The organism is Aquimarina hainanensis, from assembly GCF_042684685.1.
GTDB lineage: Bacteria > Bacteroidota > Bacteroidia > Flavobacteriales > Flavobacteriaceae > Aquimarina > Aquimarina hainanensis.
The window spans coordinates 57,672-115,342 of sequence record NZ_JBHULX010000022.1 but is presented as its reverse complement, the minus strand read 5'-3'; the positions used below and the strand labels follow the sequence as shown (position 1 = coordinate 115,342).

At 35.7% G+C, this 57,671-nt stretch carries 51 protein-coding genes (2 of these 51 cut by a window edge); 17 read left to right on the top strand and 34 right to left on the bottom strand.

Annotated features, from left to right (window positions below; genetic code table 11):
* The 24 genes from rplO to rpsL all read right to left on the bottom strand — a co-directional run.
* Window positions 1-124 carry the start of a 50S ribosomal protein L15 gene (gene rplO, locus ACFSTE_RS12640; protein WP_176027229.1) on the bottom strand. 329 nt of this gene lie to the left of the window's left edge, so the window shows 124 of its 453 coding nt (coding positions 1-124); it begins with the start codon at window positions 122-124; its stop codon lies off the left edge, out of view.
* A gap of 9 nt (window positions 125-133) precedes the next feature.
* Entirely contained in the window at window positions 134-313 is a 180-nt protein-coding gene (gene rpmD / locus ACFSTE_RS12635; RefSeq protein ID WP_176027230.1) for a 50S ribosomal protein L30, read from the bottom strand.
* An 11-nt stretch (window positions 314-324) separates the two neighbouring features.
* Window positions 325-849, bottom strand: a complete 525-nt coding sequence (rpsE, locus tag ACFSTE_RS12630; RefSeq protein ID WP_176027231.1) for a 30S ribosomal protein S5 — start codon at window positions 847-849, stop codon at window positions 325-327.
* Between the two features lie 6 nt (window positions 850-855).
* Window positions 856-1,212 carry a 50S ribosomal protein L18 gene (gene rplR, locus ACFSTE_RS12625; RefSeq protein ID WP_176027232.1) on the bottom strand — a complete coding sequence of 119 codons (357 nt, stop codon included), beginning with the start codon at window positions 1,210-1,212 and terminating at the stop codon, window positions 856-858.
* A 10-nt stretch (window positions 1,213-1,222) separates the two neighbouring features.
* Window positions 1,223-1,768: a 50S ribosomal protein L6 gene (gene rplF, locus ACFSTE_RS12620; RefSeq protein ID WP_176027233.1), complete on the bottom strand. Its 546-nt coding sequence runs from the start codon at window positions 1,766-1,768 to the stop codon at window positions 1,223-1,225.
* Between the two features lie 21 nt (window positions 1,769-1,789).
* Window positions 1,790-2,188 (bottom strand): 30S ribosomal protein S8, encoded by a 399-nt coding sequence (rpsH, locus tag ACFSTE_RS12615; RefSeq protein WP_176027234.1) that lies wholly within the window; start codon window positions 2,186-2,188, stop codon window positions 1,790-1,792.
* 69 nt (window positions 2,189-2,257) lie between these two features.
* Window positions 2,258-2,527, bottom strand: a complete 270-nt coding sequence (gene rpsN, locus ACFSTE_RS12610; protein ID WP_140597674.1) for a 30S ribosomal protein S14 — start codon at window positions 2,525-2,527, stop codon at window positions 2,258-2,260.
* 2 nt (window positions 2,528-2,529) lie between these two features.
* Window positions 2,530-3,081 (bottom strand): 50S ribosomal protein L5, encoded by a 552-nt coding sequence (gene rplE, locus ACFSTE_RS12605; protein WP_176027235.1) that lies wholly within the window; start codon window positions 3,079-3,081, stop codon window positions 2,530-2,532.
* A gap of 2 nt (window positions 3,082-3,083) precedes the next feature.
* A complete protein-coding gene (gene rplX / locus ACFSTE_RS12600) occupies window positions 3,084-3,395 on the bottom strand; it encodes a 50S ribosomal protein L24 (RefSeq protein WP_176027236.1) in 312 nt (103 codons plus the stop codon).
* Window positions 3,396-3,408: 13 nt separating this feature from the next.
* Window positions 3,409-3,777, bottom strand: coding sequence for a 50S ribosomal protein L14 (gene rplN, locus ACFSTE_RS12595; RefSeq protein WP_176027237.1), 369 nt, complete (start codon window positions 3,775-3,777; stop codon window positions 3,409-3,411).
* Window positions 3,778-3,779: 2 nt separating this feature from the next.
* Window positions 3,780-4,037: a 30S ribosomal protein S17 gene (rpsQ, locus tag ACFSTE_RS12590; RefSeq protein WP_176027238.1), complete on the bottom strand. Its 258-nt coding sequence runs from the start codon at window positions 4,035-4,037 to the stop codon at window positions 3,780-3,782.
* A 12-nt stretch (window positions 4,038-4,049) separates the two neighbouring features.
* Window positions 4,050-4,244 carry a 50S ribosomal protein L29 gene (gene rpmC / locus ACFSTE_RS12585; protein WP_176027239.1) on the bottom strand — a complete coding sequence of 65 codons (195 nt, stop codon included), beginning with the start codon at window positions 4,242-4,244 and terminating at the stop codon, window positions 4,050-4,052.
* Window positions 4,245-4,257: 13 nt separating this feature from the next.
* Window positions 4,258-4,677: a 50S ribosomal protein L16 gene (gene rplP, locus ACFSTE_RS12580; RefSeq protein WP_176027240.1), complete on the bottom strand. Its 420-nt coding sequence runs from the start codon at window positions 4,675-4,677 to the stop codon at window positions 4,258-4,260.
* Between the two features lie 20 nt (window positions 4,678-4,697).
* Complete coding sequence (rpsC, locus tag ACFSTE_RS12575; RefSeq protein WP_176027241.1) at window positions 4,698-5,420, bottom strand: 30S ribosomal protein S3; 723 nt, start codon at window positions 5,418-5,420, stop codon at window positions 4,698-4,700.
* An 8-nt stretch (window positions 5,421-5,428) separates the two neighbouring features.
* Entirely contained in the window at window positions 5,429-5,839 is a 411-nt protein-coding gene (gene rplV / locus ACFSTE_RS12570; protein WP_176027242.1) for a 50S ribosomal protein L22, read from the bottom strand.
* An 8-nt stretch (window positions 5,840-5,847) separates the two neighbouring features.
* A complete protein-coding gene (gene rpsS / locus ACFSTE_RS12565) occupies window positions 5,848-6,126 on the bottom strand; it encodes a 30S ribosomal protein S19 (RefSeq protein ID WP_027880209.1) in 279 nt (92 codons plus the stop codon).
* Window positions 6,127-6,132: 6 nt separating this feature from the next.
* A complete protein-coding gene (gene rplB, locus ACFSTE_RS12560) occupies window positions 6,133-6,957 on the bottom strand; it encodes a 50S ribosomal protein L2 (RefSeq protein ID WP_176027243.1) in 825 nt (274 codons plus the stop codon).
* 9 nt (window positions 6,958-6,966) lie between these two features.
* The gene (gene rplW / locus ACFSTE_RS12555; protein WP_176027244.1) at window positions 6,967-7,257 is read right to left on the bottom strand and encodes a 50S ribosomal protein L23; all 291 of its coding nucleotides are present in this window, start codon (window positions 7,255-7,257) and stop codon (window positions 6,967-6,969) included.
* Window positions 7,258-7,262: 5 nt separating this feature from the next.
* A complete protein-coding gene (gene rplD, locus ACFSTE_RS12550) occupies window positions 7,263-7,892 on the bottom strand; it encodes a 50S ribosomal protein L4 (RefSeq protein WP_378253387.1) in 630 nt (209 codons plus the stop codon).
* Window positions 7,892-8,509: a 50S ribosomal protein L3 gene (rplC, locus tag ACFSTE_RS12545; RefSeq protein ID WP_378253385.1), complete on the bottom strand. Its 618-nt coding sequence runs from the start codon at window positions 8,507-8,509 to the stop codon at window positions 7,892-7,894. Before rplC ends, rplD begins: the two co-directional genes overlap by 1 nt.
* Before the next feature lie 220 nt (window positions 8,510-8,729).
* Window positions 8,730-9,035, bottom strand: coding sequence for a 30S ribosomal protein S10 (gene rpsJ, locus ACFSTE_RS12540; RefSeq protein ID WP_010181931.1), 306 nt, complete (start codon window positions 9,033-9,035; stop codon window positions 8,730-8,732).
* An 11-nt stretch (window positions 9,036-9,046) separates the two neighbouring features.
* The gene (gene fusA / locus ACFSTE_RS12535) at window positions 9,047-11,173 is read right to left on the bottom strand and encodes an elongation factor G (RefSeq protein WP_176027247.1); all 2,127 of its coding nucleotides are present in this window, start codon (window positions 11,171-11,173) and stop codon (window positions 9,047-9,049) included.
* A 12-nt stretch (window positions 11,174-11,185) separates the two neighbouring features.
* A complete protein-coding gene (gene rpsG / locus ACFSTE_RS12530; protein WP_176027248.1) occupies window positions 11,186-11,662 on the bottom strand; it encodes a 30S ribosomal protein S7 in 477 nt (158 codons plus the stop codon).
* 30 nt (window positions 11,663-11,692) lie between these two features.
* Window positions 11,693-12,067, bottom strand: coding sequence for a 30S ribosomal protein S12 (gene rpsL, locus ACFSTE_RS12525; protein ID WP_024770883.1), 375 nt, complete (start codon window positions 12,065-12,067; stop codon window positions 11,693-11,695).
* Window positions 12,068-12,589: 522 nt separating this feature from the next.
* Between rpsL and ACFSTE_RS12520 the strand changes: the two genes are divergently transcribed.
* The 12 genes from ACFSTE_RS12520 (at window position 12,590) to rlmB (ending at window position 38,020) form a co-directional block, all read left to right on the top strand.
* Complete coding sequence (locus ACFSTE_RS12520) at window positions 12,590-15,871, top strand: SusC/RagA family TonB-linked outer membrane protein (RefSeq protein WP_378253382.1); 3,282 nt, start codon at window positions 12,590-12,592, stop codon at window positions 15,869-15,871.
* Window positions 15,872-15,884: 13 nt separating this feature from the next.
* Window positions 15,885-17,216: a SusD/RagB family nutrient-binding outer membrane lipoprotein gene (locus ACFSTE_RS12515; RefSeq protein ID WP_378253380.1), complete on the top strand. Its 1,332-nt coding sequence runs from the start codon at window positions 15,885-15,887 to the stop codon at window positions 17,214-17,216.
* Between the two features lie 187 nt (window positions 17,217-17,403).
* Window positions 17,404-20,472 (top strand): SusC/RagA family TonB-linked outer membrane protein, encoded by a 3,069-nt coding sequence (locus ACFSTE_RS12510; RefSeq protein WP_378253378.1) that lies wholly within the window; start codon window positions 17,404-17,406, stop codon window positions 20,470-20,472.
* 12 nt (window positions 20,473-20,484) lie between these two features.
* The gene (locus ACFSTE_RS12505; protein WP_378253376.1) at window positions 20,485-21,999 is read left to right on the top strand and encodes a hypothetical protein; all 1,515 of its coding nucleotides are present in this window, start codon (window positions 20,485-20,487) and stop codon (window positions 21,997-21,999) included.
* A gap of 73 nt (window positions 22,000-22,072) precedes the next feature.
* The gene (locus ACFSTE_RS12500; RefSeq protein ID WP_378253374.1) at window positions 22,073-22,525 is read left to right on the top strand and encodes a hypothetical protein; all 453 of its coding nucleotides are present in this window, start codon (window positions 22,073-22,075) and stop codon (window positions 22,523-22,525) included.
* Window positions 22,526-22,795: 270 nt separating this feature from the next.
* Window positions 22,796-25,882, top strand: a complete 3,087-nt coding sequence (locus ACFSTE_RS12495; RefSeq protein ID WP_378253372.1) for a SusC/RagA family TonB-linked outer membrane protein — start codon at window positions 22,796-22,798, stop codon at window positions 25,880-25,882.
* 6 nt (window positions 25,883-25,888) lie between these two features.
* On the top strand, window positions 25,889-27,253 hold the full coding sequence (locus tag ACFSTE_RS12490) for a RagB/SusD family nutrient uptake outer membrane protein (RefSeq protein WP_378253370.1): 1,365 nt from the start codon (window positions 25,889-25,891) through the stop codon (window positions 27,251-27,253).
* Window positions 27,254-27,689: 436 nt separating this feature from the next.
* Window positions 27,690-30,908, top strand: a complete 3,219-nt coding sequence (locus ACFSTE_RS12485) for a SusC/RagA family TonB-linked outer membrane protein (RefSeq protein ID WP_378253368.1) — start codon at window positions 27,690-27,692, stop codon at window positions 30,906-30,908.
* Between the two features lie 10 nt (window positions 30,909-30,918).
* Window positions 30,919-32,364, top strand: coding sequence for a SusD/RagB family nutrient-binding outer membrane lipoprotein (locus tag ACFSTE_RS12480; protein ID WP_378253366.1), 1,446 nt, complete (start codon window positions 30,919-30,921; stop codon window positions 32,362-32,364).
* Window positions 32,365-32,940: 576 nt separating this feature from the next.
* Window positions 32,941-35,757 (top strand): TonB-dependent receptor plug domain-containing protein, encoded by a 2,817-nt coding sequence (locus tag ACFSTE_RS12475; protein ID WP_378253364.1) that lies wholly within the window; start codon window positions 32,941-32,943, stop codon window positions 35,755-35,757.
* 20 nt (window positions 35,758-35,777) lie between these two features.
* Entirely contained in the window at window positions 35,778-37,202 is a 1,425-nt protein-coding gene (locus ACFSTE_RS12470) for a hypothetical protein (RefSeq protein ID WP_378253362.1), read from the top strand.
* Window positions 37,203-37,285: 83 nt separating this feature from the next.
* Complete coding sequence (gene rlmB, locus ACFSTE_RS12465; RefSeq protein ID WP_378253360.1) at window positions 37,286-38,020, top strand: 23S rRNA (guanosine(2251)-2'-O)-methyltransferase RlmB; 735 nt, start codon at window positions 37,286-37,288, stop codon at window positions 38,018-38,020.
* On the opposite strand, the gene ACFSTE_RS12460 is transcribed toward rlmB, so the two are convergent.
* Window positions 38,021-38,767 carry a rhomboid family intramembrane serine protease gene (locus ACFSTE_RS12460; protein ID WP_176027261.1) on the bottom strand — a complete coding sequence of 249 codons (747 nt, stop codon included), beginning with the start codon at window positions 38,765-38,767 and terminating at the stop codon, window positions 38,021-38,023.
* A 133-nt stretch (window positions 38,768-38,900) separates the two neighbouring features.
* Here ACFSTE_RS12460 and ACFSTE_RS12455 point away from each other — a divergent pair, with 133 nt between their 5' ends.
* On the top strand, window positions 38,901-40,178 hold the full coding sequence (locus ACFSTE_RS12455) for a replication-associated recombination protein A (protein WP_176027262.1): 1,278 nt from the start codon (window positions 38,901-38,903) through the stop codon (window positions 40,176-40,178).
* 9 nt (window positions 40,179-40,187) lie between these two features.
* Here ACFSTE_RS12455 and ACFSTE_RS12450 read toward each other — a convergent pair whose 3' ends face one another.
* The 6 genes from ACFSTE_RS12450 to radC all read right to left on the bottom strand — a co-directional run bounded on the left by ACFSTE_RS12450 (window position 40,188) and on the right by radC (window position 45,793).
* A complete protein-coding gene (locus ACFSTE_RS12450; RefSeq protein WP_176027263.1) occupies window positions 40,188-40,970 on the bottom strand; it encodes a hypothetical protein in 783 nt (260 codons plus the stop codon).
* A gap of 91 nt (window positions 40,971-41,061) precedes the next feature.
* On the bottom strand, window positions 41,062-42,468 hold the full coding sequence (locus ACFSTE_RS12445) for a DUF5723 family protein (RefSeq protein ID WP_378253357.1): 1,407 nt from the start codon (window positions 42,466-42,468) through the stop codon (window positions 41,062-41,064).
* A complete protein-coding gene (locus ACFSTE_RS12440; protein WP_176027265.1) occupies window positions 42,465-43,040 on the bottom strand; it encodes a hypothetical protein in 576 nt (191 codons plus the stop codon). The genes ACFSTE_RS12445 and ACFSTE_RS12440 overlap by 4 nt, the downstream gene beginning before the upstream one ends.
* Window positions 43,041-43,085: 45 nt before the next feature.
* Window positions 43,086-43,772 carry a YjjG family noncanonical pyrimidine nucleotidase gene (locus ACFSTE_RS12435; RefSeq protein WP_176027266.1) on the bottom strand — a complete coding sequence of 229 codons (687 nt, stop codon included), beginning with the start codon at window positions 43,770-43,772 and terminating at the stop codon, window positions 43,086-43,088.
* Between the two features lie 9 nt (window positions 43,773-43,781).
* On the bottom strand, window positions 43,782-45,020 hold the full coding sequence (locus ACFSTE_RS12430) for a polysaccharide deacetylase family protein (protein WP_378253354.1): 1,239 nt from the start codon (window positions 45,018-45,020) through the stop codon (window positions 43,782-43,784).
* Window positions 45,021-45,094: 74 nt separating this feature from the next.
* Window positions 45,095-45,793 carry a RadC family protein gene (radC, locus tag ACFSTE_RS12425; RefSeq protein WP_176027268.1) on the bottom strand — a complete coding sequence of 233 codons (699 nt, stop codon included), beginning with the start codon at window positions 45,791-45,793 and terminating at the stop codon, window positions 45,095-45,097.
* Window positions 45,794-46,020: 227 nt separating this feature from the next.
* On the opposite strand from radC, the gene ACFSTE_RS12420 reads away from it, so the two are divergent.
* Both ACFSTE_RS12420 and ACFSTE_RS12415 read left to right on the top strand, forming a co-directional pair.
* The gene (locus ACFSTE_RS12420; protein WP_176027269.1) at window positions 46,021-46,467 is read left to right on the top strand and encodes a hypothetical protein; all 447 of its coding nucleotides are present in this window, start codon (window positions 46,021-46,023) and stop codon (window positions 46,465-46,467) included.
* Between the two features lie 99 nt (window positions 46,468-46,566).
* Window positions 46,567-47,172, top strand: coding sequence for an FMN-binding negative transcriptional regulator (locus ACFSTE_RS12415; protein ID WP_378253351.1), 606 nt, complete (start codon window positions 46,567-46,569; stop codon window positions 47,170-47,172).
* Here ACFSTE_RS12415 and ACFSTE_RS12410 read toward each other — a convergent pair.
* Complete coding sequence (locus tag ACFSTE_RS12410) at window positions 47,166-48,521, bottom strand: UDP-N-acetylmuramate--L-alanine ligase (protein ID WP_176027271.1); 1,356 nt, start codon at window positions 48,519-48,521, stop codon at window positions 47,166-47,168. The genes ACFSTE_RS12415 and ACFSTE_RS12410 overlap by 7 nt on opposite strands.
* Before the next feature lie 345 nt (window positions 48,522-48,866).
* Here ACFSTE_RS12410 and ACFSTE_RS12405 point away from each other — a divergent pair, with 345 nt between their 5' ends.
* On the top strand, window positions 48,867-54,959 hold the full coding sequence (locus tag ACFSTE_RS12405) for an alpha-2-macroglobulin family protein (protein WP_378253349.1): 6,093 nt from the start codon (window positions 48,867-48,869) through the stop codon (window positions 54,957-54,959).
* Window positions 54,960-55,079: 120 nt separating this feature from the next.
* Here ACFSTE_RS12405 and ACFSTE_RS12400 read toward each other — a convergent pair whose 3' ends face one another.
* Window positions 55,080-56,027 (bottom strand): PorP/SprF family type IX secretion system membrane protein, encoded by a 948-nt coding sequence (locus tag ACFSTE_RS12400; RefSeq protein WP_176027273.1) that lies wholly within the window; start codon window positions 56,025-56,027, stop codon window positions 55,080-55,082.
* Window positions 56,028-56,853: 826 nt separating this feature from the next.
* On the opposite strand from ACFSTE_RS12400, the gene ACFSTE_RS12395 reads away from it, so the two are divergent.
* On the top strand, window positions 56,854-57,513 hold the full coding sequence (locus ACFSTE_RS12395) for an SDR family NAD(P)-dependent oxidoreductase (protein WP_378253347.1): 660 nt from the start codon (window positions 56,854-56,856) through the stop codon (window positions 57,511-57,513).
* 68 nt (window positions 57,514-57,581) lie between these two features.
* Here ACFSTE_RS12395 and ACFSTE_RS12390 read toward each other — a convergent pair whose 3' ends face one another.
* A protein-coding gene (locus ACFSTE_RS12390) for a helix-turn-helix domain-containing protein (RefSeq protein WP_378253345.1) crosses the window boundary here: on the bottom strand, window positions 57,582-57,671 show its 3' portion. The gene runs 900 nt beyond the window's last position; 90 of the gene's 990 nt are visible here — the last part of the coding sequence; its start codon lies beyond the right edge, outside the window; its stop codon occupies window positions 57,582-57,584.

Below are 57,671 nucleotides of genomic sequence, written 5' to 3'. Positions count from 1 at the left end.
GAGACTTCGCTCCTTTATGACCACGAGCAGAAGTTCCTCCTTTTCCAGATCCTTGACCACGTCCTAATCGTTTAGAGTTATTCTTTACCGAACCTGCAGCAGGTTTTAAATTACTTAAATCCATGTGCTTTTATTATTTTGTTTCTACTGAAACTAAATGTTTAACTTTATTTACCATCCCAAGGATATTAGGAGTATCTTCATGCTCCACAACCTGACCAATCTTTTTAAGACCTAAAGCCTCCAGCGTTCTTTTTTGTCTCTGGGTGCGATTAATCTCACTTCTTACTTTAGTTATTTTAATCTTTGCCATCGTTCCTAATTTTATCCTTTAAACACTTTTTCTAGTGAAACACCACGTTGAGCAGCTACTTGTTGCGGACTACGCAATTGTAACAATGCATCAAAAGTTGCTTTCACCACGTTATGTGGGTTAGACGATCCTTGGTTTTTAGAAAGTACATCATGCACTCCAACAGATTCTAATACAGCACGGATTGCTCCACCTGCAATAACTCCTGTACCCGTAGCAGCCGGCATAAGTAGTACTCTCGCACCACCGTATTTACCTTTTTGCTCATGAGGCAAGGTTCCTTTTTGTAATGGAATACGTACTAGGTTTTTCTTAGCATCTTCTACTGCTTTTGCAATAGCTTCTGCTACTTCTTTAGATTTCCCCAGACCGTGTCCTACTACACCGTTTTCATCTCCTACAACTACAATAGCAGAGAAACCAAATGCTCTACCTCCTTTTGTTACTTTAGTAACACGTTGTACACCAACTAAACGATCTTTTAATTCAAGTCCACTTGGTTTTACTAATTCTGCGTTTTTATATTTCTGATACATAATTTCTTAGAATTTTAATCCTGCTTCTCTAGCTCCTTCTGCTAATGACTTAACTCTACCATGATACAAGTAACCACCTCTATCAAATGATACTGTTTCTACACCAGCACTTTTTGCTTTTTCTGCAAGGGTTTTTCCAACCAAGTTCGCTTTTTCAATTTTATTTCCAGATGCCGAAGCAATGTCTTTATCTCTAGAAGAAGCTGTTGCAAGAGTTACTCCTGTAACATCATTTATGATCTGTGCATAAATCTCTTTATTACTTCTGTATACAGATAATCTAGGACGTTGTTCTGTTCCGTTTACTTTACCACGGATTCGCTTTCTTATCTTTAATCTTCTTAAATCTTTTGAGAATGCCATACCTTAGTTATTATGCAGATTTACCTGCTTTTCTTCTTAATTGCTCTCCTACAAACTTAATTCCTTTTCCTTTGTATGGTTCTGGCTTACGGAAGCTTCTTATTTTTGCTGCCACCTGACCTACAAGTTGTTTGTCATGAGATGTTAATTTTACAATAGGGTTTTTACCTTTTTCAGATATTGTCTCCACTTTTACTTCTGGAGCCAAATTTAAAACGATGTTATGAGAGAATCCCAAAGCCAAATCTAATTTCTGACCTTGATTAGATGCTCTATACCCTACTCCAACTAATTCTAGTTCTTTGGTAAACCCTTTAGAAACACCTTCTACCATATTGTTAATCAAAGCTCTGTACAATCCGTGCTTTGCTTTATGGCTTTTAGCATCACTAGGTCTTTCTACCACAACTTGACCTTCTTCAACTTTTACATTGATATTATCCTCAATAGTCTGAGAAAGCTCTCCTAATTTTCCTTTAACAGTAACAACATTACCTGTCACATCTACAGTGACACCAGACGGAATAGTTACTGGATTTTTTCCTATTCTTGACATTTCTTTTTGTCTTTTATACTGTTAATATACGTAACAAAGTACCTCTCCTCCAACATTCTCTTGTTTTGCCTGTTTTCCAGTCATCACACCACGAGAAGTTGAAACAATAGCAATACCTAATCCATTAAGAATTCTTGGAATATCATTAGATCCTGCATATTTACGTAAACCAGGCTTACTGATTCTTTGTAATTCTTTAATCACAGGATCTTTTGTATACTTATCGTATTTTAATGCAATCTTGATAGTACCTTGTGTTGTATTATCTTCAAATTTATAACTTAAAATATATCCTTGATCGAATAATATTTTAGTGATCTCTTTTTTAACCTTAGATGCAGGGATCTCAACTACTCTGTGCTGAGCTCTGTTTGCATTTCGAATTCTGGTTAAATAATCTGCAATAGGATCTGTATTCATTATATATAGTTTATGGTATCGGTTTTCGATCCTAGGATCGAACCTGATACCAATTTATTCACTTTGTTTTTACCAACTAGCTTTTGTTACTCCAGGAATTAATCCTTTGTTAGCCATTTCTCTAAAAGTTACACGAGAAATACCAAACTGACGCATGTACCCTTTTGGTCTTCCAGTTAGTTTACAACGATTGTGCATTCTAATTGGAGAAGCATTTTTTGGTAACTTCTGTAACGCTTCGTAATCTCCAGCTTCTTTTAAAGCTTTACGTTTCTCAGCATACTTAGCTACTGTCTTTGCTCTTTTTACCTCACGGGCTTTCATTGATTCTTTAGCCATAATTAATTCTTTTTAAAAGGTAATCCTAGTTGGGTTAACAATGATTTTGCTTCTTTATCTGTCTTTGCAGATGTTTCAAAAGTAATGTTCAATCCTGAGATTTTATTCACTTTATCAATATCTATTTCTGGAAAGATAATTTGCTCAGTAATTCCTAACGAATAGTTTCCTCTTCCGTCAAATCCTGTAGCTTTTATTCCGTTAAAATCTCTAACTCGTGGCAATGCACTTGTTATAAAACGATCTAAAAACTCATACATGTTTTCTCCTCTTAACGTAACTTTTGCACCAATTGGCATTCCTTTACGCAATTTAAAAGAAGCAACATCTTTTTTAGAAATAGTAGCTACTGCTTTTTGACCAGTGATCATCGTTAATTCATCAACTGCGTGATCAATTAATTTTTTATCTGCTACAGCTGCTCCAATTCCCCTACTTAAAACTATTTTTTTAAGCTTAGGAATTTCCATTACGTTACCATAGCTGTACTCTTCTTTAAGAGCAGACATTACTCTGTCTTTATACTCTTGTTTTAATCTTGGTATATAAGCCATAACTATATTACTTCATTAGATTTTTTAGAAAATCTCACTTTCTTATCTCCTTCTACTCTATACCCAACTCTCGTTGCTTCTCCTTTAGAAGTTAACAATGATAAGTTAGAAATATGAATAGGAGCTTCTTGTTTCACTATTCCTCCTTGTGGATTAGCTGCGCTTGGTTTCTTGTGTTTAGACACAAGATTTACACCTTCCACAATCGCTTTGTTCTTATCTTTTAATACTTTTTGTACTTTCCCTTCCTGACCTTTATTGTCTCCGGCAATTACACGTACAGTATCTCCTGATTTTATTTTTAGCTTTGTCATTTTGCTACAATAATTAAAGCACTTCTGGCGCTAATGAAACAATCTTCATGAATTGCTTATCACGAAGCTCTCTTGCCACAGGACCAAAAACACGTGTTCCTCTCATTTCTCCTGCAGGGTTTAATAACACACATGCATTATCATCGAAACGGATATAAGAACCATCTGGTCTGCGAACCTCTTTTTTAGTACGAACTACAACTGCAGTAGAAACCGCTCCTTTTTTAATGTTTCCATTTGGAGTTGCTTCTTTAACACTGACAACTATCTTGTCCCCTACAGAGGCGTATCTTCTTTTTGTACCACCTAAAACACGGATAACCAAAACTTCTTTTGCTCCTGTGTTATCGGCTACTTTTAATCTAGACTCTTGTTGTACCATAATTACTTCGCTCTTTCAATTACTTCTACTAATCTCCAACATTTAGTTTTACTTAAAGGACGTGTTTCCATGATCCTTACCGTATCACCAATATTACAGTCGTTTTTCTCGTCGTGTGCTACGTATTTTTTCGTTTTTAACACGAACTTTCCGTACATCGGGTGTTTTACTTTTTTAACTTCAGAAACCACGATAGATTTCTCCATTTTATTACTTGTAACGACTCCGATACGTTCTTTTCTTAAATTTCTTTTTTCCATCTTTCAGCAGAATTAACCGTTTAATTCTCTTTTTGTTAGCTCTGTAGCAATTCTAGCTATAGATCTTCTTACTTTACGAATCTGTAAAGGGTTCTCTAAAGGCGACATTGCATGAGCCATTCTTAAATCTGAATACTCTCTTTGAGATTTACTAAGTTGCTCTTGTAATTCAGCTGTAGACAATTCTTTAACTTCTGATTGTTTCATAGTTTCTCAAATATTAAGCTTTATAATCTCTAGCTACGATAAACTTAGTTTTAACAGGTAATTTTTGAGCTGCTAAACGCAAAGCTTCTTTTGCCACGTCATATGGCACTCCGCTTATCTCAAATAATATTCTTCCTGGCTTTACTACTGCTGCCCAGTATTCTACTGCTCCTTTTCCTTTACCCATACGTACCTCTAATGGTTTTTTAGTAATAGGCTTGTCTGGAAAAATTTTAATCCAAAGGGATCCTTCCCTTTTCATATAACGTGTAGCAGAAATACGAGCTGCTTCTATTTGTCTCGCAGTAACGAAATTTGAATCTAGTGATTTAATTCCGAAGGTTCCGTTAGAAAGTTGGTGTCCACGATTAGACAGTCCTTTCATACGACCTTTTTGTTGTTTACGGAATTTTGTTCTTTTAGGCTGTAACATTGTTAATTTACTTTAAAAAATTACTTTCTACGGCGTGATTTCTTATCACCTCCTCTTGAGGATCTGTCACCTTTTCCTTGTTTTTTGGATAAACCAACTAAAGGAGAAAGTTCTCTTTTACCATATACTTCGCCTTTCATGATCCATACTTTAATCCCAAGTCTACCGTAAGTAGTATGAGCTTCTACTAAAGCATAATCGATGTCAGCTCTAAATGTAGATAAAGGAATTCGACCTTCTTTATACGCTTCTGAACGTGCCATTTCCGCACCATTCAAACGTCCTGAAATCTGAATTTTGATCCCTTCTGCATTCATTCTTATCGCAGCCGCAATAGCCATTTTTATCGCACGACGGTAAGAAATACGTCCTTCTATCTGTCTAGCAATACTTGACCCTACTAAGAATGCATCAAGTTCTGGTCTTTTGATTTCAAAAATATTGATCTGAACTTCTTTTTCTGTAATCTTCTTAAGCTCCTCTTTCAACTTGTCTACCTCTTGTCCACCTTTTCCGATAATAATACCAGGTCTGGCAGTAGTGATAGTAACGGTTACAAGTTTAAGCGTACGCTCAATAATCACTCTTGATACACTAGCTTTTGATAAACGTGCGTGTACATACTTTCTAATCTTATCGTCTTCGGCTAACTTATCACCGTAGTCATTACCTCCATACCAGTTGGACTCCCATCCTCTGATGATACCAAGGCGATTTCCGATTGGATTTGTCTTCTGTCCCATACTATTTATTAATTGCTTTGTGTATTATTGTTTGCTGCAACCACGATTGTCACGTGGTTAGAGCGTTTTCTTATTCTGTGTGCACGACCTTGTGGTGCAGGACGCAATCTTTTCAGCATGCTTCCTCCATCTACACGGATCTCTTTTACAATAAGCTCAGCATCTTCAATGCTAGCGTCTTCATTTTTCGCCTGCCAGTTAGCTATTGCAGAAAGCAATAACTTTTCTAAACGACGTGATGCTTCTTTAGGATTAAATCTAAGAATATGAAGCGCTCTTTCAACTTTTTCACCACGAACTAAATCTGCAACTAATCGCATCTTTCTAGGTGACGTAGGGCAGTTATTAAGTTTAGCGAAAGCAATTTGCTTTCTCTCTTCCTTAAATCTTTCTGCCATTTCTCTTTTACGAACTCCCATAGCTTAAATTATTTTTTACCTTTATTTTTAGCACCAGCATGTCCTCTAAATGAACGTGTTGGCGAAAATTCTCCTAGTTTATGACCTACCATATTCTCTGTAACATATACAGGTACGAACTGGCGTCCGTTGTGTACTGCAATTGTCTGCCCTACAAAATCAGGAGTAATCATAGAAGCTCTAGACCATGTTTTGATCACCGTCTTTTTATTTGCTTCTACATTTGCAGCTACCTTTTTCTCTAATTTATAGTGAACGTAAGGTCCTTTTTTTAATGAACGTGCCATATCTTATTATTTCTTTCTACGTTCTACAATATACTTATTACTCGCTTTTGTTTTAGAACGGGTTCTATATCCTTTAGAAGGTAACCCTTTTCTAGAACGTGGATGACCTCCAGATGAACGTCCTTCTCCACCACCCATTGGATGATCTACCGGGTTCATCGCTACTGGTCTTGTTCTTGGACGACGTCCTAACCATCTGCTTCTACCAGCTTTACCACCAACTATTAACTGATGATCACTGTTAGAAACCGCTCCAATAGTAGCCATACAACGTACTAAAATCATACGTACTTCTCCAGAAGGTAATTTTACCGTAGCAAACTTACCATCTCTAGCCATAAGCTGAGCAAATGAACCTGCACTACGTGCCATTACAGCACCTTGTCCAGGATGTAATTCGATACAAGAAATGATTGTCCCTAATGGAATATCACTCAACGGCATTGCATTTCCAATTTCAGGAGCAACATTGCTTCCAGAAACGATGTTTTGTCCAACTTGCAATCCATTCTGAGCAATAACATAACGCTTTTCACCATCTTGGTAGTTTAAAAGCGCAATAAATGCAGTTCTGTTTGGATCGTATTCGATTGTAGCAACAGTAGCAGGAACTCCCTGCTTATCACGCTTAAAATCGATAATACGATACCTTTTTTTATGACCTCCACCTTTGTAGCGGATTGTCATTTTTCCTTGACTGTTTCTACCTCCAGATCTTTTTTTCGGAGCTAACAAGCTTTTTTCCGGCTTATCAGTAGTAATGGCGTCAAATCCATTAACTACTCTAAAACGCTGACCTGGGGTAATTGGTTTTAATTTTCTTACTGACATCTTCTAGTCTTAAAGATTACTATATAAATCAATTACTTCACCTTCCGCCACCTGTACAATTGCTTTTTTAATAGCGCTTGTTTTACCAGTGATCATACCCGTTTTTGTATAACGAGTCTTACGATCCGGGCGAACATTAATAGTACGAACTTTAGTAACAGAAACTCCATAAGCAGCTTCTACTGCCTTTCTAATCTCTACCTTATTCGCATTTCTATCTACTACAAATCCATAACGATTATACAATTCGCTATCTGCAGTAGCCTTTTCCGTAATAATAGGTTTTATTAAAATACTCATGGCTTCTATTTACTTAAATTCGTTTCAATTCCTTTCAAAGAACTTTCTAGAAGCACAACACTATTCGCATTAAGTATTTTATAAGTACTTAATTCAGAGTTAGTTACAACTTCAGAACGTTTTAAATTACGTGACGACAAATATACATTATTATTTGACTCACCCAACACAAACAATGACTTTTTACCTTCTAGTCCTAAAGACTTTAGCACTGCTGTAAAATTCTTTGTTTTAACAGTATCAAAAGTAAAATCCTCAATTACCGTAATCGCTTTCTCATTTGCTTTAATAGATAAAGCAGATCTCCTAGCTAATCTTTTTAAATTTTTATTTAACTTAAAAGAATAATTACGTGGTCTAGGACCAAAGATTCTACCTCCTCCTCTAAAAACAGGAGATTTAATACTACCAGCACGAGCTGTACCCGTACCTTTTTGTTTCTTAATTTTTCTTGTACTTCCTGCGATCTCAGCACGCTCTTTAGACTTATGCGTACCTTGACGTTGATTCGCCAAGTATTGCTTAACATCTAAGTACACAGCATGATCATTAGGCTCTATACCAAAAACAGCATCAGAAAGGTTCACCTTTCTCCCTGTTTCTTTTCCATTAATATCAACAACTGCTACTTCCATTACTTTTGAATTGTTACATAAGCGTTTTTGTGTCCAGGCACACATCCCTTAACCACAAGTAGATTCTTCTCCGGAACTACTTTTAACACTCGTAAGTTTTGAACTTTTACTTTATCTCCACCCATTCTTCCTGCCATACGCATTCCTTTGAATACTCTTGCAGGATAAGATGCAGCTCCAATAGACCCAGGAGCTCTCAGACGGTTATGTTGTCCGTGAGTTGCTTGTCCAACTCCACCAAAACCATGTCTTTTAACAACTCCCTGAAATCCTTTACCTTTAGAAGTACCTGAAACATCTACAAACTCTCCTTCTGCGAAGTGTTCTACTGTTATCGTATCTCCTAATTTAACACCTTCCTCAAAACCTTTGAATTCAACAACTTTTCGCTTAGCAACTGTTCCTGCTTTCTTAAAATGACCTAAAGCCGCTTTAGAAGCATTCTTGTCTGCTTTGTCATCGAAACCTAACTGAACAGCCTCATAACCATCCACATCATTGGTTCTGACTTGGGTAACAACGCATGGTCCAGCTTCGATTACTGTACATGGAATATTCTTTCCATTTTCATCGAAAATGCTGGTCATACCGATCTTTTTTCCTATTAACCCAGACATATTTATTAATTATTAATTATTAATTGTTTCCTTTTTCTGCAAAAAAACACAGGGTCAAAATACTTCAACCCTGCTTGAATGTATTTTTTTACCGTTTTTCCCTCGCTCGAAGCTCAGGACATGTAATTCAAAAGTCTTATTTTGAAATTTCGTGCAAAATTAACGAATTCTTTTAAATAACTTAAACTTTATCAAATTATTTTACTGAATTCAATTTTTATCACACTTTAATTTCTACTTCAACTCCACTTGGCAATTCCAACTTCATCAACGCGTCAATAGTCTTTGAAGATGAACTATAAATATCCAAAAGTCTCTTATAAGAACTTAATTGAAATTGCTCTCTAGATTTTTTATTAACGTGCGGAGAACGCAACACTGTAAAAATCTTCTTATGTGTTGGTAATGGTATCGGTCCAGTTACTACTGCACCAGTACTTTTTACAGTCTTTACGATTTTTTCAGCAGACTTATCTACCAAGTTATGATCGTAAGATTTTAGTTTTATTCTAATTTTTTGACTCATTTCTGTAATAATTAAGCATTAACTCCTTTTGAAGCTGCTATCACTTCTTCTGAAATATTTGAAGGAGTCTCCGCATAGTGAGAAAATTCCATAGTAGAAGTAGCTCTACCCGATGACAAGGTTCTTAATGATGTAACATATCCGAACATTTCTGAAAGAGGCACATTCGCTCTAACAACTTTAGATCCCGCTCTGTCACTCATATCATTAACCTGACCACGACGACGGTTAAGATCTCCAACAATATCACCCATGTTTTCTTCTGGAGTAAGCACCTCTAACTTCATTATCGGCTCCATAATCACAGCTCCAGCAGCTTTAGCAGCAGCTTTAAACCCTAATTTTGCAGCTAATTCGAACGACAACTGATCAGAATCCACATCGTGATACGATCCATCCTTTAAAGTCACCTTTAAAGCATCTATTTCATACCCCGCTAATGGTCCATTCACCATTGCCATCTTAAATCCTTTCTCTACAGAAGGAATAAATTCTTTTGGTACATTACCTCCTTTAATCTCAGAAACAAATTCAAGTCCAGTTTTACCTTCTTCAGCTGGCTCAATAGTAAACACGATATCCGCAAATTTACCACGTCCACCAGACTGCTTTTTATACACCTCTCTGTGGTCAGCTGCTCTTGTAATTGCTTCTTTGTATTCCACCTGAGGTTGACCTTCATTAACTTCAACTTTAAACTCACGCTTCAAACGATCCACAATAATATCCAAATGCAACTCTCCCATACCAGAAATAATTGTCTGACCTGAAGCTTCATCTGTTCTCACCGTAAACGTAGGATCTTCTTCTGCTAATTTCGCCAAAGCCATTCCTAACTTATCTACATCTGCCTTTGTTTTTGGCTCAACTGCAATACCAATTACCGGATCAGGGAAGTCCATAGACTCTAGTACAATTCTGTTTTTCTCATCAGATAATGTATCTCCTGTTTTTATATCCTTAAATCCTACTGCTGCACCAATATCTCCAGCTTCTATATATTCAATTGCGTTTTGCTTATTAGAATGCATCTGATAAATACGAGAAATACGTTCTTTTTTACCAGAACGGTTATTCATCACATAAGAACCAGCATCCAATCTTCCTGAATACGCACGGAAGAATGCCAAACGTCCTACGAAAGGATCTGTAGCAATCTTAAATGCCAATGCAGAAAACGGCTCTTTCACATCTGGCTTACGACTAATTTCTTCTCCTGAATCTGGATCCGTCCCTACAATCGCATCTTTATCGACTGGAGAAGGCAAATAACGACAAACTGCATCCAGCAAGAACTGAACCCCTTTGTTTTTAAATGCAGACCCACACACCATAGGAATAATAGACATATCCATTACAGCAGCACGAAGTGCAGCATGCACCTCTTCTTCTGTAATAGAATCCTCATCTTCCATATATTTTTCAAGAAGATTCTCATCATAAGCAGCAACTTCTTCTATAAGCTTACCTCGAAGTTCTCTTGCTTCTTCTTTTAAATCCTCAGGAATATCAATCACATCAAAGGTAGCCCCTTGAGTCTCATCATGCCATACAATTGCACGATTCTTTACTAAATCAACAATTCCTTTAAAATCAGCTTCTTCTCCGATATTTAATACAATTGGCACCGCATTAGAACCTAACATCTCCTTAACCTGATTACAAACTGCTAAGAAGTTCGATCCCTGACGATCCATTTTGTTTACAAACCCCATTCTAGGAACTTTGTAATTATCAGCCAATCTCCAGTTAGTCTCCGACTGAGGCTCCACCCCATCCACAGCACTAAACAAGAAAACTAACCCATCTAAAACACGTAATGACCTATTTACCTCTACAGTAAAATCAACGTGTCCCGGAGTATCAATAATATTAAAATGATACCCTTTAGCATCTGCTGTAGGCTTACCATTTTCCGTTGGAAACTGCCATGTACAAGTAGTAGCCGCAGAGGTAATTGTAATTCCTCGCTCCTGCTCTTGCTCCATCCAGTCCATTGTAGCTGCACCATCATGCACCTCACCAATCTTGTGACTTACTCCAGTATAATAAAGTATACGCTCAGTAGTCGTAGTCTTTCCTGCATCAATATGTGCAGCAATTCCTATATTTCTAGTATATTTTAAATCTCTAGCCATTTCTGTTCGTGATTAAAATCTAAAGTGTGAGAATGCTTTATTTGCTTCAGCCATCTTATGAGTATCAACTCTTTTCTTAACTGCAGCTCCTTCTTCTTTTTCTGCCGCAAGAATTTCAGCAGCTAACTTACGAGCCATTGATTTCTCATTTCTCTTACGCGCATATAAGATTAACCATTTCATCGCAGTTGATATCTTGCGATCTGGTCTAATTGGGTTAGGAATTTGAAAAGTTGCCCCTCCAACTCTACGACTACGCACTTCAACGTGCGGCATAACATTAGACAATGCATCTTTCCAGATTTCTAAAGCTGTTTTTTCGTCATTTTGTTTCTTCTCGTCTACAATATCAATTGCATCGTAGAATAACTTAAATGCCACAGATTTCTTACCATCCCACATCATCATATTAACAAATCGAGTTACTAACTGATCATTAAAACGTGGATCTGGTAAAATTGGCCTTTTTTTAGCCTTTCTTTTTCTCATGTCTTCTTCTTAAAAGTTTTTTTTCTAAAATTACTTCTTAGGGCGTTTTGCACCATACTTAGATCTACGTTGCGTTCTTCCTTCAACACCAGCGGTGTCCAAAGCTCCACGAACAATATGATATCTAACTCCTGGTAAATCTTTTACCCTTCCACCTCTAACTAATACTATCGAGTGCTCCTGGAGGTTGTGACCTTCACCACCGATGTATGCATTGACCTCTTTTCCATTTGTTAACCTAACACGCGCTACCTTACGCATAGCAGAGTTTGGTTTTTTTGGTGTAGTGGTATACACACGAGTACATACACCGCGACGTTGCGGGCACGAATCCAAAGCAGCCGATTTACTCTTCTTAGTTATTTTGGCTCTACCTTTTCGTACTAATTGTGAAATTGTTGGCATAATTTGCTTTACACTATTATTAAAATTTTTTATTCCCTTTAATAAAAGGGCTGCAAATGTATAAATATTTTAGACCAAATCAAATCCTAATTCATTAATTTTCAATCATATTAAATTAAACCCCTCCTTATCACACTCATAAACCTTTATTTCTACCACAAATTACGCTAGTTACCCATTATTTATCAAAACGTTACACACTCCTCAATTCTTCTCTAAACTCTTTTTCCTACCCTTACTCACCCCTTAGTTATTTATTAACAAAAAAAAGCAAATCTCATCTCCTTGTTTCTCTCTACAAATAAGCTATAAAAAAATAATCACACAAAACACTGCAAATCAAACAATTAAAGACCAGCACAAAAACAAAAAACAAACACCTCAACCCTTACTTTTTAACATAAAAAAATACAAAAAAAGTACTGTTAAACATTAAAATATTAACAAATAAACATCAAATTAACTTGTTTAATTAGAATCTTTTATTGATTTTTAGCCCGGCTAATTCAAATAAAAACAATAATGAAACAAACAAGTAAGCAAATTTTAATGCTGTTTGCAGTATTAATTGTGCAATTATCTTTCGCACAAGAGAAAACGGTTACAGGTATCGTAACCGATCAAAGCGGAGTACCTCTCCCTGGAGTTAACATCCTTATCCAAGGCACAAATACAGGGACACAATCAGATTTTGACGGAAACTACTCTATAAAAGCTAACAAAGGGGCTGTATTATCTTTTCGTTATATTGGTTTTTCTACTGAAACCAAATTAATAGGAGATGAATCTGTTATTAATATCAAACTAAAAGAAGATGCTGCTGAACTTGAAGAAGTAATTGTTACAGCCCAAGGTCTTAAAAGAGGAAAAAAGGCTGTCGGTTATGCCCTGCAACAAGTAAACAATGAAGACATTGTTGAATCTGGTGCTACAAGTGCAGTAGACGCTCTTGTAGGAAAGGCTGCAGGAATCCAAATAACAAGATCTTCTGGTTCTGCCGGAGGGGGGTCTAGAATCTTAGTAAGAGGTGTGACATCTTTAATAGGAAACAACCAACCTTTAATTGTTATTGATGGAGTCAGAACAAATAACGAGACTCTAACAACAGAAGGGAACACCGCTGGTACTGCACAATCAAACCGATTAATGGACTTAAACACGGATGATATCAAATCATTAACAGTTTTAAAAGGAGCCGCAGCAACTGCTTTATACGGTACTGCAGGTTCCACTGGAGTAATTGTTATTGAAACAAAAAAAGGTAGCAAAAACCAGCGATTCAGCGTTGACTTCTCTTCTCAGACTACCGTAGAACAAGTAAGCTCTTTGTTCGACCTTCAGAATGTTTTCGCACAAGGATCAGGAGGCGTGTACGCAGATCCTTCTACAGGAGCTTCGGGTTCATGGGGGCCCAGAATATCTAATTTAGAGTTTTCTAATGACCCATCACATCCAAATGCACCTGGAGCAGGGGCATTCGATTCAGATGGAAATTACCTATATGACCCTAACGGTTTCTTAGTCCCTAAAGGCACCGGAAATGGACAAGCCGCTAATACCTATGACAATCTTGAAGATGTTTTCTCTACTGCCATAAGCACTCTGCATTCTTTAAGTGTTCAAGGAGGTGCAGAAAATGCTTCTTATAGATTTTCAACTTCACTACTAGATGCCGAAGGAGTTGTACCTAATGAAACATATGATCGATTTACTGCTTCTTTAGCAGGAGACTTACAAGCTACCGAAAAACTTAGATTTAGCACTACTCTCAACTTTGCTAACTCAACTTTCCAAAGAATCCAACAAGGGTCCAATACATCCGGATTATTATTAGGTTTACTTAGAACTCCTATATCATTCGATAACTCAGCAGGATTTGGAAGAGAAGCTGTAGACCAGCCCTCATCCTATATATTTCCTAACGGAAACCAACGTAATTATAGAGGAGGAGGAGGATATGACAATCCTTTTTGGATTGTTAACAACGCTTTAAGAAACGAAGAAGTAAATCGTGTGTACGGTAGCTTCAAAGCTGATTACTCAATCAATCAGTGGTTAAACATTGGACTTAATGTAGGTAATGATTTCACTAACGACAGCAGAAAACAAAATTTTGAAATTAACTCCAGAACTCAATCTGTTGGTAGCGTAATCAAAGAAGAGTTTAGCACTTCCCAAACTGATTCTTACTTAAACTTAACAGGATCTGGTGAAATTGCCAAAAACTTACAAATAAGTTATCTTGCAGGAGCAAACCTTTTTTCCTTTAAGAGAAAAAGATTAAACGTAACGGGTACTAATTTAATATTCCAAAACTTCTTAGACTTAAGTAATGCTACAAACATTACATCATTTGAAGACCTTACAAGATATAGAACCCTTGGATTATTCGGACAAATAGAATTAGGATGGAATGATGCTATATTCCTGACTGCAACAGGAAGAAATGACTGGGACACAAGATTAGCAGGAACAGGAGATAAATTTAACTTAAATGGCTTAAGCTTCTTTTATCCATCGATTTCTTCCTCTATAGTATTTTCTGAATTCCTCCCTGAAAATGATATATTAACTCTAGGAAAACTAAGAGCTTCTTGGGCACAGGTAGGAGCTCCACCACCATTTGCATATCTTACCACTTCTTCTTTTCAGGTAAACTCAATCGGAGACGGGTGGGGTAATAACATTAACTTCCCTATTGGAGGACAAACAGGTTTTCAGCTAGATAACATCTTAGGAAATTCCGGTTTAACTCCAGAAGTATCAGAAACAATTGAACTTGGAACGGATTTACGATTTCTAAATGATCGTTTTGGAATAGATTTCACATATTACAACCGAAAAACAACAGATGCCGTACTTAACGCTTCTCTACCTAGCTCAACAGGACACTCCAATGTCTGGATGAATGCCGGTAAACTTACAACTACCGGAGTCGAAATTGTTGTAGACGGAACCCCTGTAAACACGGACAATTTCTCATGGAATACTCAGTTTAACTTTACCAAATCCGAAAGTATTGTTGATGAATTAGCCCCAGGGCTTGAACGTTTATTCCTTGCAGGTTTTACTAGTGCTGGTACATATTTAGTAGCCGGAAACCCTTATGGAGCTATCTTTGGAGGAGCATACTTAAGAGAAGAATCAGGAGGAGCTAATGACGACGGACTAAACATTCCTGGAGGACAAGTAGTTATAAACAATGATTCTTCTTCTTCAGAATACGGATACCAAGCTGTTGACCCAACCCAAAGAGCTATAGGTGATCCTAATCCTGATTTTATCCTAGGATGGAAAAACAGCTTTAGATGGAAAAGACTTAATTTTTCCTTCTTATTAGACTGGAGACAAGGAGGAGACCTGTGGAATGGTACTGCTTGGGCTTTATCTTTCTTCGGAAGATCAGAACTTACTGCCCAAACCAGACAAGAAGCCCCTACTCCAATTCAAGGAGTATTACCTGATGGCTCTGCTAACACTACTCCTGTTGTAAGGGACCAATCATATTGGCAATCATCAGTTGGAGGATTTGGAGCTGTAGGAGAACAATTTGTTCAAGATGGCGGATGGGTACGTCTTAGAGAAGTTGGACTTTCTTATAGTTTCCCTGAAAAAATGTTTGGAGGTAAATTTATAAAAGGAGGCTCTGTCGGCGTTACAGGAAGAAACCTTTGGTTTACTACTGAATATGAAGGAATTGATCCTGAAACAAGTTTAACAGGAACAGGTAATGGTCAAGGTTTTGATTATTTCAACATGCCGAGTACAAAATCTGTTATCTTTAAATTATCTCTTAAATTTTAATTCACAGAACGTCATGAAACTAAATATAAACAAAATACAACTGATCATTCTATTGTGTTTATCCACAATATCTTGCGAAACCTTTTTAGACAGTGAGCTGAATATAGACCCTAACAAACCAGTTTCCGTGCCTGTATTTGCTCAACTCCCCTCTATTTGCATCAATATTGCAGATGTTACTGGAGGAGATTTTTCCAGATTTAACAGCCTTATAACTCAGCAGGTAGAAGGTGTCGAAAGACAATGGACATCCTTTAACAATTATACAGGATTGACTCCCAACAGATTTGACACAGCTTGGAACAACATATACACAAGTATCCTCATTGAACTAGACATCTATATTAAAAACAGTACAGAAATAGGAGCCAATCACTATTTAGGTATTGGACAGATCCTCAAAGCATACTCTTTGATGTTAGCAACAGACGTTTGGGGAAATATTCCTTTTACCGAATCTGGATTAGGTCTTGACAACACCGCTCCAAAATACGACGATCAAACCACCGTAATTTATCCTGCAATTTTTTCTTTGTTACAAAGCGGAATTGAAAACCTAGGAAAAAACGATGGAGGATTTGCTGTAAAAACAAAAGGAGGAGACGTTTTCCACGATGGTGATATAGATCTATGGACAAAAGCAGCCAGAGCTATCAGAGCAAGAGCATACCTTCACCAAGGAAATTATTCTGAAGCACTAACTGATGCTCAAGCATCTTTTACTTCGAGAAATGACAACCTAAGATTCACCTACGAAACAACTAATCCTGGTCAATGGTTTCGTTTTAACGATGGAAGAACAGGAGATATTGAATTTCATCCTTTTATGAAAGGATTAATGGAAGGACTTAACGATACCGATAGACTAGCTATTCTATCAGAAACATTCGTCAAGGAACACCCATATTTAATTAATGCTTTTGGCCAAGACTTAATTTCTTACAGAGAAGTTAAATTTATTGAAGCAGAATGTCTAGCCAGAACAGGAGGAAGTGACAGTTCAATTTCCGAAGCATATCTAGCTGGAATTGAAGCTTCTTTTGAAGAAGTAGGTCTTACAAACACAGAATATTCTAGTTATATCGCAAACACAGATGTTAATCCCGGTATAGGTAGTATAGAATTAAACCCTCATATACTTACCCAAAAATATATTGGTTTATTTGTACAGCCAGAGGTATTTAACGATTACAGAAGAACCGGTTTCCCTGATATCTCACCAACATCAGGCTCAACTGTTCCTGTACGATGGAATTATAGTGGTAATGAAATTTTATTTAACCCCAACACTCCCGGACCAGAAGAAGCTGACTTATTCAAACCTAAAGTAGGATGGGATAACTAATATTTAAGAAAATACTTAAAGTAGGAAAACAGCCTAAAACATTAATGTTTTAGGCTGTTTATTTTCCAACCACCTCCCCTAAGAACTTCCTCTTAATTTCTTTTGTTAACAAAATTTTATGAAATTAACTTGCTTAATTAGAAACTTTTACTGATTTTTAATGTGGCTAATTCAAACAAAAACAATAATGAAACAAGTAAGTAAGCAAGTTTTAATGCTGTTTACAGCATTAATTGTGCAACTAACTTTTGCACAAGAAAAAACAGTTACCGGTACCATTACTGATAACAACAGTATGCCTTTACCAGGTGTAAACATTTTAGTAAAAGGCACAAACACAGGTACACAATCCGATTTTGACGGTAACTACTCCATTACAGCAAACAAAGGAGCTGTCTTGGTATACAAGTACCTTGGGTTTTCATCCAAAGAAATAGTTATAGGCGATCAACCTACTATAGACGTCAAACTTCAGGAAAGTACAAATGTCTTAGAAGAAGTTGTCGTTACCGGAGTTGCTCAAGGAACATCCATAAAAAAATTAGGTTTCGACCTAACAAAAGTTAATGTTACTGGTACCCAAACAATCCCAACCCCAGATGCAGCTTCTGCCCTTATTGGTAAAGTATCCGGTGCCCAAATTGTAAGAGGTAGCGGAAACCCACTAAGAAACTCCGCAATCATCCTGAGAGGTTCCAGTACAATTGAAGGTAACGTCCAACCCTTAATCATTGTTGATGGAATTATTACCGAAGGAGGGCTTCGAGATATTAACTCTGATGACATCCAATCCATAGAAGTTATTAAGGGAGCAGCAGCTTCTTCCCTTTATGGTTCATTAGCGGGTAATGGAGTTATTCAAATAATAACCAAAAAAGGAACAAGTCCGGAAGCTCAATTTACTTTTAAGTCAGAATACGGAGCTTCTTCTCTTGTAAACGAATACCCTTCTGCAACAACTCATCCTTTTGAAGTAGATAGCAATGGTAATTTTGCTTTAGACGGGAATGGAAATCGAATCCCAGCTTCAGATGGGCTTTTCGATAATAATTTCCCACAATTTTTCGATAACGTAAACAACCTTATTGGATCTCAACCTTACCAATCTAATGCTATTTCCGTGTCTCAAAGACTAGACAAAGGAAATTACTACGCTTCTTTCCAAGATGCTAGAGTCGAGGGACCAATAGAAGGGTTACAACCATTCATTCGACAAAGTGCTCGTTTCAATGCCGACTTCAATGCTACAGAAAAATTTAAGTTAAGTATCAATTCTTCTTATGTAAAAACAAAAGGTCAGGAAACAGCTCAAGCAGGACAAGGAGACAATCTATTCTACTCTATTCTTGTCGCAGAACCATTTATAGACATTACAGAACGAGGAGCTGACGGACAACCTTCTCCAAGACCTACTGGATATGAAATTCAAGGATCTAACTGGCAAAACCCACTTTATGTTGCAAATAACCAAAAGCAAGATAGAAGAGAGCAACGATTTATCGGAGGAGTTACAGGTAAATACGAAATTTTAGAAGGACTCTCTTTTACAGGAGCACTCTCCTTAGATAGAAATTCGTTCAAATACAACAATTTTTTCCCTAAAGGATACGAAACACCTACCCCTAATGCGGACACAAACAATGGTTTTATTCTCATACGGAATGCTTTTACAGAGAGAACAAATACTAGCGCTCAATTAGACTACAGCAAATCTTTTAATGATTTTAACCTAAGAGCTTCTGCTAAGTATTTATTCGAAAATGTAAAATTCGAAAGAGAAGATGGTAGTGGTTCAAATTTCCAAACAGCGGGTGTTGGTTCGCTAGACCAAGCAACCGAAAATGTTAATATTACATCGTTTAGTTCTTTACAAAAAACACAAAATTATTTTCTCAGTGTTGATGTTGACTGGAGAGACAAACTTATCATTGGAGGACTTATTCGAACAGACAGATCCTCTTTATTCGGAAGAAACAACAGAGACCAGGTATTTTACCGTGGATCTATTGCTTATCGTTTAGGAGAAGATATACAAGCAGAATGGATGGATGAGCTAAAACTAAGAGCTTCATATGGAACAGCTGGTTTAAGACCTTCTTTTGGAGATATTTTCGAAACATTCGACGTATCAGAATCAAGCATATCTCTCGATCAAGTAGGAAACCCTGACTTAAAATCTCCAGAAATAAGAGAAATCGAACTAGGGCTAAACTTAGATTTTCTATCCAAATATAATTTTGGTTTTACATATGCCTCTTCTCAAACAGAAGGAGCCCTAATTACCGTCCCTTTATCCGGGGCTGTACCAGGAGAAAATATCAAAAAAAACCTTGGAGAAACAGAGTATCAATCTTTAGAGTTTAATCTTTCCGGAACTCCTATAAGCACTAGCGATTTTACTTGGAATTTTGGAATTACCGGATCAAAAACAACTACGGAATTCACTAGCTTAGGAGGAACCCCTCCATTCACAAGAGTCCTAGAAGCAACTCTTTATGACGCTGCTCCTGCACGGGATGTCTTTAGAGTTCAAGCAGGTTTATCCCAAGGAGCTATGTTTGGTAATAAAATCGCTACATCTATAAATGATTTAACTGTAGAAAATGGTTTAGTTGTAAATGACGGACTAAACCTACCTATAGATGATTTCTCTGTTAATGAATTTGGACACGTTGTTGTCACTTCTAACATAGGAACTGAAAATGAACAAGTTGTAAGAGTTTACGATTCAGAAACAGGACAAGCAAAAGTAGATGTAATTGGAGACACCAATCCTGACTTTATTATTGGACTATCAAACACACTTACATATAAAGGTCTTTCTTTATACTTTGTCCTAGACTGGCAACAAGGTGGAGATGTTTACAATTTCACAAAACAACTACTCTATTTTAACGACAGACACGCTGATGCTGAAAATTTTGCTGCTGCAGGCAAACATTTTAATTATTTCAACGCTGCTTCGAACATATATAACAGAGGTCAACCGATTGATTATTTTGTAGAAGATGCTTCTTTTGTAAAAGTGAGAGAAATTTCACTATCCTACCTACTTGATCAGAATATTTTAGGTAAAGTTGGTGAATACATTGATGGAATGAAGTTTACTTTATCCGGAAGAAACTTATTTGTTTTCACAGATTATTCAGGCTGGGATCCTGAAGTTTCGATAGGAACTAGTCCACTGTTCAAATTCGATGAATTTTCGTATCCAAACTTTAGAACCTTCGTAGGATCTGTTCAGATTAACTTCTAAAAACAAAAAAAAATGAAAAGAATTAAATATTTACTTTTTAGTATTCTAGCCACAATGATTCTCTCTTGTAGCCAAGATGAATTTGATATCGAAAATCCTAATGCTGCTGATGCAAAAGACGTATTAGCCATCCCTAGTGATTTTCAGAATTTTAACATCACAAACCACACTAGTCTATTCTCCTCTATAGTTGGATTTAATGGAGTATATTTTAGAGGACTTGCTGATCAATTCACGTCCACTAACGCTTTTAGAAGTTTTTGGGATTATTGCGAGCAACCTAGACTTGCCGTCAACAATCAATCAACCAATGGCGATCTTCAATTTCAAGCAGGTGGTCCATGGGCTGAGTTCAATGCTGTGGTTAATAATGCTAATATTGTTATCAACAATATAGAAAATGAAAATGGAACTGTTATTATTGATGAAGACAATTTCACCAATCAAGAACTTGCTTCTGCATATTTTGACAAGGGAGTTGCCCAAGGTTACTTAGCTATGATTTATGATAAAGCATATATTGTTGACCCTACAACTTCATTAAACGACCTCCAATTCTCTACATACCAAGAAGTACTTACAGCTGCAGTGAGTAATATAGAAAAAGCTATTCAATTAGCTTCTTCATCCAGCTCTTTTTCGTATGAAATATACAGAGGAGGAGATGCATTGGACGGAAGTTTATTCGAAAAAGTAGCAAATTCATTTTTAGCTCGATTATCTATAGGAAATCCAAGAACTGACAGCGAAGCAGCTTCTTTAGACTATAATAAGATCCTACAATATGCCAACAATGGAATAGACAGTGATTTTTTCCCAACTTCAAAAGAAGATGTGTTATATAGTAATCTTCAAGACTGGTCATTATTTCAACTTGCTGATGGCTCTGGTTATATGCCTACAGATTTAAAAATACTTAAGCTATTTGATACGAGTTACGAAACAGACTATCCATTAGATTCTAATATAATTTTAGGTCCTGCAAATTCTACGGATCCCAGATTAACATCTTATTATGAATATGTAGACGCTTTTGGGTTTCTTAACGCAACAAGAAATAGAGCTTTATTTTCTAATTATCGCCATACAAGGTATTTTAATGATAATGATGAAAATCAAAATGGTCTTCCCGTTCAAATATTTCCAAAAGCTGAAATAGACTACATTAAAGCAGAATGTCACTTAAGATTAAATGATTTCGCTAGTGCTGTAGCTGCATTAGATGCCTCTCCAAGAATGACTACTGGAAACCAATCTACCACACCTACAGCCGAAACTGTTAGAAATGCTATTTTCTACGAATATTCAATTGAATTAGACCTTGCCTCAGGAATGGCAGTAAACTGGGCTTTTATGAGGAGACACGATCTATTACAACCAGGAACACCAACTATGTACCCCGTTCCTGCCACCGAATTAGAAATTACAGCTGACACCAATTACACTTTTGGAGGAGCAAGTAATGCCGGATCAGAAGGAGCTGCAAGTGGTTCTAAAGACTGGAGAACTCTTACCTTAACGTATTAAAAACAACAACAAAATACAAAAGCCACCATAAATTATGGTGGCTTTTATTTTTTGATTAAAACATAAGTTCCTTATGCCTAAAAACCGAATATTTTTATTTATAACATCTAGTCTTATCTTACTATACTCATGCAATAACACACAAAAAACACACACAGGAAACTGCTTATCAATAGAATACAATACCCTTGGTAATTTTAAAGATGCCAAAATCATTATTGACAACACTGTCTTTTTTCATACAAAATATCAAGACAGTATTCTCATGGAACAATACCTTCCAGAAAAAGAGGTAATTTTATTTACCACTAATGAAAAAATCGCCTCTAAAAAAATGAATAAAATTGATATTGCTATTGTGCTTGTCAAAAAAATATCCAAATCCAAAGAATATGTTTTATTAAACCCACAACAAACCTTAACTCAAGGAATCGTAAAATTCAGAAGAAAAGACAAGAAAAAAATAATTCTAAAAACGAATAACAATTACCCTGCTAAAGTAAAAATAACAGACTGTACAAAGTAACCCACATCTATACTCATTTTTATTAAAAAAAATCTTAAAAAAATCTAAATAAAACACTAACAAACAAGAGATAATCTCTTTTTTAGCTATTCCCCTTACAAAAAAAAGAGAACCCCTACTTTTAGTATTATTTTTTTAAAAAATCTCCCTTTTATTTAACATATTATCGATACAAATCCACTGTTCATCTATAAATTTTATGAACTAAAAATTGTTTTATAACATTTTTCTTTCCAAATTTGGCGCTGGCTAATTAAAACAATTCGTAAAATGAGAACAAAATTCAGTGGAATTTTAACGCTACTGTTAGCGTTTGTTGTGCAATTAACTTTTGCGCAAGAGAAGACTGTCACAGGAACAGTGACAGACAATAGTGGGCTCCCACTTCCTGGAGTAAACATCCTTATCAAAGGAACCAATAACGGAACTCAAACTGATTTTGATGGAAATTATTCCATTAAAGCTAATAGAGGAGCCGTAATTACATTCAGCTATATAGGCTTCACAACCAAAGAAATGGCAATTGGAGACAATTCTGTTATTTCGATTCAATTAGAAGAAGACTCTGCAGAACTAGAAGAAGTTGTAGTAATGGGATATTCTTCAAAAAGAAAAAGTGAAGTAACTGGTTCTGTAGTACAGATTAAAGCTGCGGAAATAGAACAAGTACCTGTAGCTTCTGTAGATCAAGTATTACAAGGAAAGGTTTCTGGTCTTACTATATCCGGAAACTCTGGAACACCAGGTTCTGTTCAACAAATTCGTATAAGAGGTATCAGCTCAATTACAGCCGGAAATGAGCCTCTTTACGTTATTGATGGAGTTCCTATGGATAACATAGATTTAGCTGACACAAGAGGTGATGGAGGAAATACTGCTCCTGCTTCATCTACTCTTTCTTCCCTTTCTAGTATCAACTCTTCTGATATTGCTAGTATCACGGTATTAAAAGATGCGTCTGCAATCGCTGCCTATGGAGCAAGAGGTGCTAATGGAGTAATTGTTATTACCACTAAAAGCGGAAAAACAGGAAAAACTACTTACACTCTTAATTCATCTGTCGGTTTTTCTAACGATGCTGTTAGTGGACCAACAGTCCTTACTGCAGCCGAAAGAGAACAATTATTTTATGAGTCTTTATATAATACTTTTGGAGCAAGTGAAGGTTTTTCTAGAGATCAAGCACAAGCATATTACGAAGCTAATACAAATGTATTTGGCAGAGATTATCTTGATTGGAATGCTGCTGGAAGACCTGAAGGAAACTGGGCAGATGTCATCAAAAATAAAGATGCTGTTCAATCAGAGTACAACTTTTCCGTTACTGGAGGTGACGAAAAATCAAACTTCTACGCCTCTTTAGGTCTTTTTAATTCAGAAGCTACCGTAATTGGAGCAGACTTTAAACGAATTTCAGGAAGTTTACGATACTCTAGAGATCTTTCTAACAAATTAAAGTTCAACACTAAAACTACCGTTGCTAACACAGAGCAAGACGGATTACTTGAAGGAAGTGCTTATTTTGGGTCACCTAGAACTGCTAAATATTTTATGTCTCCCCTAAGAACTCCTTATAATTCAGACGGAACGATTAACATTGATAACGTAGGAAGTGTAAGAAACCCTTTATGGATAGCTGAAAACGATATTAGTTTAAACAAGTTCACAAGAATTATAAACAACAACTCTATTACATGGGATACACCTATAGAGAACTTATCATTCACATCAAGAGCTAATATTGATTATACTGTTTTTGATCGAAAAAGATATCAGAATAGAACTCATGGAGACGCTGAAGATCTTGGTGGTTCAGCTTCAAGAACTACTAGAATCATAACTAATTATGTATTCCAAAACTCTTTAAACTATAACTTTATTGTAAATGATCTACATAAGTTCGACCTAAAACTTTTACAAGAATACCAAGAAAATAAAAGAAACTACTTAAATGCAGAAGGAGAAAACTTTGCTGCTGACGGATTAACCAACTTAAACTCTGCAGGTAAACCAACAACAGCTGACTCTCGATTCTTTGACTGGAGTGTAGCTTCTTACTTGGGAACTATGAGCTATGGTTATGACAACAAGTACCTTTTAAATGCTACTTATAGAAAAGAAGCTAGTTCTAGATTCCACGAAAGCAACAGATGGGGAACTTTCTGGTCTCTTGGTGCAGCATGGAATGTCCAAAACGAAAGCTTTATGACTGGTACTGAAGATATTATAAACAACCTAAAACTTCGTGCTTCATATGGTATTTCTGGTAATGCCAATATAGACTTAAACACATACCAAACATTATTAGGCTATGATGCGGATTACCAAGGTTCATCTGCTGTATACCCATCTACATTTGGTAACAACAGCCTTACATGGGAAAAATCAAAATCATTTGACACAGGTGTTGATTTTGGTTTATTCCAAAATAGAGTTTCTGGTTCTTTCTCTTACTATAGAAGAGAGTCTACTGACTTACTTCAAGAAGTTCCATTATCAAGAACTACAGGTTTTGGAATACAAAACCAGAATATTGGAAGAATGGAAAACAAAGGTTTTGAAGTTGAATTAAATGTTGAAATCGTAAGATCTGATGATTTCAATCTTTCTATAGGAGGAAACTTATCAACCAATAAAAACGAAGTATTAGAGCTTGCAACAGATGGTAATGGAGAAGAAATCTCAATATCTACAGGAACAAGAAGAGTTCAATCTGGTCACACCGTATGGGAATGGTACATGAGAAAATTCGCTGGTGTTGACACTAACACAGGAGAGAACCTTTATTACCTTAACGGAACAGACGGAGAAACTACAACCAACTATAATGAAGCAGAAAGAGCTTTTCAAGGAACAGGAGCATTACCAACTCTAACTGCAGGAGCTAACATTCACATTGACTATAAAGGCTTCTTCCTAGATGCTAATGCTTACTATGCCGGAGGACATCAGGTTTATGAAGATTGGGCTCGTTACACAAACGGAAACGATAGATTCTCTTTGCAATTTTATAATGGAATAAACACTGTATTAGACAGATGGCAAGAACCAGGAGACGTTACTGAAGTATCAAAAGTTACTTATACTGCAGAACCATGGAGAACCCATACAAGATTCCTTCATGACGGAGATTTCATAAGACTGAAAAACATAACTTTGGGATACAATTTCCAAAACAAACATTTAGACCTAGTAGGTTTAGCATCTGCAAGAATATTTGTTAGAGGAACCAACGTATTTACATGGGTTAAAGACAGCGGATTAAAATACGATCCTGAAGTACAAGCTAACGGTTTCACCAGCTTAACTACGCCTCCGACAAAAACTTACTCTTTAGGTGTTAATCTTAAATTCTAAGAAACAATGAAAAATAAATTAATATACATATGCCTATCAGCTGTTGTTTCATTTACATCATGTACAACAAGCGATCTTGACCCAACCCTTGCCCAAGAAAAACAACTCGAAGGAAGCATTAGCTCTACAGAAGATTTAGCTGGTGTCTTAAGAGGTGCGTACAGTAGAATGACTGTACGTCAATACTATGGTAGAGACTTTATAATCCACAATGAGGTCAGAACAGATAATGTCTTTGCAAACGGTAACTCTGGGCGTTTCCAAACCCCTGCTACCTTTAATTATACTGCAGACGGAAACCCTGGAATATGGACTCATGCATACAGAGTAATTGCTAGTGCCAATATTATCTTAGGAACTGATGTTTCTTCCTTTGACGAAACTACTTCAGATATATCCGAAGCTAAACACATTCAAGGGCAAGCTTATGCCATTAGAGCATTAGCTCATTTTGACCTTCTTAGAAACTATGGTCAACAACATGTTGGTGGAACTTTAGGAATACCTTACGTTACTGAGTTTAGAGGAGACAACTTAACCCCTTCTAGAAACACTATTGAAGAAGTAAAGAAGTTTATTTTCGAGGACTTGAACATGGCATTCAACACAATGAGCGATGCTCATTATGACAGCTCAAAAGAAACTATGTCTAAATATACTGCTAAAGCTATAGAATCAAAAGTAGCACTATATTTTGGCATGTATAATGAAGCTAAAGCAGCAGCTGAACTAGTAATTAACTCTGGTTTATATTCAATTGTACCAAAAGATAACTATGTTAACTCTTTTGCCATTGATGCTGCTCAAAACTCTATTTTTGAGTTGGCATATAGCGACATAGACAACTTAGACTCTAATAGTTTAGGGTTTATCTATAAAGGAGATGTTTACGGTGACATTGAGGTTCTTGAGAACGTAAGCAACCTTTATGAGGCAGGAGATGTTAGAGCTGATATTCTTGGAATGGAAGATGAAAGATTAAGAAATTTAGGAAAATACCCCGCTCTAAATGGATACGACAATGTTCCTATTATCAGATTTGAGGAAGTTATCTTAAACTATGCTGAAGCATTATTTGAAACAGGAGGAGATGCATTAACTCAGATAAACCTTTTAACTGCAGAAAGAGGAGCTTCTGCCTATACAGCTCCCCTTACTAAAGATGACATCCTTAACGAAAGAAGAAAAGAGCTTATTTTTGAAGGTTTTAGATATGATGACTTGTTAAGAACACAAAAGAATATCGAAAAAATAGATCCTAAACAAAATATATCTCAATCAATTCCATATGGAGATCATAGAATGGCTATGCCAATCCCACAAGTTGAATTAGACGCTAATTCAAACATGGATCAAAACAAAGGATACTAAGAAAACAAATATTTCTTAAGAATAATAAGACCGATAAACGATGTTTATCGGTCTTTTCTTTTTAGCCCCCTACCTTTTCCACTTCTTCTAAAGCTAAAAACTAAAGTTTTCTCCAAAAAATTTTAAAATTTCATCTTTTTAGTGCTTCACTTTATAATTTTAACATTTTAGCTATATTCAAAAAACAAGACTCCTTTTTCCAAAAAAGCCGGATTATTAACCCAACTTTAACATTCAATGTAATCTATTCATTTAAAATACCTTACTCACCAAAAACCACCAAACCCCTTATATTTATTAACATTTCAAAAAAAACACATCTTTTTAAGTATAACTTAAACCCCTCTATGCATTAATTAAAAAATTATCAACAAAAAGTTGCTTTATATGCATATTATTCACATTTTTGACGCGGTTAATTCAAATAAATCGTAAAATGAGAACAAAGTTTAGTGTAATTTTAACGCTATTCCTAGCGTTTGTTGTGCAATTAACTTTTGCACAAGAAAAAACTGTCTCAGGTGTTATTTCCGATAATAACGGAATGCCTTTACCTGGGGTAAACATACTTGTCAAAGGGACAAGTAGCGGAACTCAATCTGACTTTGATGGTAATTATTCTATCGAAGTTAATAAAGGAGCAGTACTTTCTTTTAGCTACATTGGTTTTTCTACAAAAGAACTGGTTGTTGGAGAAGAATCAACAATTAATGTAACTCTTCAAGAAGACGCTTCGGAACTTGAAGAAGTAGTTGTGACCGCATTAGGTATAAAAAGGTCTAAAAAATCTGTAGGATATTCTGTACAATCTGTAGAAGGAGAAGAAATAGGTAAAAACCTAATTTCTGATGTATCTACAGCAATGGCCGGTAAAGTTTCAGGTGTTCAATTTATTGGAGGTCCTGCTGCTGGTTTTGACTCAGGAGAGATTCGCCTAAGAGGAAATACAGATGTTCTTTATATCATAGATGGTATAAAAATGGAAAATTCAGACAATGTTAACACTGAAGACATTGAGAACATGTCAGTATTAAAAGGTTCTGCCGCAACAGCTCTATATGGACCTCTAGGTAGAAATGGTGTAATCATTATAAACACCAAAAGAGCTAAATCTGGAGACACTAAAGTTATTTTAAATCACGGAACCTCCTTTGAAACCGTTGACCTTCTTCCTGAATATCAAAATGAATATGGTGGTGGGTATAGTACTGAGTTTGACACATTCGAATTCAATCCTAGCATTCACCCTGCATCTTGGGCTCAATTTGATGGACAAAAAACACCCACTTACAAAGCTGACGAATCTTGGGGACCAAAACTTGATGGAACACCTGTAAGACATTGGGATTCTTGGATACAAGGTGATTCTGAATTTGGAAAATTAAGACCTTGGTCTGCTCAACCTGATAATATAAAAGACTTTTATCGAAGAGGACATACAAGCAGAACCAGTCTAACTTTTCTAAAAGGTAGTGAAGACTATAGTGTAAAAGGACAGATCATGAGAACAGACAGAAACAGTATTGTTAGAAACTCTGATAGAAACACAACTCAAGTAGCTTTTAATGTCAAATATAAAATAACAAAAAAGCTAGAGTTTTATGGAAATGCAAACTACCAACATAGAAAAACTAACAATCAACTAGACAGAAACTATGGTAATGTTTTCTCTAACTTAAACCAATGGTGGCAACGTCAATTAGACATGGATCGCGTTAGAAACTATAGAAGAGGGGGAAGAATCACTTCATGGAATATCAATTCTCCAACCGATACGCAACCTAAATACTGGGACTCACCTTTTTTCGAGCTTTATGAAAATTTAAACACTAACTTTAGAAATTCAACTTACGGTAACCTTGGTCTGAATTATAAAATAAATGATGAATTTTCTGCCAACATTGAAATCAGAAAAAGAAATACTAGTATAAAAGACAAAGACATTAGAGATGCTTGGGGTAGTATTAGCGGAATTCCAAAATATGATGAATTTGAAACAAACGATGCTCAAGATGAGTATTTTGCTATATTAAATTACAACAAACAAATAAACAAATTTGATTTATTATTGAACTTGGGAGGAGAATCTATCAACAACCAATTTCGATCCTTTGAAGCTAATACAGTTGGAGGTTTAACAACACCAGACTTTTATAGTATTGCCACTTCAAAAGATAGACCTACAATAAGAACTAACTACGAAAATTGGAAAAACAAAGCGATATTCCTAAAAGGTTCTTTAGGATACAATAATCTACTTTTCCTTGATGCTAGTTATAGGTTTGATTGGAACTCTACTGCTAACCCTGAAAATAATAGAGTTGAGACACTTGGAACTTCTCTAAGCTTTTTATTCTCTAAATTAATTCCTAAAAACGACATCCTTACTTTTGGTAAAGCCAGAATTGGGTATGCAGAAGCCCCTAGTTTTCCCGATGTATACAGACTCGCCAAGACATATGAAACGGAAGCTAGTTATGGTCCTAAAGGTTCTATAAGTATTCCGAACACCCTTCCTGACTCTCAATTAATCGGAGGTGTACGTAACGAGATTGAAATAGGAACAGAAATGAGATTTGTTAAAAACAGGATTGGTTTTGATCTTACTTATTTTAAAAAGGAAGATTCTGACCTTCCGGTTCAATTGTCAATAGACTCTTCTACTGGATATAACTCTATAGACGCCAACTCTGGAAAACAACGATACAGTGGTTTCGAAATTGGAATAAATGGAACTCCTATTAAAACCGACTCTTTTTCTTGGAATACATCCATTAATATAGGTACCTTAAAAAGAGAAGTTATAGAATTAGCAAAAGGCGTTGAAAACAATATTATATCTGCCTATAGTAGACGTCCTAATTACTGGGGTAACGAATCCATGATTAACATTCAGGAAAGAGTTGGACAAGAATGGGGAGCTGTATATGGACGACGGATAAAAAGAAATGAAAATGGAATTCCTTATATAAACACCTCAGATGACTCTTTCTCTTTTGTTAAAGAGGAACAACAGTACTTAGGGAATTTCTTACCAGATTTCACAGGTGGTTTTTCAAATAGTTTTAAATACAAAAACTTAGATTTATCTATTGGTATTGATTTCCAAAAAGGAGGTAAATTCTTTTCTATGACTCAAATGTTTTCACAATATAGTGGTATATCCAAATCAACAATTGGAAATAATGATAAAGGAAATCCTATAAGAAATCAAGTAGCCGATTCCAATGGAACCTCTAGAACAATAACTCCTGTCAGCGACTCAAGCAGCAATACCGGAGGTATCTTAATAGAAGGGATTGATTCTGAAACAAACCAAAAAGCTTCTTATTATGTAAGTCCTCAAACCTATTTCAAAAGCAAATTTGGAATTGGTGATGAATTCATTTACGACGCTTCATACATACGCCTTAGAACAATATCCTTATCCTATAACCTCCCTAAAAGATTATCTGAAAAAATTGGAGCAGATAATATAAAGCTAGGGGCATACGGTAATAATTTATTTTTATTGTACTCAGCAGTTCCTAGCATAGATCCTTCTCAAATAGAAAGAGGAAGAAATGACGCCGCTATGAACGGTCAAGTATTCATTGAAGGAGGACAAGCTCCTAGTGCTAAATCTTACGGTTTAAATGTGCAATTTACATTCTAAAACATTAAACATGAAAAACACAAAATCAATACTAGTCGCTAGTTTTGTTTTTATCATTTGCTTTTTTAGCTCATGTGAAACAACTGACTTTGGAGACACCAACACGAACCCTAATCAGCCATCAAACGCTGTTACATCAGGGCTTCTAACAGAAGCTCAAAAATATCTCGGAAATAATTATAGCACAGCAACCGTACCTAATTTATATGTACAATATCTTTCAAATGGAGACTATCCTGATGAATCTAGATACCTTGGCTTTAATTTTAGTTATGACACAGAGTATCAAGACGTACTCGTTAACCTTAATGAAATAATTAAAGTATGTACTGATGAGACCACGAAAGAAAATGCATCGGTTTATGGAGGTCTCAACAACCAAATAGCAGTTTCTAAAATCTTAAGATCTTATATTTTTGTTACAATAGCTGATCGATGGGGCTACGCACCATATACAGAAGCTCTAAAAGGAACTGAAAACTTATTTCCTAAATACGAAAGTGTAGAAACCATCTACAAAGGCTCCTTTGAGGAAATTGACGAGGCACTTTCTTTAATTAATTCTGAAGCTGGTCCTGTAGGGGATATCCTTTTCAATGGAAATATGGACAACTGGAAAAAACTAGCTAACTCTCTGAAGGTTATAATGAGTATAAGGATTTCTAAACAAGTTCCTGGAACAACCGAATATGCCGCGTTACAGTATAAAAAATCTATTGAAAATGCAATTTCAGGTAATAACGAAAATATTATTTACACTTTTTTAGAAGAGGATTCTAACGATAACCCTTGGCAAGATAGATTTGAGAGCAGAAAAGATTATTGTATGGCAGAGACTTTCGTTAATGCTATGATTGGCAATGGTAATCCTGAAACCCCACAAGACCCTAGACTGGACAAATATTCTGACAAACCTGTAAATACGCCAACTAAACATGCTGGCGGTGTATATGGAGAACAAAATGACACCTCTGACTTTTCTTCTATAACATCCAATATCATCAAAAACAGTAAAGCTCCATCTTTCTTATTTACCTATTCTCAAATGTTATTTGCAAAAGCTGAAGCAGTAGAATTAGGTTGGGACGCAGGTAGCTCGGAACAATTAACAAAAGACGCTATTAAAGCTAGCATGGAACAATGGGAAGTTAATAATACTGATATAACAACCTATATCAATACTATTACTTATGACGGGCTAAAAACTATTGCATATGAAAAATGGGTTGCATTGTTTTTACAAGGACATGAATCTTGGGCTGAATGGAGACGTTATGAAAGCTTAGGAGTTGCTCCTACATTAAAAATAATTACTAATGCTATTAATGGAAATGGCATTCCTAGAAGACATGCTTACCCAGGCACTGCACCTTCTTTAAACAAAGAAAATTACGATAATGCAGTTAAAGCTCAAGGCAAAGACGATTTAGACACTAATCTATGGTGGGCTTTATAGTCTATTCTAAGTGACAAGAGCATTATTTATAATAAACACCCCGAGAAAAATCTCGGGGTGTTTTCATTTTTATTAAGATATATTATTTTTTACGAATTACTTAAACCGTTTGATACAATAAAAAACTTTCAATATTTGATCCAGTAACACACATTAGATCCACCCTAAACAATATCTCTCCTTTATATTCCTTATCCTTCTTAACTAATTAAGGAGTTATCTGTAATCAGCTATCCTCTTTTTTTCGAATAACTGTTATTACTCTTCACATTTGTATTTTTTAATAAACAAAATACCTTAGTCATTATCTTCTATACACACCTTAGCATAAAAACACTATTACCCACTTATTAATACAATCTAAATATACATCTTTAAAAACTCCTTAAGAGCACTTTTAAAATTCAAAAACTTGCAAAAAAACCATCTTATAATTACTCAAACAACATATTTTTTGCTTTTTTAACAAAAAAAAGAGCTTAAATCTAAAAAAAATAAAAAAATACTACCAAAAAAGTTGTTCCCTATAGTTATTATTTACATTTTTGACAAGGCTAATTTAAATAACTAATAAAAATGAACATCAAATTTAGTAGAATTTTAGCGCTATTCATAGCACTATTTCTTGTGCAAATAACCTTTGGACAAGAAGAAAAAAAAGTATCCGGTACGGTTACAGATAATCAAGGACTCCCCCTTCCTGGTGTAAATATTATCATAAAAAACACAGCAACTGGAACGCAAACCGATTTTGACGGTAATTATAGTATCAATGTAAACAAAGGAGCCGTACTTTCATATAGTTATGTTGGTTTCCAACAAGTAGAAAAAGTAATAGGAGACAATAATACAATAAATGTAGTATTAGCTCCAGCTGCCTCTATACTAGAAGAAGTTGTAGTTACAGGGCAAGGATCCGGTATAGCGAAAAGAAAATTATCTACTACAGTAGATTTTCTTACAGCAGAAGAAGTTGAAAAACTCCCTTCAAACCAAATTGATCAACTATTACAATCAACCACTCCTAGTGCACAAATCAGACTAAGTTCAGGGCAACCTGGTACTGCTGCCATTATTAGAACCAGAGGAGCTATATCAGCTAATACTTCGGCTACACCTGTGGTAATTGTCGATGGTGTTCGTGTTGATAACCTAAACTCTAATCCTCAATTAGCAATTGCTACAGGTGGAGCTGACATTTCTGCCTTAGCAGATATTCCAGTAGAATCTATTGAAAAGATTGAGTATATAAAAGGAGGGGCTGCAACGACATTATATGGAGCAGATGCTGCTAATGGTGTTATTCAAATTATTACCAAAAAAGGTACTTCTGGTAAATCAAGGTTCACCTTTGAATCCCGACTTGGAGTTATCAAAGCAACTGAAGACTATTTAAAGTATAAAAGAACAGCGGAAGCTTTATTTAAACCAGGGTTCTCTATTGAATATAAAGTAGGTGTCAACGGAGGAAATGAAAAAGTAACCTATAACTTTTCAGGAAGCCTATATTCAGATGACTCTTTTAACAAACTTAATGAACAAGTTAGAAGAAACTTGTCTTTTGGATTAGGAGCTAGGATTACTGATAAGTTGAGATACCAAGGTTCTTTCTCTTATGTTGGTTTCCAATCTAATCTTGATTACAACGCTAATACCAGTGATTCAAGGTTTTCTGCTTTTGAAGGTGCTGGTAGAGGGAACCTCGATGAATTAACAGAGGAAGAATGGCAAGTTGAGCTCGATCGCTCCAACGCCATTGGACCACTTGTAGATATTATGAACAACGTTAATCGTTTTACCAATTCCAATAAATTTACATACGATTTTTCAGACAACATTCAAGGTAACGCTACCATAGGTATTGACTCAAGAACTTCTTTACAACAAGAGAATTCTACGAATGCATTTGGAATTGCCTCTGGAAATTTAAATCCTGGAACAACTGATCAAGCTGCAGTTAATCGACTAATAAGAAATGCCTTCACTGTTACAGGAGACCTCAACCTTACCCATAGAGGAAGTATTCAAAACTTTGATTTTGTTACTGTTTTAGGAGGTCAATTTTTTAGATCGACTGACAGACAATATCGAACAACAGGATCTGGTGGGGTTGATGGAACAACCGATTTAGGCTTTTTTCCAACGAGAACTGCTGATGACTTTATTTTAGAAAATGCCAACTACGGTATTTATTTTCTTGAAAACATTGGAATATACAATGTAGCCTTTCTTGAATTTGGTGGTCGTCTAGACCAAAACACTCAGGCAGGTAAAAATACAGACCCTTTATTCTTACCAAAAATAGGAATCACTTACAACATTTCTGATCATGATTTTTATTATGACAGTGGTATCAGTACTGTTTTATCTTCTATAAAACTAAGAGCTAATTATGGAGAGGCTACTAACTTTGCTAGAGCTTTTTCTCAAGATAAGACATTTAATCTTAACCCATTTTTAGGCACCCCTACTTTTATATTTAACCAGCCTGGAAATGACGATTTAATTTCTGAAACAGTAGTTACTACAGAATACGGAATTGAGCTAGGCTTATTTGAAGATCGAATTAATTTAAGTGGAACAAAATATACTGCCACAACAAAAGATGCTTTATTTACTCCTGGACAACCTCCATCTAACGGTCAGTTTAATCAAGTACAAAACATTGGAGAAATTAAAAACGAAGGTTGGGAATTTGCTTTAAATGCCAATATTATAAACAAAGGAAAGCATAACTTAAGTATAAATGCCTCTTACAACATCAACGATAATTATGTATCTAGTACGGGAGGAGCTCCTGCTTTTAATGTTGGTGGTTTTACAGTGATCGGTTCTTGGGTTGAAGAAGGACAATCTCTTGGTTACTTAAGAGGAACAAGAGCTGACCCTAATGGTGATGGAACATATACACTAACTCCTAATTCTTCTTTAGGTGATACGTTTGCTCCTAATTTTGGTTCTTTTGGTCTAAATTACACCTGGGACAGATTAAATATCTTTATGACAGGGGATTATCAATTTGGAGGAAAGATTGTTGATCTAAGTTTCTTGTTAAGACATTTAAGACAATCCGACAATACAGGTATTCCAGAAGATCTAGTAGGAACAACAAGCCCTTTTAACTATGTAAACTATTTTGTTTTCGATAGTGACTTCTTAAAAATAAGAAACATTGGAGCTAGTTATTCTTTTGGAGATAAGCTAGGACTTTTTGATGATGTAATTTTTGGCTTTACTGTTACGAACCCATTCAACTGGACTGCAGGTCAATTTGACCCAGAAACCACAGGATCTGGAGTTGGAAATCAAAATGCTTTTGGTAGTGGAGGATTTGCGTATGGAACAGAATCCGCTCCTAGAATCTACATGACATCTCTTAAGTTCCATTTCTAAGAAAATCAAAAATGAAAAAAATGAAAAAATTATCTATTTATATAATTGCAATTGGTTTTCTGTTTGGATGTACAGACGACCTTAAAGACGCAACTGATTTCACTGCTGTAGAAAATCAAAATCTACCGGAAAGTGCTATTGTTGGCTTAACAAATTCTTCTTCCATTTGGAAAGATGGTATTGATAGAGACTTATCAATTACATTAAATGAAATCTTAATTCTAGCTGAGTTAGGATCCGATAATTATGTTAATACACAAACATTTTTTAGCCAATTTTTAGACGGTTTAACTATCAGAGTTGACGATCCTGACATAAGAGACACTCAATTCAGAATAGCCCGACTTAGAGAAGCTGCAAAATTTGGTTTAGAAACTGTAGGACCAAATGATTCTGCATATACAACTGACACAGAAGCAGAATACAATTTTTTTGAAGGAATGTCCTATTTATTTGCAGGGATGTATTTTTCACATCTTGCTCAAGAAGAACTTGGAACTACCTTTAGTTCTACAGAAAATTTAACCAAAGCAATTGCTTCTTTTGACATCGCTATCGGGTTAAATCCAAAGGCAGAGTATTACTTAGCAAAAGCAAGAGCAAATTATTATCTAGGAAACAAAGCTGATGCCGTCGAAGCCGCCAATAATGCTTTAGGAATACAAAGTGACTTTTTAAGACCTGCTAAATATGATCAGGAGAATGGTCCAGTAAACATAATGGACAATGCATTATTTCAAAGAGCAAGTTTTGACGACTTACAACCGCTACCAACATTAGACTTTTTAGATCCTAAATACTCTTTCCTAGAAGAAAATGTGGATCAGTCTGTAAATTATTTAAAAGCAGAAGAGGCTTACTTTATTCTAGCCGAAGCAGCTCTTTCTGACGGAAACCTAAGTGGAGCACAAGATCATTTAAGAGATCTGTTATCATTAGTAAACAATAGGGAAGTAAGAACCTTTTCAGATCAAATAGAAGGAAGAACACAAAGAGATCCTGGTTCGAGACCTGATAAGGCTACGGTTGTTGTTAACGGTAGAAGCGGATTAGTTCTTGACAGGCAAAGTGGTGAAATAAGCGTACCTTCTATATCAGGAACCTCTTTAACTTTAGACGAAATCAATGGACTTACAGCTGCAGATGACGATGCCTTAGAATTATTATACAGAACAAGGCAAGAAGTTTTTATCGGAGAAGGGTTACGTTTTGCTGACATGGGTGTTAAACTTGTAATCCATGAAAATGAAATATTACAAAACCCCAATATTTCTGATGGAGACCCTGGCACCACACCCGTTATCCCATCCTTTATTAGCGCTATTATTGCTGACCTAGACGGTTTTACATATGATGCTGATGCTGGCACTGCTACAACTACAATAAACTTAAATGAAGTATTAGTATCTAATAAGACTGATGATGCTGTATTACCATTTCATTAATAACACTTGATAAAAATCTTATCATTTTTCATCCCTCTGAATATTTTCAGAGGGATGTTTTTTTTATACCTATATTTGCCCTCATGAAAAATGATTCTCAGATTTTTGGTATCAGGGCAGTAATAGAAGCTATTTCAGCTGGAAAAACAATCGATAAACTCTTTATACAGAAAGGTCTTCAAGGAGAGCTTTCCAAAGAACTCATGCATCTCGCCAAAAAAAATGGTATCGGTTTTTCATTGGTTCCAATAGAAAAATTAAACAGAATCACCAAAAAAAATCATCAGGGTGTTGTAGCACAAATAGCTCCTATTGATTTTTACACCCTGGAAGATTTGGTTATCCAAACAATAGAATCTGGTGACACCCCTTTGTTTCTAGTACTTGATCAATTATCCGATGTTCGTAATTTTGGAGCTATTATTCGTACAGCAGAATGTACAGGAGTTCATGGAATTATTATACAAAAAAAAGGAGGGGCTCCGGTAAGTGCCGATACTGTAAAAACTTCTGCAGGCGCTATTTTTAAAATCCCTATTTGCAAAGTAGATCACATAAAAGATGCGATTTTCTACCTTCAATCCTCGGGAATACAAATCGTTGCGGCAACTGAAAAAGCTACAGATTCTATTTATGAAACAAATCTGACACTTCCCACAGCAATTATCATGGGAAATGAAGGAAAAGGAATTTCTCCTTCCGTCTTAAAATTAGTAGACACTAAAGCTAAACTCCCCCTATCGGGCGAAATCGCCTCATTGAATGTTTCTGTTGCATGTGGTGCTTTTTTGTTTGAAACCGTTAGACAACGAACATAATCACTCCTCTTCATCCTTATTTTTATCCGAAGTAAGTTCTTTATAATTATACACAATAATGATTTCTTCTTCGGGCATTTCAGGAGTATGTTCTATAAAATTTCCATCCTCATCAAAGTGTTTTAAAAAATCATCCTCCTCCGGATTATAATCTGGAGCTTCCCATGCGTATCGTTCAGGAGTAGCGATTCCCTTTTTTATCAAAAAAGCCATTACAGTTCCTACTAATAAACCTGAGGAATGTCCTTCCCATGAGATTTTAGGATCTACCGGAAATGTATACCATATCATACTTCCGTACACGAAAACAACTACTAACGATAACGCAATCAACCTAAAATGTTTTGCCAATACTCCTTTAAAAAACAAAAAACCAAACAACATATAGATAACCCCACTTGCACCAATATGATAAGAAGGACGCCCTATAATCCAGGTAAACACTCCAGTCAAAAATGCTCCCCACAAAAGGACTTTCCACGCATTTTTTGCATAAAAGAAAAACAATGCAGCTGACAAAATCAACAAGGGTAATGTATTATGCCACAGATGTTCTATTCCTGAATGAATGAATGGCGAAAAAAAGATTCCTCTCATCCCTTTTAGAGTTCTGGGCACGACACCAAAATGATTAAAATCGAATCCAAAACGTATTTCAAACCAAAATACAACCCATATAACAAGCACAAAGAGTATAGGGTACCCTATAACTCCTGTTTTAAAATAAAAATGATTTTCAGTATTCATTGTACTCGCTTATAATATAGATACAACTTCAAAAAGTTCTCCAAATTCAAAAAGTCGGATAAATTGTCATAAAATAACGTCTGTCTTTTGCTTTTCGATATAAAAAATCGAAAAAGAATGTATTTTTACCATTATGAATAAACCACTTGCTGAAAGAATTCGTCCTAAAACATTAGAAGCGTATCTTAGTCAGGAGCACCTGATAGGAGACAATGGTTCGCTTACCCAACAAATAAAAAGAGGTATGATCCCTTCTCTTATTTTATGGGGACCTCCAGGTGTCGGAAAAACAACACTAGCTAATATTATCTCTTCTGAGTCCGGGCGCCCTTTTTATACCTTGAGTGCTATTAACAGTGGCGTTAAAGATGTACGGGAGGTCATCGAAAAAGCAAAACAAAGTGGCGGATTATTTACTGCCAAAAACCCCATCTTATTCATTGATGAGATTCACCGTTTTAGCAAATCGCAACAAGATTCACTGTTAGGCGCTGTCGAAAAAGGTTGGATTACATTAGTAGGAGCGACTACTGAGAACCCTAGTTTTGAAGTAATCCCTGCACTACTTTCCAGATGTCAGGTATACATCTTGAATGCATTTGGAAAAGAAGAACTAGAAGCGCTATTGCACAGAGCTATGAAGGAAGACGAGTTTATGGCTTCTAAAAATATAACATTATCAGAGACCGATGCACTCTTGCGACTAAGTGGTGGAGATGCCAGAAAACTACTTAATATTTTTGAATTAATCGTTTCCAGCCAGGAATCAGACAGCATACAAATAACCAATGATCTCGTTCTGAAACTTGTACAACAAAACACCGTACGCTACGATAAAACCGGAGAGCAACACTATGATATTATCTCTGCTTTTATAAAATCAATTCGAGGAAGTGATCCTAATGCCGCCGTATATTGGTTAGCTAGGATGATTGAAGGAGGAGAAGATGTAAAGTTCATCGCTCGTCGACTAATCATTCTCGCTTCTGAGGATATTGGTAATGCAAACCCTACAGCACTGATTATGGCTAATAATACATTTCAGGCTGTAACGACAATCGGGTTTCCAGAAGCGCGAATTATCCTGAGTCAATGTGCTATATATTTAGCTACTTCTGCAAAAAGCAATGCTTCCTATATGGCTATTAATCACGCTCAACAATTAGTAAAACAAACCGGGGATCTATCCGTACCATTGCACATTCGAAACGCTCCAACTAAACTCATGAAAGAATTGGGATATGGAGAAAATTACCAATACGCACATAATCATAAAGATAATTTTGTTTCACAGGAGTTTCTTCCAGAAGAAATCAGCAATACAAAATTATACGAACCCGGAGATAATCAACGAGAAAATGCTTTCAGATCCTTTCTCAAAAACCGCTGGAAAGACAAATACAATTACTAAAAACGAATACTACTGACGTGCAAATGTATCTACAATAACCTTATTGGTAGCTGGATTCACTCGCTCTAACACCAAATTACCATAACCGTCGAAATAACCAATTCCATTTAGTTCTTGTCCTTGAACAATAAAGCTATTTTCTCTGGATGTTTTATATGCTTTACCAAGTACACTACTATCAGAATGAGTGATTAGAAAACCATATGCTTCTTTTTTAAAGTTCACACTTTTTCCATTAAAAAGAAATGAATTACTTTTTGAAGGAATTGCTGATACCGGAGCCGAAACTATATTTTTTTCTACAGGAACTTCCTTTTCTTTTTCTACAGCAACATGAGTCATCTCTGCTTCTGCTTTCTCATTATAGGCATAACGTAAAGCTTCTACACCTTTAAACGCATCCCTTAAGGCTCCATGATAGGCTTTTTTAAACTCTTTTTCCCTACTGGTTCCCTCTTTAGAAGTAAATACTACGGTTCCTTTACAATCTTTTAACTCTACAACTAACTTAGTCGTTAAAAAACCTGGTTTTTTCTGTACATCAGCCGTTAGTGCCTTACAGCCATTTTCATACAAATCTTTTGGCAATTCCTCTCCTCTAAGAAAAGCAGTAAAACCATATTTATTAAAAAGAAATTTACTCAATGAATTGAGTTGATAAGCATCTTCTTTTTTTGTAAAGTCATATCCTTTTGGCACTATCACATATTTAAAATCATTTACACTTGCAGTCTGTGCTGACATTTGAATGGCAAAAAACATACTTACCAGAACAAATAAACCTTTTCTCATTTATTTATTTTTTTACTATTTGAATGAATTCGACAAGTAGCATCTTTACTTTACAACAATTTAATTTCGTGCTATTAGTGTTTATAAAAAGCTACATTATCAAATTAAATCCAAAATTAACCGAAGCTCCTCTCGCTTTGGCTAAATTAGAATATTCAAACAGATTATTCCCCGAAATATAGAAATTAAATTTGTTAATTCGAGTGGACAGCAAAAGACCTACATTTGTCAGAGAATGATCATCTACTGTATAATTAACCTTGGCACTTAAAAAACTCCACAATCGTTTGTAATAAAAAACAGAAGCCGCTACTTGTGGTCTTTTAGGTCTAAACACAGAAAACAACTGTAGTCCTAAGGCATCAGATCGCATCGGTCCCTCTCCTTTTTCATAACAATTACAATTTTCATCGTATCGATTAAAGGAATATTTTATAGAACTATTTATTTTTAGGGGGCGCATTGCCACATAACTTTTATGAATCGTATCTAGCCCTACTGCAGCTTTAAAATCTTCTACAAAATCTTCGATATTATTATCTGACATATGAACAGGGGTTTCGAAACCTTCAAATACGTAGTTCCCCTCTGCCTTATATGTCTCTACATCTTTTGTATAAAATATAACTCCAAGATCTGTCAAACTCCCAGTAAGTGTCCAATAATCCTTGAACCGATAAGAAAATCCTATATCAGCTCCTACTCCCAGGTTTCCACCAAGTAATGCCCTACCAATAAATTTATTTTTCACTTGTTTAGCTCCATCATCAGTATCTTCTGATTCTATCGCTCTCAGAGAAGCATATCCTGCTGTTTTAACCGCTACATCAGCATTACTAATAACATGCTGATAAATATTATTCCCATTTGGAGTTTCAATAGTTGTAAAAGCTCCGAAATTTCGAGTACTCCTCATATTAAAAATACTGGAATACACTTTTGCTCTGGCTCCAAAAGTCCATTGCTTATCAATCTTTTTATTAATCCCAAAATGATAAACTGTCAGAAAATCTACTACTGCACTAATATCTGAGAAACGAAAAGGTCTATTGAGGTGATCTCTGTTCCCCTCATAAGCCAGAATCGCAAAATCCTTTGGAAAATATGCTATCAGATCAAGTTCTTCATACAAACCTGCAGAAAAGTACATATTTTTATCTCTTTTACTCCTCCATCCTACACTGAGAATCTCTGCTTGCTGTGTCAGGGTTACATAGTCATTACTTGTAAGCTTGTGTAATGTCTCCTCTATTTTCACATTAATATCGCGTCCATCATCTGCGAACACATCATGAACAGAAGCTCCTCTTAGCCCTGCGTTCACGTGATAATGGGAAAGAAAAGGAATTCCAGCATGATAATTAAAATTCACTTCTGCTCCCGGGTTTAACAATAACGATTGTGGTATTTCTACCACATCATATAGGCTCACTTTATTTTGACAATACACTATTCCTGCCCAGAACAAGGTAATTGTCAGGTATAGATATATTCTCATAATTGATAGTTGATATAATATGTTGCTTTTGATTTTAATTCGAGTACACCGATCAAGTTACTACTCACATTCTCTACCCGTATAGAAGACGTTAATTGGGAAGCATCTCTTAATGTTCTTATGGTTTCATTATCCATAACAATTTCAGCGGTTGTTCGCACCGGAGCAGTATCAGGTCCTAAACCAGGATCTATAAGAATTGTATAGGATGGTCCTACCTGCTGATTTCCATCATTCAAAAAGGCAAACATCAACTCGAATTCTCTTTGAATCGTATTATCAATGGTAAATTGAATCTCTACTCTTTCGATATGATCCACTGCAAAATCATTTCCAACCAGATCGTACTGTAAGGTATCACTCACTACTAGTTCCGGAATAACAATAGAAGGATCAGTACCTGAAGGGATTAACTCTTCTGTATCAACTCTGGAGTACATAAAATCCAGTTCGTAAACAGGGTTTAATACTACGTCTTCCAATTGACTCCCGTCGACATCTTTTACACAAGAAATCATTGTTATTATCATCCCTAACATTGATAACAACAAGCTTACTTTTTTTATTTTCATACTAAGGGGCTTTCATAAAATCCTTTTAATATACAATTTTTCCGTTTAAAGATACTCCTTAATACTCTTTAAATCAGAAACCTGAAGGATATCCTCCGGTAATTTCTCTTGATGATAGTTATAGCAAATAGCCTGAATCCCTACTTTTTCCGCACCTAATATATCTGCTTCATAATTATCTCCAATCATGATACTACTATCAATATTCGCGCCGGAAATTTGCAATGCTTTTTCAAAAATAATAGGGTTTGGCTTTTTTACCCCCACCTCTTCACTATTGGTTACCGTATCAAAAAAATGAAGGATTTTAGCATTTTCCAATTTTTTGTATTGCACCTCTTTAAACCCATTGGTAATAATATGCAATACATATTTGGGTTTTAAGTATTCTAATACTTCTCTGGCTCCTTCTATCAAATAATTATGCTTAGGTAGAAATCTGATATAATCATCTGCCAGGCGATCAATCAAATCTTCAGGCACTTCCTGATGCAAAGACGTAAAAGTATCTGATAAACGACCTTGCCTCAATTGTTGTTTTGTAATTTTCTCTTCTCTATACAGTTTCCAATAATTCATATTTATCGGACGGTACGTTTTCAAAAAATCATTCACATCAATAGCCAATTGATGCTTTTCAAATAGCATTGCATACGCCAAAGCTGAATTTCTATCAAAATCCCAGAGGGTATGATCCAAATCAAAAAAAATATGTTTAATCGTATTTTTCACCTAGCATTATCATTTTAATTCCCGGGATTCATCTATATTCCACAAGTGCTCAAAGATGGTCTTCCAATATTTTTGTTCATTTAGTTCCCCCAACATTTCATTCAAAAAAACAGGGACGCATATTCCTTGCACTTTTTTTATTTTATCTAAATAGTATATTATATTTTTTAAAACCGACTCTTTATCTCTCCCTTCTTTCAACAAACTCAGACTTGTAAACGAAGTTGGATACACCATTAAAGGAGTTTGCACCTCATAATCAAGATCATAAAACAAGAAAGGCGTACATGTCCCAGCTCTAAAGCCACTGTATTCTGCATATCCCATCGAGAAATCTCTTTTTATTTCGAGCTCTACAAAGTTCCTATACGCTTCTGGTAACTTTATTTTAAAAAAAGTACACAAACTATATTGTGATTGCCGGTTCACAATTTGTTCTATTCGCTGTTTTTCTTTTTTTAATTTTAAAAAATCACACACTCCTTCATAAGAAACTCTAAGACCTACCTCTATATAATCTGCTACATGTTTTATCATTCGCCGATACAATTCATTATTATGATTTATGTTTATCTCATAACTTGAATAATCTCCTACACCAAAAAAAACAATGAGCTTTCTTTTTTTACTTTTCTGTAGTCGTATAAAAAAGTCAAAAGTATCAAAAGGATCTTTTTTTAATCCTACCAAAACGTTAAATCGGTATTTGATCTGGTGAAATCTCAGATAAATTAGATCTTTTAAAATTCCTATTGAAGACTGCAGAAGTCCTATTTTATTATAAGCCAAAGCACTTGATACATACACTACTGGTTGTATCGAAAACTGTTTCTTTTGAAAGCCAATTTCAGGAAACCGTTCTTGTATTTTATTCTTAAATTTTAATGCCCAAATATCTACTACAGGATCCTTTAGGAAGTCATGTATATAAGCTATACTTTCTGTAGCACTATACCTCCCTAATCCGTCTTTTACATGTGGCAGGTATTCCTCATATCTGCTTAACAAATAAAAAGAGGCTGCAAAAATATCAAATGGCAATGCTGATTTCTCATGAGTAACCCCAAAAAAACACTTTGTATCTTCCCAATCTACCACCTTAACCGCTACATCATTAATTCCTTGTTCGAAAAGCAGTGCTGTACTCTGAAAAAAAAGTTCTTTTCCTAATGGTTTTTTTCCATATGAAAACTTAGGACCGTCATGGGCTATAAAAGATTCTATCTTAGAGGTAAAATCAACCTCCATCCCCAGCATCCTCTTACAAATATGCCTACATATATAAGAGACCCTGGGGGTATTTTTTTGAATATAGATCAATATCATAGCATAAACTTATCGGCAAAGCTAAAATACTCTTTATCTGTTATAATCAAATGATCTAATAAATTAATATCCAAAACCTCTCCAGCTTCTTTGATTTTTTTGGTTAAAATTTTATCTGATACACTAGGAGTTAATTTACCACTTGGATGATTATGTGCAAGAATAATTGCCGTGGCGTCAAAGTTAAGTGCATTTTTAAAAACAACCTTAGGATCCACAAATGTTCCTGTCCTCCCCCCTACACTAATCTGTTTCTTTTGTAATACTCTATTTGCATTGTTCAGGTATACTACCCAAAACTCTTCATGATCTAAATTTCCTATTATAGGGCTTAACAAGTTAAATCCATCCATACTACAACTTATCGTAGGGTTTTGTGGAACGGCTTCATCCCGGCGGCGGCGTCCTAATTCCAGTCCTGCCAGAATGGAAATAGCTTTTGCTTCTCCTATTCCATGAAAGTTCATCAACTGTTTTACCGAGAGTTTCCCTAATGCATTAATCTGATGATTCACACTGGCCAACATCCTTTTACTTAATGCTACTGCACTTTCATTCCTATTTCCTGATCCTATAAGTATTGCTATCAGCTCTGCATCCGTCAACGAATTCCTCCCTTTAACCAATAATTTTTCTCTTGGACGATCATTTTCACTCCATTTCTTAATGGAAAAAGAAGCGTTATAAGTGTTCATAAGCCGTAATTTTGATGGTTTCGTGATAATTTTTTAACATAAAAATAGGTAGTATTTATTTTATTTACAATAAATATTGTTTTAGTAACCTTCAAAAAACAAGGTAGTTAGCAAAAAAAAATCAGATTAACTTTTAAGGATATTTGTTTGAAAATGAAAGTTTTACTATATTTGATCACCCTTAATTCTAAAAAAGCATAATTTTACAACTTCAAATTATCCTACTTATGAAGAATATTTTTACTATACTCCTGTTTTTGACGACACTGAGTTTTTATGGACAAGACAGCAATCGCATTGGTTTTTTAAACTTAGTAGGAAACCACATACAAGTTCCTAGAGGATGTGAAGCGCAGTCTGAATATGAATTACAAGCATGTGATGGTACGTCAATTAAATGGGAATATTATAGTGATGACATGCTATCTGCTGTTTTTGATCAGATAATAAGTGCATTCGAAGAAAGTAATGGCGCTAAAACAGAAGTCACATTTACCTCTTTCGGCTCTCCTCTAAAAGGATATAAGTTCAAAATGGGAAACTCATACCAATATTTTTTAATGGGTAAAATTAAAGATCAACCTCTGATGATTAATTTAGGAACTCCTAAAGATATCGCAGGAAAGGATGATCTGAGTGGAATATTAGGACTTGTATTTGACGAAGTAAGCTAAGGAGATAAAACTTGTTAAAATTAAGATTAAAGATCAATTATATAATTGGTCTTTTTTTATTTTACAACTATATTTATCCTGAATGAAAACAACCACCACATGTACCCACCTTCTCATCATCAGGAAAGCAACTTCGGGATTATAAAAGATCTTATACATTCTTTTCCTTTAGCTACTGTTATTTCGATAGAGAACAATACTTCCCATATCACCCATATCCCTCTTATATTAGAAAATGACATTTTGGTGGGACATCTGGATAAAAACAATCCTCATTGTGATTTCCTAAAGGATAAAATTGAGGTAACAGTTATTTTTCAAGGACCGCAAACATATATTTCACCTTCGGTATACAATTCCAAACAATTACCAACATGGAACTATATTATTGCACACCTAAAAGGAGAAGTTACACAAATACACATCCCTGAAGACATTATGAAATCAATGGTTCGCATGACAGCAACACTAGAGGCACCATCTCACAGATTCGAACTAGCTCACGAAGACAAAAGAATGCATCGCATTGTACAATATGTTCATGGTTTTCAGATACAGATTAAAAGTTGGGAAGGAAAATTTAAGCTCAGTCAGGACAAGAGTGCTCCCGACATAGAAAATGCCAAGCAAGAACTATTAAAAAATAGTTCTGAAAATTCGCATTCATTTATCAACAACCTCTATAAAAAGCATTTTAATCAGTGAACCCACTCTTTTACTTTTTCAAAATCAAGTCCCCCGTAATTCCCACTACTCATCAACAATAGAGAGGTATTTGAATACGCTTTGGCACTAATCGCCTCTTCAAACCTTTTAGGCTCTGTGTATACAATAAGATCATCTCTTCCAAAAGCCTCCATAATCTGATCTTCAGACACTTCTTCTAATCGCTTAATCTTCACTGCATCCGGAGAATAAAACACAATTGCCTCATCTGCGGCATCCAATGCACCTTTATACTCTTTTAAGAAGGTTGCATTTAAACTACTATAGGTATGCAACTCTAAACAGGCAATTAATTTTCTATCGCGATACTGCTCCTTTACAGCTTCTGTGGTAGCTTTTACCTTAGAAGGGCTATGTGCAAAATCTTTATAAGCAACAGCCGTTTTGGTCTCTGTTATCTTTTCGAGTCTTTTAGATGCTCCACTAAACGTAGCTATTGCTTCATAAAACTCATCTTCATCTATTCCCATTTGCTGACAAATCCATTTAGCACCTGCTAGATTACTCAGGTTATGAGCTCCAAAAACAGCAATGGGCATTTCCCCATCCGGCGTATCTAATAACGTCTCTCCGTCACTAACTGTATAAGCAGGTATCTGATATGGAAATTTTCTTATGGGGTTTTCTGCTGCTTCTGCTAATTGTCTCACTTCTTCATCTTCTTCATTATATACCAAAGCACCTCCGTTAATGATAGAATTAATAAAAATGCGAAATTGATCTACATATGTATCGAATGTAGGGAAGACATTTATATGATCCCAGGCAATCCCGCTAATCAAAGCTATATTAGGCTGATACAAATGAAATTTCGGTCTTCTGTCAATAGGAGAAGACAAATATTCATCACCTTCCAAAATCATAAAATCATTTTCTTCAGTAAGGTGAACCATCGTCTCAAACCCTTCTAATTGGGCTCCCACCATATAATCTACTTCTTTTTCGTGATACTGCAATACATGCAAGATCATCGAAGTAATTGTCGTCTTTCCATGTGACCCTCCGATCACCACTCGTGTTTTATTCTTAGCATGTTCGTACAAAAACTCAGGGTATGAGTAAATCGTCAAATTTAACTCCTGCGCTTTGAGCAATTCGGGATTATCTTCTTTTGCGTGCATTCCCAAAATAACTACATCAATATCCGTTGATATTTTTTCTGGAAACCAACCAAAAGCATCTGGCAATAATCCATGAGTCTCCAACCTAGACTTGGAAGGTTCAAAAATTACATCATCACTACCACTTACCTCATCTCCTTTTTGAGACAATGCAATAGCAAGATTGTGCATAGCACTCCCTCCTATGGCTATAAAATGTACACGCATATTGATCTTTTTATTCTAAGGAGTAAAGATACAATCTACAATTCATTTGCTACCTACCCTTTTCCTTAAAATTTTAACAGAGGCTCCTCTCCCATGCTCGCAAAAGAAGAAAACTCCCTTCAAAAAACTTAAACTTTCCTAAACCAAATACGTGTTTCCCTAATTTTTCGTTTCAAATACGTAGCTTTATGGTGTAATTTGTAGCAATTACTACCTATTTATGGTATAAGAATTGTAAATAACACTAAAGAATTGCAGCATCAGAACGTACAATAAGAATTCATCCTTGCCGATATACATGTGTGATTTCTTATTATATGTCAGGGGCATAAAATTATAGATAATATGAAAAAAATCATCTCGCTCTTATTTCTCCTTTGTATCACTAACATCAGCTTTATCATGGCACAAAACGACTATACTAAACAGTGGAAAGAAGTTGAATCCCATGAACAAAAAGGACTTCCTAAATCCAGTCTAGAGGTAGTTAAATCAATCTACGAAGCAGCTAAAAAGGAAAACAACACAAATCAAATCATCAAAGCATTTCTTCACAAAGCCAAATACGCACTTACTCTTGAGGAAAATGCACAGCTTACTATCATCAAAGAATTAAAATCAGAAATTGCTACCAGCAGTTTTCCTACTAAAAATATTCTCAATGGTGTTCTAGCGAATCTGTACTGGCAATACTTTAAACAAAATCGATGGAAATTTTACAATAGAACTCATACAAGTGCTAAAGTTGACAAAGAAGATTTCAGAACCTGGGATCTGGAAACTCTTTTTGCTGAGATTCACATTCATTTTCAACAAGCACTGGAAAATGGTGTTTTAGCACAACAAACGGAATTGAGCAAGTTTAACACAATTCTTATCACTGAAGAAAACTCTAAAAAATACCGCCCCACCCTTTTTGATTTCCTATCACATATGGCATTAGAGTTTTATAAAACTTCTGAAACGAATATCACCAGACCTTCTTATGCTTTTGAGATAAACTCAAAGGAATACTTAAATGAACCTTCTTCTTTTTCCAGACAGAAGATAACAACTAAAGATAGTTTATCACTTCAATTTAATGCACTAAAAATATACCAGCAACTTATCGCTTTTCACTCGAGAAACAAAAATTATAACGCATTGGCAAATGTCGATATAGAACGTCTTTTATTTGTTTTTAAAAATGCTACGTTCGCTGATAAAGAAGAACTGATAATCAACACACTCACAAAAGCAAAAGAGAATAATAAAGATCATGAATCCAATGCCCTCTACGCATACGAACTAGCAGCTCAGTATCAATCTCGTGGTTCTAAATACATCCCTAAAAAAGACGAAGTTTTTCGATGGGATACAAAAAAAGCTCTGGAGCTTTGCTCTGCAATAGAAAGCGCATTTCCCAATAGCGATGGAGCAAAAAAAAGCAATGCATTAAAAGCTATCATATTACAAGCTGAAGTATCACTTAAAAGTGAAAAAAATCTTCCTATTCAAAAAGCAGGACGTCTTTTTATATCCTATAAAAACACAGATCTCCTTACCCTAAAAACTGTAAAAATTAATGCTACCCAGCTAAAATCGTTACAACAACTATATAAAAACAAAGACATTATCAAGTTTATCAACGGTTTACCTGAGGTCAATACATGGAAAGCCCCTTTAAAAAACGAAAAAGACTATCAAAGACATACCACAGAAATTTTATTACCGGCGTTACCACAAGGTCAATATCTGGTCATAGCTTCTGCCGGCGAAGAGATTTCTGTAAAAAATCAAATCTCTTATGCAGACATTCAAGTGAGTAATCTTGCCTTACTTACAAACCGAACAAATAACACGACAATCTTCCAGGTGGTTAACAGAAATGATGGGGCTCCGATTAGTAATGCCTCGATTCATCTTCAGTCGGGACATGGAAGAGGTTACGGAAATAAAATTGACAAGACACTCACTACAGATAAACAAGGACAAGCTTCTTTTCTAGTAGATAATCAATACTATGACCTTGTTGTCACAGTAAAACATGAGAAAGATCTTGTTGTTTTTAGCCCATATCATTTATATAAAAACCATCAGCCGCAACAAAACATAAACAGAAAACAAGAAACTGTATTTTTGTTTACTGACAGAAGTATTTACCGTCCTGGTCAGACCGTTTATTTCAAAGGGATTCTAATGACTGCAAATGGAAATAAAAACCATTCCGTAGTCCCAAATACTACTGTACCTGTTACTCTAAAAGATGTCAATTATCAAGAAGTAAGCAGTCTCAAGCTGCAAACTAATGAATATGGATCTTTTCAGGGAAGCTTTATACTACCTTCCTCTGGTGTGACTGGTTTATTCCACCTACAAACACGAAATGGAAACCAAACTTCCTTCTCCGTAGAAGAATATAAACGCCCCAAATTCGAAGCAACCTTTTCTCCTGTCACTAAAACATATAAGCTTAACGAAATAGTTTCACTTCAAGGAAATGCTACAGGGTATGCCGGCAATAAAATTACCGATGCCAAGGTTGTATACCGAGTGCACAGAAAAGTGCAATTACCTCGATGGTGTTATTGGTACTACCCAGGTCACAGAGAACAAGCTCAGGAGATCACCTATGGAGAAACTACTACTGATGAGAAAGGAGCTTTTGAAATCAACTTCGAAGCCATTCCGGACAAAAGTGTTCCTAAAGAAAATCTACCGGTATTCCATTATGAGATCACCGCAGATATTACAGACATCAATGGAGAGACAAGAAGTACCAGTACTCAGGTTAATGTAGGATACCATGCACTTCTTGCAAACATGCAGCTCCCTGATAAGATTGATAAGAATGCAGACAACAGCTTAACAGTTCTTTCTAAAAACCTAAACTATGAATCTGTTGCCTCTTCTGGAACTATCAAAATCTATAAATTAAAATCTCCTCAATACCCACTTCGCAGACGTCCATGGAATGCTCCAGACTATAAGATACTTAGCAAAGAAGAGTTTACTAAACTATTTCCGCACGATGCGTACGACGATGAAGATGATTATAAGACATGGGATAAAGGTGCACTAGTCCAAACAATATCCTACAATACTGCAGAACAAGGATCCCAGACAACCGGAATGCAACATATCCCATTAAAAAATACAAAAAAATGGGAATCTGGAAAATATGTGATAGAACTCAACTCAAAAGATCGATTTGGACAAGAGGTAAAAGATATTATATACTACACCCTGTTCGACAAAAAAGATAAAAAAATCAGTGATCAACAGCTTTTTGAAGTGAGTGTTAATAAAGAATCATACTCACCTGGAGAAGAAGTCATCATTAAGTTTGGCTCTGCTTCCGAAAACATTACCATTACGGTAGATGTCGAAAAAAACAATAAAATTACCCGTACAGAGCAATTCACCCTTTCTAATAATAGTACTACAATAAAAATTCCGGTAACTAAAGAAGATATTGGAGGGTTTGCGGTACACTACAGTTTTGTGAATTATAACGCTCATGAAGGAGGAACTATTCCTATAACGGTACCATACGAACCTACAGAATTATCAATAGAGACAACTACATTCAGGGATAAACTACTCCCTGGACAGAATGAAACCTGGAGTTTCACTATTAAAGGTCCTAAAGGAGACAAGGTCGCTGCTGAATTATTAGCGAGTATGTATGATGTTTCTCTAGATCAGTTTAAATCGCATCAATGGAATTTCAACCCTATAATGAAACCAACATACTATCCTAACTATTTTAGAGAGGCACGCCTTAGTTTCGGAGTACAAAGTTTCACAAACAGACATTACGACAGTCCGCCAATCCCTAGTTTTTCTCAAGGGTATGACCGCCTCGACTGGTATGGTCTTTATTTTGGTTCTTCATACGGAAGAATGCGAATGGCAAAATCCAGAATGGCTGCTCCAGTAAGTATGATGGATGACCAAATGGAAATGGCGAATGCTCCTGAACTGGAAAAAGCGCCACTTGCAGGTACTGCTGAGTCAAAAAGAATGACCGCAGATACTACCAATGCGAACGAAAAAGAGGAAGAAAACGATTTAATTACCCCCAAAGAAAAACCGCTATCAGGTGTCTCTGTTCGCAAAAACCTACAGGAAACAGCCTTTTTCTTTCCTCAATTGCAAACCAATAAAGAAGGAGAAGTAAGCTTTAGTTTTACTGCTCCTGAAGCATTGACAAAGTGGAAAGTGCAGTTATTAGCACACACCAAAACACTACAGGCAGCTACCACAACACTAGAAACAGTTACTCAAAAAGAGTTAATGGTAATCCCAAGCCCTCCTAGATTCCTCAGAGAAGGAGATAAAATTATTATTAGCACTAAGGTTTCTAATCTTTCCTCATCTGATCTTAACGGAGATATTGAACTACAATTAACAAACGCTTTAACCAATACCTCCATTAATCAGAAACTACAGAACAACCAGATTCGACAAGCTTTTTCTGTAGCAGCCTCAGGAAACACCAATGTATCATGGGAACTACAAATACCAGATGATATTCAGGCAGTACAGTATAAAATCATTGCTAAAGCAGGTACTTTCTCAGATGGAGAACAAAATGTACTTCCTGTATTATCTAATAGGATGTTAGTTACAGAAACACTGCCTATGTGGGTTCGATCTGGTCAGACAAAAAGTTTTACGCTGCAGAAATTAAAGAATACAACCTCTACTTCTTTAAAACATCATAGACTAACTCTGGAAATGACCTCTAATCCAGCCTGGTATGCTGTTCAGGCATTACCATACCTTATGGAGTACCCATATGACTGCGCTGAACAGACATTTTCTCGTTATTATGCTAATGCATTAGCAACGCACATTGCCAATTCCAATCCTCGCATACAGCAAGTATTTAACCAATGGAAAACCAGTGATGCATTACTGAGTAATCTGGAAAAAAACCAAGAGTTAAAATCTCTGATTCTCCAAGAAACTCCCTGGGTACGTGAAGCACAAAGTGAAACAGAACAAAAGAAAAGAATTGCATTGCTTTTTGACCTTAATAAAATGAATTCAGAATTTCAGAGTGCTTTGCAGTCTTTACAAAAAATGCAATATGACTCTGGAGCATTTCCGTGGTTCAAAGGAGGTCGAGAGAGCAGGTTTATTACCCAGTATATTGCTGCAGGTTTCGGTCATCTACAAAAATTAGGAGTTACAACCTCTGCTAACCCTATAAGTAAACAAATAGTACAAAAGGCTATACAATACCTGGATCAGGAATTTGTAAAGCAATATGAAGAATTAAAAAAGCACTGCAAAAAACACAAAATTGATATCAACAAAAACCACCTACACTACGCTCAGCTACATTATCTATATATGCGTAGCTTCTTTGCTGATATCCCTGCCCATTCCAACACGAAAGAAGCTAAAAAATACTATCTGGGACAAGCCAAAAAGTATTGGTTAAAAAACAGTTTGTATACACAGGGACTGTTAGCTTTGATTACGCATAGAAATGGAGATACAGCTACTGCTACTGCCATTCTCAATTCATTAGAAGAAAAGAGTATTGTCAGTGAAGAATTAGGAATGTATTGGAAATCCAATACTGCCAGCTGGTATTGGCATCAGGCTCCAATAGAAACACAAGCATTATTGATTGAAGCTTTTTCAGAGATTGCTCCGGAACCTAAAAAAACTGAAGTTGTCGATAACCTAAAAATATGGTTACTAAAACACAAGCAAACCAACAGGTGGAAAACAACCAAACAAACAGCCGAAGCTGTTTATGCTTTATTACTACAGGGAAGTGAGTGGTTATCTATTACTGACATGGTAGACATCACACTGGCAGGAGAAAAGGTTACCCCTGACGAAAACACGAAAGTAGAGGCAGGTACCGGATACTTTAAAACTTCTTGGAGCGGTTCTGAAATCACAAACTCCAAAAGCACTGTTATGATCAGCAAAAAAGGAAAAGGAATTGCCTGGGGAGGATTATACTGGCAGTATTTTGAAGACCTGGATAAAATCACCGCAGCTAAAACCCCTCTATCACTTAGCAAAAAGCTATTCCTTAAAAAGAATGCAGACAGAGGAGAAAAAATGACTGCTATCACCGAAAACACTTCTTTGACATTAGGAGATCTTGTCCGGGTACGCATTGAATTAAAAGTAGATAGAGACATGGAATTTATTCATATGAAAGATATGAGAGCAGCAGGCTTCGAACCTGTTAATGTTCTCTCTCAGTACAAATGGCAAGATGGCTTAGGGTATTATGAAAGTACCAAAGATGCCGCTACCAATTTTTTCTTCGATTATCTACCCAAAGGGGTGTATGTATTCGAATACGACCTAAGAGTAAACAACAAAGGAAACTTTTCTAACGGAGTTACAACAATTCAAAGCATGTATGCTCCGGAATTCTCTAGTCATTCGGAAGGAATACGAGTAAAAATTGAGCACTAAAAACAATCGTATCGTATAAAGAATCCCCTGTAGTTTCGAAAATCTACAGGGGATTTTTTTTATACGTCCCTTCCCGGAATGCATCTCAGAAAGAAATCTAGTATACTAACTATTTTATGATTAGAAAAATCTCGGAGTTAAGAATCGACTGTATTTCTTGAAAAGTTCAAATCGAAGAAATACTTCATAACTCCCATCATTAAACTGTGCTTTACCTAATTCAGTAGTCTCTCTATCATATGCTAAGCCTATCATCATCCCATCTGATATCTGAAAACCTGCCATTGCACTAAACGCAGCATCCCATCGATATCCCAACCCCAGTGTCAACCGTTCATACAATAAGAAATTCGCAGATACATCCACCTGAAGCGGAGCTCCAAAAACAACTTTGGTTAACAATGCCGGCTTAAACTTCACTTCTGTACTCAAGTCAAAAACATGTCCGACAATTGCATAATAATTAATCCGCTCTCTGGCAATATAAGTAGATGAATCATTATTCCCCACCGTAGCACTCTCATCAAAATGCTCGGTTTCCAGAAGATTGGGAGCACTTAGTCCTGCATAAAACTTATCAGTATGATAATAAAATCCTACTCCAACATTCGGACTAAACTTATTATCTATATTATTCTGAAAAGTCGGATCTTCAATATCAAATTCCCTGAGCTTTGTAAAATCCACATCTAAAAAGTGTCCTCCTACCTTCAGCCCAAAACTTAATTTTCCTATATCCGAAGTAGGAATCGTATAAGAAAAATCGATATCCAGATACATCTCCTGCGTGGGACCTATTTTATCATTTATAAAAGACACTCCCAATCCTACTTTATTACTTTCTCCAATAGGTGTATTCAATGATATGGTTTCTGTTTGCGGAGCTCCATCCAACCCAACCCACTGACTTCTGTGCAGCCCGGTAATACTCATCACTCCTCTACTCCCTGCATAAGCAGGATTCACACTAATAGTATTGTACATATACTGAGTATACTGAGCATCTTGTTGTGCCAACGCAGATATACAGGGGATACTTACTATCATTATAAGTATATACTTTCTCATTTCTTTTAATTTATTATTTTGGTATCTATACAAAAAAATACAGGAGGTAGTACATAAAGAAGTTATCACGAGAAATATCCTTCGAATGATTACAAAGACGATTGTTATATACAATCCTCATAAAAATATTACCATCTCAAAAACGATACGTTTTGGGAAAGGAAAAAGAAGTCACTTCTTACTATCGATAATCTTACCGGTATTTTTTTCGGTAGCTATCTGCTACTTAATTTTAAAATTTATCGTGTTTTTCCTCTAAATATTAAAACACATATAAATTTTGAAGTTCTTCTACCTGGGGATCAGTTTTTTGTTGATGCTGAAAACCAGCAACGAATCTTAGTTCTTTTAACGTAGTCATTTTGGGGCAATTTAAATTACTTTGTCAAGTTATTTTCTATGTCAAATATAGAGTAAAAACACATACTCCTCCACGAAGTCTCCCTCTTCCTCTTCCTCAAAAAAAGGGTACTCCCTTATCTACCTCCCTTCAAAAAACACTCAACACATTGTTCTACAGAAATTTGAAATACAAAAACAGATATTTCAACATTAACCTCACAATGATTCCATTAAAAATACTTGTATAAATTTATGATAATTTTAACTTTTTTAATACTGCAATTTCTAATCTCGTCTTTGACAAATATTTACCCCTTTACAGTGAGGCACTAGGGGTATTACGATCTAAATATCTCTTCTGCTAAAAAAGGTATTATCCTATTTTTTTAACACTATTTAATTTATTTAAAACAGCTCTAAACAAAAAACAAAATGTAATTTTACACCTCTGAATGCATAGTGATTCACAAACTATATCAAGCAAATGAAAACTCTTATTATTACCGGAATCAGTAGAGGAATTGGACTTGCCACCGCTTCATTATTTCTAGAAAAAGGATACCATGTTATTGGTACTTCTACCGCTGGAAAAACGACCTTAACCTCGGATAGGCTTTCTGTTTTTTCATTACAATTGGATGATGCTTCCTCTTTTATTTCGTTAAAAGATCACCTGCTACAAAACAGTATTAAGATCGATGGTATCATCAATAATGCTGCGGTATTGTTAGAAGCCTGGGATGATCCTTCTATTGACATACAACAACTGAGAAAAACATTTGACATCAATGTATTCGGAACCATCGAATTTACCGAAAACCTACTCCCTTTTATTAAAAAAAACGGACATATTATTAATATAGGTTCTTCCTGGGGAACTTTTAATACGGATCAGGATGCGTACACGCCATTGTACAAAATGTCAAAAACCACCATCCATATGTATACCTCTTTACTAGGAGAACGTCTTAAAACATCTGATATAGCGGTATCTGCTGTCGATCCAGGATGGGTTAAAACAGATATGGGCAGTATGGATGCAGAACGAGAACCACAGGAAGCTGCGATGGATATCTTCTCTTTATTTGAATCTCCGAAAGAAACGGGCTACTTATGGAGAGAAGGCGAAAAAAGTAATTGGTAACCACTATCATAAACAAACCACCTCAACAGGTTTACCTTTCTGAATATCTGATCGTACAATGACCAGGGCTACTCTTTTAGAACACTAGGCAGGTATTGAAATTTTTTCTTAAATGCCGCTGTAAAATGTTGAGGATTTTTATATCCGACTTCATAGGA

What these genes read in the sequence shown, in the direction of transcription:
- ACFSTE_RS12495 (WP_378253372.1), top strand. Translation starts at nt 22,796, where the DNA reads ATGAGAACAAAATTCAGTGGAATTTTAACGCTACTGTTAGCGTTTGTT.
- ACFSTE_RS12515 (WP_378253380.1), top strand. Translation starts at nt 15,885, where the DNA reads ATGAAACTAAATATAAACAAAATACAACTGATCATTCTATTGTGTTTA.
- rpsQ (WP_176027238.1), bottom strand. Translation starts at nt 4,037, where the DNA reads ATGGAAAAAAGAAATTTAAGAAAAGAACGTATCGGAGTCGTTACAAGT.
- ACFSTE_RS12520 (WP_378253382.1), top strand. Translation starts at nt 12,590, where the DNA reads ATGAAACAAACAAGTAAGCAAATTTTAATGCTGTTTGCAGTATTAATT.
- rpsG (WP_176027248.1), bottom strand. Translation starts at nt 11,662, where the DNA reads ATGAGAAAAAGAAAGGCTAAAAAAAGGCCAATTTTACCAGATCCACGT.
- rpmC (WP_176027239.1), bottom strand. Translation starts at nt 4,244, where the DNA reads ATGAAACAATCAGAAGTTAAAGAATTGTCTACAGCTGAATTACAAGAG.
- rplR (WP_176027232.1), bottom strand. Translation starts at nt 1,212, where the DNA reads ATGGCATTCTCAAAAGATTTAAGAAGATTAAAGATAAGAAAGCGAATC.
- ACFSTE_RS12500 (WP_378253374.1), top strand. Translation starts at nt 22,073, where the DNA reads ATGCCTAAAAACCGAATATTTTTATTTATAACATCTAGTCTTATCTTA.
- rplF (WP_176027233.1), bottom strand. Translation starts at nt 1,768, where the DNA reads ATGTCAAGAATAGGAAAAAATCCAGTAACTATTCCGTCTGGTGTCACT.
- rpsJ (WP_010181931.1), bottom strand. Translation starts at nt 9,035, where the DNA reads ATGAGTCAAAAAATTAGAATAAAACTAAAATCTTACGATCATAACTTG.
- ACFSTE_RS12505 (WP_378253376.1), top strand. Translation starts at nt 20,485, where the DNA reads ATGAAAAGAATTAAATATTTACTTTTTAGTATTCTAGCCACAATGATT.
- rplE (WP_176027235.1), bottom strand. Translation starts at nt 3,081, where the DNA reads ATGGCTTATATACCAAGATTAAAACAAGAGTATAAAGACAGAGTAATG.
- ACFSTE_RS12415 (WP_378253351.1), top strand. Translation starts at nt 46,567, where the DNA reads ATGTACCCACCTTCTCATCATCAGGAAAGCAACTTCGGGATTATAAAA.
- rpsE (WP_176027231.1), bottom strand. Translation starts at nt 849, where the DNA reads ATGTATCAGAAATATAAAAACGCAGAATTAGTAAAACCAAGTGGACTT.
- rpsN (WP_140597674.1), bottom strand. Translation starts at nt 2,527, where the DNA reads ATGGCTAAAGAATCAATGAAAGCCCGTGAGGTAAAAAGAGCAAAGACA.
- rplW (WP_176027244.1), bottom strand. Translation starts at nt 7,257, where the DNA reads ATGAGTATTTTAATAAAACCTATTATTACGGAAAAGGCTACTGCAGAT.
- ACFSTE_RS12475 (WP_378253364.1), top strand. Translation starts at nt 32,941, where the DNA reads ATGAACATCAAATTTAGTAGAATTTTAGCGCTATTCATAGCACTATTT.
- rplN (WP_176027237.1), bottom strand. Translation starts at nt 3,777, where the DNA reads ATGGTACAACAAGAGTCTAGATTAAAAGTAGCCGATAACACAGGAGCA.
- radC (WP_176027268.1), bottom strand. Translation starts at nt 45,793, where the DNA reads ATGAACACTTATAACGCTTCTTTTTCCATTAAGAAATGGAGTGAAAAT.
- ACFSTE_RS12490 (WP_378253370.1), top strand. Translation starts at nt 25,889, where the DNA reads ATGAAAAATAAATTAATATACATATGCCTATCAGCTGTTGTTTCATTT.
- ACFSTE_RS12430 (WP_378253354.1), bottom strand. Translation starts at nt 45,020, where the DNA reads ATGGAGGTTGATTTTACCTCTAAGATAGAATCTTTTATAGCCCATGAC.
- ACFSTE_RS12405 (WP_378253349.1), top strand. Translation starts at nt 48,867, where the DNA reads ATGAAAAAAATCATCTCGCTCTTATTTCTCCTTTGTATCACTAACATC.
- rpsH (WP_176027234.1), bottom strand. Translation starts at nt 2,188, where the DNA reads ATGAATACAGATCCTATTGCAGATTATTTAACCAGAATTCGAAATGCA.
- rpmD (WP_176027230.1), bottom strand. Translation starts at nt 313, where the DNA reads ATGGCAAAGATTAAAATAACTAAAGTAAGAAGTGAGATTAATCGCACC.
- rplX (WP_176027236.1), bottom strand. Translation starts at nt 3,395, where the DNA reads ATGACAAAGCTAAAAATAAAATCAGGAGATACTGTACGTGTAATTGCC.
- rpsC (WP_176027241.1), bottom strand. Translation starts at nt 5,420, where the DNA reads ATGGGACAGAAGACAAATCCAATCGGAAATCGCCTTGGTATCATCAGA.
- ACFSTE_RS12400 (WP_176027273.1), bottom strand. Translation starts at nt 56,027, where the DNA reads ATGAGAAAGTATATACTTATAATGATAGTAAGTATCCCCTGTATATCT.
- ACFSTE_RS12410 (WP_176027271.1), bottom strand. Translation starts at nt 48,521, where the DNA reads ATGCGTGTACATTTTATAGCCATAGGAGGGAGTGCTATGCACAATCTT.
- rlmB (WP_378253360.1), top strand. Translation starts at nt 37,286, where the DNA reads ATGAAAAATGATTCTCAGATTTTTGGTATCAGGGCAGTAATAGAAGCT.
- ACFSTE_RS12470 (WP_378253362.1), top strand. Translation starts at nt 35,778, where the DNA reads ATGAAAAAATTATCTATTTATATAATTGCAATTGGTTTTCTGTTTGGA.
- ACFSTE_RS12450 (WP_176027263.1), bottom strand. Translation starts at nt 40,970, where the DNA reads ATGAGAAAAGGTTTATTTGTTCTGGTAAGTATGTTTTTTGCCATTCAA.
- rpsS (WP_027880209.1), bottom strand. Translation starts at nt 6,126, where the DNA reads ATGGCACGTTCATTAAAAAAAGGACCTTACGTTCACTATAAATTAGAG.
- ACFSTE_RS12440 (WP_176027265.1), bottom strand. Translation starts at nt 43,040, where the DNA reads ATGAAAATAAAAAAAGTAAGCTTGTTGTTATCAATGTTAGGGATGATA.
- ACFSTE_RS12445 (WP_378253357.1), bottom strand. Translation starts at nt 42,468, where the DNA reads ATGAGAATATATCTATACCTGACAATTACCTTGTTCTGGGCAGGAATA.
- ACFSTE_RS12395 (WP_378253347.1), top strand. Translation starts at nt 56,854, where the DNA reads ATGAAAACTCTTATTATTACCGGAATCAGTAGAGGAATTGGACTTGCC.
- rplV (WP_176027242.1), bottom strand. Translation starts at nt 5,839, where the DNA reads ATGGGAGTTCGTAAAAGAGAAATGGCAGAAAGATTTAAGGAAGAGAGA.
- ACFSTE_RS12420 (WP_176027269.1), top strand. Translation starts at nt 46,021, where the DNA reads ATGAAGAATATTTTTACTATACTCCTGTTTTTGACGACACTGAGTTTT.
- ACFSTE_RS12485 (WP_378253368.1), top strand. Translation starts at nt 27,690, where the DNA reads ATGAGAACAAAGTTTAGTGTAATTTTAACGCTATTCCTAGCGTTTGTT.
- ACFSTE_RS12460 (WP_176027261.1), bottom strand. Translation starts at nt 38,767, where the DNA reads ATGAATACTGAAAATCATTTTTATTTTAAAACAGGAGTTATAGGGTAC.
- ACFSTE_RS12510 (WP_378253378.1), top strand. Translation starts at nt 17,404, where the DNA reads ATGAAACAAGTAAGTAAGCAAGTTTTAATGCTGTTTACAGCATTAATT.
- rplD (WP_378253387.1), bottom strand. Translation starts at nt 7,892, where the DNA reads ATGGAAGTAGCAGTTGTTGATATTAATGGAAAAGAAACAGGGAGAAAG.
- rplB (WP_176027243.1), bottom strand. Translation starts at nt 6,957, where the DNA reads ATGTCAGTAAGAAAATTAAAACCAATTACCCCAGGTCAGCGTTTTAGA.
- rplP (WP_176027240.1), bottom strand. Translation starts at nt 4,677, where the DNA reads ATGTTACAGCCTAAAAGAACAAAATTCCGTAAACAACAAAAAGGTCGT.
- ACFSTE_RS12480 (WP_378253366.1), top strand. Translation starts at nt 30,919, where the DNA reads ATGAAAAACACAAAATCAATACTAGTCGCTAGTTTTGTTTTTATCATT.
- ACFSTE_RS12455 (WP_176027262.1), top strand. Translation starts at nt 38,901, where the DNA reads ATGAATAAACCACTTGCTGAAAGAATTCGTCCTAAAACATTAGAAGCG.
- rplC (WP_378253385.1), bottom strand. Translation starts at nt 8,509, where the DNA reads ATGTCTGGGTTAATAGGAAAAAAGATCGGTATGACCAGCATTTTCGAT.
- fusA (WP_176027247.1), bottom strand. Translation starts at nt 11,173, where the DNA reads ATGGCTAGAGATTTAAAATATACTAGAAATATAGGAATTGCTGCACAT.
- rpsL (WP_024770883.1), bottom strand. Translation starts at nt 12,067, where the DNA reads ATGCCAACAATTTCACAATTAGTACGAAAAGGTAGAGCCAAAATAACT.